This window comes from Coleofasciculus sp. LEGE 07092, assembly GCF_015207375.1.
GTDB lineage: Bacteria > Cyanobacteriota > Cyanobacteriia > Cyanobacteriales > Coleofasciculaceae > LEGE-07092.
Window position 1 is genome coordinate 1 of sequence record NZ_JADEWY010000047.1, and the last position, 43,147, is coordinate 43,147.

The 43,147-nt window shown below is 46.0% G+C and carries 41 protein-coding genes, 1 tRNA gene and 2 pseudogenes; 26 read left to right on the forward strand and 18 right to left on the reverse strand.

Annotation, left to right across the window (positions count from 1 at the left end):
- Positions 1 to 9: 9 nt before the first annotated feature.
- Both IQ257_RS13405 and cax read right to left on the reverse strand, forming a co-directional pair.
- The gene (locus tag IQ257_RS13405; RefSeq protein ID WP_193873687.1) at positions 10 to 183 is read right to left on the reverse strand and encodes a hypothetical protein; all 174 of its coding nucleotides are present in this window, start codon (positions 181 to 183) and stop codon (positions 10 to 12) included.
- A gap of 140 nt (positions 184 to 323) precedes the next feature.
- Positions 324 to 1,430, reverse strand: a complete 1,107-nt coding sequence (gene cax, locus IQ257_RS13410) for a calcium/proton exchanger (RefSeq protein ID WP_193873688.1) — start codon at positions 1,428 to 1,430, stop codon at positions 324 to 326.
- Between cax and IQ257_RS13415 the strand changes: the two genes are divergently transcribed.
- From IQ257_RS13415 to IQ257_RS13430, 4 genes are all read left to right on the forward strand, one after another.
- On the forward strand, positions 1,420 to 1,746 hold the full coding sequence (locus IQ257_RS13415; RefSeq protein ID WP_193873689.1) for a hypothetical protein: 327 nt from the start codon (positions 1,420 to 1,422) through the stop codon (positions 1,744 to 1,746). The two genes, cax and IQ257_RS13415, sit on opposite strands and share 11 nt — an antisense overlap.
- A 124-nt stretch (positions 1,747 to 1,870) precedes the next feature.
- Positions 1,871 to 2,851 (forward strand): LysR family transcriptional regulator, encoded by a 981-nt coding sequence (locus IQ257_RS13420; RefSeq protein WP_193873690.1) that lies wholly within the window; start codon positions 1,871 to 1,873, stop codon positions 2,849 to 2,851.
- Between the two features lie 103 nt (positions 2,852 to 2,954).
- Entirely contained in the window at positions 2,955 to 4,058 is a 1,104-nt protein-coding gene (locus tag IQ257_RS13425) for an anthranilate phosphoribosyltransferase family protein (protein ID WP_193873691.1), read from the forward strand.
- Between the two features lie 142 nt (positions 4,059 to 4,200).
- A complete protein-coding gene (locus tag IQ257_RS13430; RefSeq protein WP_193873692.1) occupies positions 4,201 to 5,019 on the forward strand; it encodes a pentapeptide repeat-containing protein in 819 nt (272 codons plus the stop codon).
- Between the two features lie 59 nt (positions 5,020 to 5,078).
- Here IQ257_RS13430 and IQ257_RS13435 read toward each other — a convergent pair whose 3' ends face one another.
- Entirely contained in the window at positions 5,079 to 5,606 is a 528-nt protein-coding gene (locus tag IQ257_RS13435; protein ID WP_193873693.1) for a hypothetical protein, read from the reverse strand.
- A gap of 73 nt (positions 5,607 to 5,679) precedes the next feature.
- On the opposite strand from IQ257_RS13435, the gene IQ257_RS13440 reads away from it, so the two are divergent.
- Complete coding sequence (locus tag IQ257_RS13440) at positions 5,680 to 6,906, forward strand: MFS transporter (RefSeq protein WP_193873694.1); 1,227 nt, start codon at positions 5,680 to 5,682, stop codon at positions 6,904 to 6,906.
- Positions 6,907 to 6,927: 21 nt separating this feature from the next.
- A pseudogene (locus tag IQ257_RS13445) lies at positions 6,928 to 7,578 on the forward strand (Uma2 family endonuclease); the annotation flags it as partial.
- A gap of 99 nt (positions 7,579 to 7,677) precedes the next feature.
- Here the strand turns inward: IQ257_RS13445 and moeB are convergent.
- Positions 7,678 to 8,850 (reverse strand): molybdopterin-synthase adenylyltransferase MoeB, encoded by a 1,173-nt coding sequence (moeB, locus tag IQ257_RS13450; protein ID WP_193873696.1) that lies wholly within the window; start codon positions 8,848 to 8,850, stop codon positions 7,678 to 7,680.
- A 135-nt stretch (positions 8,851 to 8,985) separates the two neighbouring features.
- Positions 8,986 to 9,504, reverse strand: a complete 519-nt coding sequence (locus tag IQ257_RS13455) for a M67 family metallopeptidase (RefSeq protein WP_193873697.1) — start codon at positions 9,502 to 9,504, stop codon at positions 8,986 to 8,988.
- A gap of 136 nt (positions 9,505 to 9,640) precedes the next feature.
- Here IQ257_RS13455 and IQ257_RS13460 point away from each other — a divergent pair, with 136 nt between their 5' ends.
- The 5 genes from IQ257_RS13460 to IQ257_RS13480 all read left to right on the forward strand — a co-directional run bounded on the left by IQ257_RS13460 (position 9,641) and on the right by IQ257_RS13480 (position 16,054).
- Positions 9,641 to 10,783, forward strand: coding sequence for a hypothetical protein (locus IQ257_RS13460; RefSeq protein WP_193873698.1), 1,143 nt, complete (start codon positions 9,641 to 9,643; stop codon positions 10,781 to 10,783).
- Positions 10,784 to 10,787: 4 nt separating this feature from the next.
- A complete protein-coding gene (locus IQ257_RS13465) occupies positions 10,788 to 11,231 on the forward strand; it encodes a hypothetical protein (protein WP_193873699.1) in 444 nt (147 codons plus the stop codon).
- Positions 11,232 to 11,356: 125 nt separating this feature from the next.
- Positions 11,357 to 11,953: a Uma2 family endonuclease gene (locus IQ257_RS13470; RefSeq protein WP_193873700.1), complete on the forward strand. Its 597-nt coding sequence runs from the start codon at positions 11,357 to 11,359 to the stop codon at positions 11,951 to 11,953.
- 171 nt (positions 11,954 to 12,124) lie between these two features.
- Positions 12,125 to 14,422 (forward strand): DNA methyltransferase, encoded by a 2,298-nt coding sequence (locus tag IQ257_RS13475; RefSeq protein ID WP_193873701.1) that lies wholly within the window; start codon positions 12,125 to 12,127, stop codon positions 14,420 to 14,422.
- Positions 14,423 to 14,476: 54 nt separating this feature from the next.
- A complete protein-coding gene (locus tag IQ257_RS13480; RefSeq protein ID WP_193873702.1) occupies positions 14,477 to 16,054 on the forward strand; it encodes a hypothetical protein in 1,578 nt (525 codons plus the stop codon).
- Positions 16,055 to 16,089: 35 nt separating this feature from the next.
- On the opposite strand, the gene glmU is transcribed toward IQ257_RS13480, so the two are convergent.
- Positions 16,090 to 17,460 (reverse strand): bifunctional UDP-N-acetylglucosamine diphosphorylase/glucosamine-1-phosphate N-acetyltransferase GlmU, encoded by a 1,371-nt coding sequence (glmU, locus tag IQ257_RS13485; RefSeq protein ID WP_193873703.1) that lies wholly within the window; start codon positions 17,458 to 17,460, stop codon positions 16,090 to 16,092.
- Between the two features lie 236 nt (positions 17,461 to 17,696).
- Here glmU and IQ257_RS13490 point away from each other — a divergent pair, with 236 nt between their 5' ends.
- Complete coding sequence (locus IQ257_RS13490; RefSeq protein ID WP_193873704.1) at positions 17,697 to 18,698, forward strand: ATP-binding protein; 1,002 nt, start codon at positions 17,697 to 17,699, stop codon at positions 18,696 to 18,698.
- A gap of 206 nt (positions 18,699 to 18,904) precedes the next feature.
- The gene (locus tag IQ257_RS13495; protein ID WP_228060686.1) at positions 18,905 to 21,364 is read left to right on the forward strand and encodes a S8 family peptidase; all 2,460 of its coding nucleotides are present in this window, start codon (positions 18,905 to 18,907) and stop codon (positions 21,362 to 21,364) included.
- A gap of 85 nt (positions 21,365 to 21,449) precedes the next feature.
- Here the strand turns inward: IQ257_RS13495 and IQ257_RS13500 are convergent.
- The 4 genes from IQ257_RS13500 to IQ257_RS13515 form a co-directional block, all read right to left on the reverse strand.
- A tRNA-Val gene (locus IQ257_RS13500) sits at positions 21,450 to 21,521 on the reverse strand.
- 56 nt (positions 21,522 to 21,577) lie between these two features.
- Positions 21,578 to 22,309 carry a RadC family protein gene (gene radC / locus IQ257_RS13505; protein WP_193873705.1) on the reverse strand — a complete coding sequence of 244 codons (732 nt, stop codon included), beginning with the start codon at positions 22,307 to 22,309 and terminating at the stop codon, positions 21,578 to 21,580.
- Positions 22,310 to 22,383: 74 nt separating this feature from the next.
- Complete coding sequence (locus IQ257_RS13510; RefSeq protein WP_193873706.1) at positions 22,384 to 23,358, reverse strand: phosphoribulokinase; 975 nt, start codon at positions 23,356 to 23,358, stop codon at positions 22,384 to 22,386.
- A 152-nt stretch (positions 23,359 to 23,510) separates the two neighbouring features.
- Positions 23,511 to 24,872: an RNA-guided endonuclease InsQ/TnpB family protein gene (locus tag IQ257_RS13515; protein ID WP_193873722.1), complete on the reverse strand. Its 1,362-nt coding sequence runs from the start codon at positions 24,870 to 24,872 to the stop codon at positions 23,511 to 23,513.
- A gap of 111 nt (positions 24,873 to 24,983) precedes the next feature.
- Between IQ257_RS13515 and IQ257_RS13520 the strand changes: the two genes are divergently transcribed.
- The 3 genes from IQ257_RS13520 (at position 24,984) to IQ257_RS13530 (ending at position 26,927) form a co-directional block, all read left to right on the forward strand.
- On the forward strand, positions 24,984 to 25,205 hold the full coding sequence (locus tag IQ257_RS13520; RefSeq protein ID WP_193873707.1) for a hypothetical protein: 222 nt from the start codon (positions 24,984 to 24,986) through the stop codon (positions 25,203 to 25,205).
- 41 nt (positions 25,206 to 25,246) lie between these two features.
- A complete protein-coding gene (locus IQ257_RS13525) occupies positions 25,247 to 26,272 on the forward strand; it encodes a metal ABC transporter solute-binding protein, Zn/Mn family (RefSeq protein WP_193873708.1) in 1,026 nt (341 codons plus the stop codon).
- A 172-nt stretch (positions 26,273 to 26,444) separates the two neighbouring features.
- Positions 26,445 to 26,927 (forward strand): hypothetical protein, encoded by a 483-nt coding sequence (locus tag IQ257_RS13530; RefSeq protein WP_193873709.1) that lies wholly within the window; start codon positions 26,445 to 26,447, stop codon positions 26,925 to 26,927.
- A gap of 16 nt (positions 26,928 to 26,943) precedes the next feature.
- Here the strand turns inward: IQ257_RS13530 and IQ257_RS30750 are convergent, their stop codons facing one another.
- Both IQ257_RS30750 and IQ257_RS13535 read right to left on the reverse strand, forming a co-directional pair.
- Positions 26,944 to 27,078: a hypothetical protein gene (locus tag IQ257_RS30750; RefSeq protein ID WP_265584464.1), complete on the reverse strand. Its 135-nt coding sequence runs from the start codon at positions 27,076 to 27,078 to the stop codon at positions 26,944 to 26,946.
- Positions 27,079 to 27,187: 109 nt separating this feature from the next.
- Entirely contained in the window at positions 27,188 to 27,400 is a 213-nt protein-coding gene (locus IQ257_RS13535) for a hypothetical protein (protein ID WP_193873710.1), read from the reverse strand.
- 16 nt (positions 27,401 to 27,416) lie between these two features.
- Between IQ257_RS13535 and IQ257_RS13540 the strand changes: the two genes are divergently transcribed.
- From IQ257_RS13540 to IQ257_RS13555, 4 genes are all read left to right on the forward strand, one after another.
- Positions 27,417 to 27,695: a UPF0175 family protein gene (locus tag IQ257_RS13540; protein WP_193873711.1), complete on the forward strand. Its 279-nt coding sequence runs from the start codon at positions 27,417 to 27,419 to the stop codon at positions 27,693 to 27,695.
- A 103-nt stretch (positions 27,696 to 27,798) separates the two neighbouring features.
- Complete coding sequence (locus IQ257_RS13545; protein WP_193873712.1) at positions 27,799 to 28,017, forward strand: hypothetical protein; 219 nt, start codon at positions 27,799 to 27,801, stop codon at positions 28,015 to 28,017.
- Entirely contained in the window at positions 28,010 to 28,426 is a 417-nt protein-coding gene (locus IQ257_RS13550) for a retroviral-like aspartic protease (protein WP_193873713.1), read from the forward strand. Before IQ257_RS13545 ends, IQ257_RS13550 begins: the two co-directional genes overlap by 8 nt.
- Positions 28,427 to 28,499: 73 nt before the next feature.
- A complete protein-coding gene (locus tag IQ257_RS13555) occupies positions 28,500 to 29,471 on the forward strand; it encodes a DUF6602 domain-containing protein (protein WP_193873714.1) in 972 nt (323 codons plus the stop codon).
- A 137-nt stretch (positions 29,472 to 29,608) separates the two neighbouring features.
- Here IQ257_RS13555 and IQ257_RS13560 read toward each other — a convergent pair whose 3' ends face one another.
- On the reverse strand, positions 29,609 to 29,779 hold the full coding sequence (locus IQ257_RS13560; RefSeq protein ID WP_193873715.1) for a hypothetical protein: 171 nt from the start codon (positions 29,777 to 29,779) through the stop codon (positions 29,609 to 29,611).
- Positions 29,780 to 30,045: 266 nt separating this feature from the next.
- On the opposite strand from IQ257_RS13560, the gene IQ257_RS13565 reads away from it, so the two are divergent.
- The 4 genes and pseudogenes from IQ257_RS13565 to acpP all read left to right on the forward strand — a co-directional run bounded on the left by IQ257_RS13565 (position 30,046) and on the right by acpP (position 31,813).
- Complete coding sequence (locus IQ257_RS13565; protein WP_193873716.1) at positions 30,046 to 30,639, forward strand: hypothetical protein; 594 nt, start codon at positions 30,046 to 30,048, stop codon at positions 30,637 to 30,639.
- Between the two features lie 118 nt (positions 30,640 to 30,757).
- A pseudogene (locus IQ257_RS13570) lies at positions 30,758 to 30,940 on the forward strand (UPF0175 family protein); the annotation flags it as partial.
- 35 nt (positions 30,941 to 30,975) lie between these two features.
- Positions 30,976 to 31,029 carry a hypothetical protein gene (locus tag IQ257_RS31520; RefSeq protein ID WP_228060689.1) on the forward strand — a complete coding sequence of 18 codons (54 nt, stop codon included), beginning with the start codon at positions 30,976 to 30,978 and terminating at the stop codon, positions 31,027 to 31,029.
- Between the two features lie 76 nt (positions 31,030 to 31,105).
- The gene (acpP, locus tag IQ257_RS31525) at positions 31,106 to 31,813 is read left to right on the forward strand and encodes an acyl carrier protein (RefSeq protein ID WP_369076431.1); all 708 of its coding nucleotides are present in this window, start codon (positions 31,106 to 31,108) and stop codon (positions 31,811 to 31,813) included.
- On the opposite strand, the gene IQ257_RS13580 is transcribed toward acpP, so the two are convergent.
- From IQ257_RS13580 to psaA, 3 genes are all read right to left on the reverse strand, one after another.
- The gene (locus tag IQ257_RS13580) at positions 31,788 to 32,192 is read right to left on the reverse strand and encodes a hypothetical protein (protein ID WP_322744318.1); all 405 of its coding nucleotides are present in this window, start codon (positions 32,190 to 32,192) and stop codon (positions 31,788 to 31,790) included. The two genes, acpP and IQ257_RS13580, sit on opposite strands and share 26 nt — an antisense overlap.
- Positions 32,193 to 32,457: 265 nt before the next feature.
- Complete coding sequence (gene psaB, locus IQ257_RS13585; protein ID WP_193873717.1) at positions 32,458 to 34,686, reverse strand: photosystem I core protein PsaB; 2,229 nt, start codon at positions 34,684 to 34,686, stop codon at positions 32,458 to 32,460.
- Positions 34,687 to 34,859: 173 nt separating this feature from the next.
- The gene (gene psaA / locus IQ257_RS13590) at positions 34,860 to 37,115 is read right to left on the reverse strand and encodes a photosystem I core protein PsaA (RefSeq protein ID WP_193873718.1); all 2,256 of its coding nucleotides are present in this window, start codon (positions 37,113 to 37,115) and stop codon (positions 34,860 to 34,862) included.
- A gap of 515 nt (positions 37,116 to 37,630) precedes the next feature.
- Between psaA and IQ257_RS13595 the strand changes: the two genes are divergently transcribed.
- On the forward strand, positions 37,631 to 39,226 hold the full coding sequence (locus IQ257_RS13595) for a hypothetical protein (RefSeq protein WP_193873719.1): 1,596 nt from the start codon (positions 37,631 to 37,633) through the stop codon (positions 39,224 to 39,226).
- A 94-nt stretch (positions 39,227 to 39,320) separates the two neighbouring features.
- Positions 39,321 to 40,844, forward strand: coding sequence for a thioredoxin-like domain-containing protein (locus IQ257_RS13600; RefSeq protein ID WP_193873720.1), 1,524 nt, complete (start codon positions 39,321 to 39,323; stop codon positions 40,842 to 40,844).
- Positions 40,845 to 40,864: 20 nt separating this feature from the next.
- Here IQ257_RS13600 and IQ257_RS13605 read toward each other — a convergent pair whose 3' ends face one another.
- Positions 40,865 to 41,806 carry a circadian clock KaiB family protein gene (locus IQ257_RS13605; protein WP_322744319.1) on the reverse strand — a complete coding sequence of 314 codons (942 nt, stop codon included), beginning with the start codon at positions 41,804 to 41,806 and terminating at the stop codon, positions 40,865 to 40,867.
- Between the two features lie 83 nt (positions 41,807 to 41,889).
- A complete protein-coding gene (locus tag IQ257_RS13610; protein WP_193873721.1) occupies positions 41,890 to 43,101 on the reverse strand; it encodes a type IV pilus twitching motility protein PilT in 1,212 nt (403 codons plus the stop codon).
- Positions 43,102 to 43,147: the final 46 nt, after the last annotated feature.

Below are 43,147 nucleotides of genomic sequence, written 5' to 3' on the forward strand. Positions count from 1 at the left end.
CCCCAGCTTTCAGGTATGCACCTTATAAATGCTCAGTAGGTGGCGGTTGCTCAATAGCTCCTGGAGGGAGATGCCGCTAACGAGTGCTGCTGTCTCTAGGGGCAATCCAAACCAACCACATTCCATGAGTTTCTGAATCTGCGGCTCGGAAATCATATTAGAAGGCGTTGTGTCGGCTTTCATAATGGGTGTTCACCTGCGCTTAATTTCAGTAGGCTTCAAGGCAAATCTGATAGAGGATTTCCAGATTAGCTGCCCTATCACGTGGGGGGATGAGGGGAGGGAGATACCCCTCACCCCGCTCACCTGACGCAAACTTTTTTTCAAGCTGGATGATAGTAGAAAGCCACGCCCAGAATCAGGTAGGTTGCCAATAGGAGAGTACCGTCTAGCCAGTTTGACCGTCCGCCAAAGCTGATGAGATTGGTAATTGCAACAGCGATCGCTAAAGCAATTACTTCAAAGGTATTGAAGTTAAGATCAATAGGCTGACCCATTGCCTGACCCACCAGTACTAAAACTGGAGCAACAAATAGGGCGATGAGCAGGCTATCACCGGTTGCCGTAGCCACGGTTAAATCCATTTGATTTTTCAGGGCAAGCCTCACGACTGTCACTAATCCTGCTACATCACTAATTAATGGCAGCACAATTACCCCTGTAAACAGGGGAGTCAGTCCAAACCGCTCGATTTGGGAAGAGATTACACCGACAAACAAATCGGATTCAAAAGCAACGGCAAGGGTGGAAACCAACAGAACTGCAATCCACACCCCCAGTTTTGACCAATTCCGCTTCTGGGACGCCTCCGACTCAGAGAAAGCAGCAATCCCATCCATTTCTTCATCCGCTAATCCCACATCGTAGAGGTAGCTGTGGGTTTTGAGGGAAAACAGGAGCGTTAATCCATAGACGGCAATCAGTATCACCGAAACGATGAGTGAGAGATTGCGAATAGCGCTGGCATCAACGATATTAGAAGTGTCAATCACCATCGTCGGTAAGGCAATTGCGATCGCTGCCAGGGTCATGGATGAGCCATTCACTTTTACTAAAATAGGCTTAAACTCTTGCTCTTTGTAGCGTAGTCCTCCAGTAAGCATCGCCAAACCTAATAGCAGGAGTAGGGCACTGAGAATACTGCCTGTAATACTCGCTTCGACAATATCCACCAGTCCTTGACGCAGTGCCATGAGCGCAATAATGAGTGCAGTTGCATTGCCAAAAAGAGCGTTGACTAATCCTCCCAACGACGGACCTGTAACCACCGCCACCTTCTCCGTCGCCTTCGCAAGCCAAATCGATAGGGGAATAATGGCGAGTATGGAGGTCACAAAAACAGCGTCTTCGCCCCAATGCAACACATCAGCCGCGACTGAAATGGGGACGAAGATTAAAAGAACTCCTTGAATCAGGTTTTTGATTGCCATAGCCTTGTGCAACAATAAAGGCTTACCTAGCCCAGATATTGGGTTGGCAAACTATCAATTATGCAGTTTGACAGCATTTATAAACAATTGCACCAGTGGGCGTGATGTTCAGCGAGTGCGCAACATTTATTCAGCAGTTAACCGCGATGGTAAAGCTTTAGCTACTGGGAGTAGTGGTGCGATCGCATTTATAGCAACTGCCAAGACGGTTAGGACATATATGAATTTAGTAGAGACGTTCCGGCGGAACGTCTCTACCAGAGTTTGTCCTAAGATATGTGTCCACTGCCATATCACGAGTGGAAGACAATGGTGAGTTCATCCTTGCAGTAGCAATTACCCCCTAAAAAATATTAGCTGTATCGAACTCTACCAAACTTAATTAACAAATCCTTTATCGTCATAAGACTATTCCGAATTGTAATCAGCTTTTATAAATCATGCGGATTGAGCAGTTGCAGGCTTTTTTAGCAGTTGCCGAAACGGGTAGCTTTGGACAAGCTGCCCGAAAATGCGGGGTGACGCAATCGACCATCAGTAGACAAATTCAGTCGTTAGAGGCTGACTTAAGGGTGCCACTCTTCCATCGCACTGCTCAAGCCAAATTAACTCTCGGCGGAGAACACCTTTTGCCGCGCGTCCGCAAAATCTGTCAGGAGTGGTGCAATGCCACCCAGGAACTCTCAGATCTAGTAGCAGGCAAGCAACCCGAACTCTGTGTTGCCGCTATTCACTCCGTCTGCGCTCACCATTTACCCCCCCTTTTGCAGAAATTTTGTCGCCACTACCCAGAGGTACAGTTGCGGGTGACAGCACTAGGAAGCGATCGCGCCCTGAAAGTCCTCAAAGATGGCTTAGTCGATATCGCCATTGTCATGAACAATCGCTTCTTAACCGCTAGCCCAGAAATGGTGGTCGATGTTCTCTACAATGAGCGCATTGAAGTGTTAATGGCAGCCGATCATCCCCTAACTCGGTATCAACAAGTGCCTTGGTCTGAACTGGTTAAATACCCACAGGTCGTGTTTAAAGATGGCTATGGTATGCAACGCTTGGTACACGAATGGTTCTCTCGCCTAGGGGAAAACCTCCAAACCGTGATGGAGTTGAATACCCTAGAAGCCTTTCGCGGCGTTGTGCGCCAAGGAGAACTCATTGCCCTCTTGCCCCAATCAGCTTTAATCGAAGCCCAAAGCGACCCCACCCTAGCCGTGCGAGCGATCGACAACCTGCCGATATCACCTGCATCCAACGGCTACACCGTTAGTAATAAACCGGATACAAGCCTGACTCGTCAAGTTGTTCTAGTTACCACTCAAGATCGCCTGCAAATCCCTCCGATTCAACACTTTTGTCAATTGGTGCGACAGCTACAGCAACCAACTGTTATAGTACCGCATTTAGCCCTGAGTCATAACTAAGGGATTCCCCAGTTAAAACGGGCAACAAACCCATCCCGAAGAATTTTAACAACAATAGACTGCTTGCAACCGTTCAAACCCTACCTCGAAATCCAAAACTGCTATGAGTGATGCCTTCAGGGAATTGTTAAAGAAAGTGGGTAGTGGCACCCACACCAGCAAAGATTTAAGTCGCCAAGAAGCGGCAGAGGCGACTCGCATGATGCTGCGGCAAGAAGCAACACCGGCGCAAATCGGGGCATTTATGATCGCTCACCGGATTAAACGCCCTACTAGTGAAGAATTGGCAGGGATGTTGGATGCTTACGAGCAACTAGGCTCCAAGTTGTCTCCTGGGAAAATGGGGAATGGGCAAGAGGTTTCGGCGGAGTCCTCTTTTCCACCTGTAACGGTATTGGGGACACCCTATGACGGGCGATCGCGAACTGCACCGGTAACACCGATAACTGCAATCATCTTAGCTGCGGCTGGGGTGAGTGTGGTGATGCACGGGGGCGACTGTATGCCAACAAAGTATGGAATCCCCGCAATCGAAATTTGGCAGGGATTGGGTGTTAACTTTAGGAAACTATCCCTGGAACAGGTACAGCAGTTACTCCAGAAAACGGGTTTGGGATTCATATACCTACCCCAGCACTTTCCCCAAGCCCAAAGCTTGGTTCCCTACCGCGACCAAATTGGCAAACGCCCACCCATAGCCACTGTAGAACTCATTTGGTCTCCTTACAGGGGAGATGCTCATATTGTGGCTGGCTACGTTCATCCCCCCACTGAAACCTTGTTTCGAGAGACATTGGGTATGCGGGGAAGCACTTATTTTACCTTGGTGAAAGGGTTAGAGGGCAGTTGTGATTTGCCCCGCGATCGCACAGCTATTATTGCAATCGGTAAACCTGATAGCAGCGAAGGTTTTGAACGTCTGCTCTTGCATCCCCGCGACTACGGTTTTGCCGGGAAGGAAGTACCCCTTGAGTCCGCCCCTCAGCTTTTGACACAGATACAGGAGGTTTTGGACGGCGAATCTTCAGAATTACTGCAAACGGCTATCTGGAACGGTGGGTTTTATCTGTGGCGCTGCGGTGCTTGCCCCGATATACCTACGGGTTTTGCTAAAGCCCAAAGCCTTTTGACTGATGGTTATGCTGCCCAGAAGCTTCAGGACGTTCGACAAGCGATCGCTTCTCTGGAATTAACTTACCAAACCTAAGACCGAATGCATTGACCTAATATCGTTTCCTAGAAAGTCTTCAGTCAGAGCCTTTCATTTAAGTTAAGTTGCAAGTTATTTCTACCACGTTGCATTAATATATTATGTGAGTAAGCGCGGGGTACATAGTACCTGAAAATTTATGAATGACAAATTAAATTATCGTTTAACCCTCAAAACTATAGGATTTTACTCATTAATTCTTTGGGGAAGTTTTGCATTACCCGCTAAAGCACAGTTGCGGGATAATGTTTTACGGGAATTTCCTCAGCAATGCCAGCGAGCCAAGCAAGCCCCAGGTGCTAATCTGACTGCAACAACTGAATACGATGTACTTCAACAACGAGCCTATGCTCTTCCAATACAAACGCAAGCAAGTTTTACGGGGTGCGATCTGAGGGCTGCCGATCTTAGAGGTGCCAATCTAAGTGGTGTCGATCTCAGTGCAGTTAATCTCAGTCCGATAACCTCAGTCGAGCGGACGGGTTTACTTGAAACCCCCGCAAATCTTACAGGCGCAAATCTCAGCCAATCCAAACTGGACTATGCCAACTTAACCAGCGCAAATTTAACGAATGCCAATCTTCAAGGAGCGCGTTTGTACGATACTAACTTGAGAGATGCTCAATTAGTCGGTGCCAGCTTGAATGGAGCGTTTGCTTCTTACATCATCTTATACGGGGCTAATTTGACTGGCGCTAATTTAAGTTCGGGAAATTTTACCGCTGCAAGGATGGCGGATGCTGATTTGAGCAATACCAATCTTTCTAGAGCGAATCTCACGTTAGCGGACTTGACTAATGCCAAACTTAGTAATGCCAATTTAAGCAAAGCAGATTTCAGGGATGCTAATCTTAGCAAGGCTAATTTGATTGGCGCAAGCGATGCCAATCTCAGCGGTGCCAATTTGTGCGGGGCGACTCTTCCCAATGGCACGATATCTCAACAAGGTTGTCAGTAGAAAAGGGATAATGAGTAATGGGTAATTTCCAGGGCTACCCATTACCAACTCATCGAAAATTAGCGCGGAAAATCCTCCGCATCAATACAGGTTTCTAACGCTCTAGGCGGCGAAAAGTCAATCTCGCGGCTCAAGCCAACAACACACTCGGCAAAACGCAGGGGTAAAAGCGTGCGACGACAGTGATCGAGAACCGAAAGGGAATCAGCATTTTCGATGTTATCATCAATATCTACTACACATTTTGCCAGTTCCTTCGGTCGTCGAACTCGCGTACAAGCCACTAAAGCATCATTAGCCCCAATCGGCGTTAACGTCTTGATTTTGAGGACACACAGTGATAAATCTTTGGGGTAAAGAACTTCTGCACAAGCGGCTGCGGCTAGGTCTCTGGAAACATCAGCCCGCAATAACTCAGCCGCACAGACTTGAAACTCACTGATGGCGGCAGTAGCGGGACGAATGGGAATTGCTAGAGTAAATAAACTAACAGTGGCTAGCTGACTGGCACAGACTCTCCAGAAGGAAGGGACGGTGCGTTTTTGGGGACTGGGACTAGGCATAAGAATTTTATCGGAAAATGTCATAAGCTATGCTACCTGTTTAGAGGCTATTTAAGGATGCCATACTCGTATTAATTTGCACTGAATGCCCAAGCTTATGAATAGCCGTGAAGCCTCACCCAAAGTCCTATGGCTACAAGTCTGGGGACTCGCCGCCGTACAGGGAGCGATCGCGTTAACCTGGGTAATATACAACCTTTACCTGCTCAAACTCCTGACTCAGTTTGGCTTTCCCAAAGGACTGGCAACAGGACTGCTGATTTTAGAAAATATCTTAGCGGCTGTCATGGAACCGTTGATGGGGGGACTTTCTGATCGAGTTCAGCGCTGGGTTGGCACTCGCTTCCTCTTCATTGCTGTTGGCATTGTTTTATCATCTGCTTTCTTTATCAGCATTCCTGCCGTTGTGGTTTTTGGCAGTCCGGTTACTGCAATTCGCTGGGTACTGCCCGGAGTGATGGTAGCATGGGCGTTGGCAATGACTGTGTTTCGGAGTCCGGCTTTATCCTTGCTGGGGCGGTATGCCTTTGCGACAAATCTCCCTCAAGCGGCTAGCATACTCACTCTAGTCGGAGGAGTCGCGGGGGCTATGGCACCCTTAGCGGGTCAGTTTATTCTAAGTTTAGGATCAGTTTTTACGTTTACGGTTGGATCATTTACGCTGCTTGGTGCGGCGGCGGCTTTGAGATTCGTCAATCCTAACCGCAGCATACAGCAACCCAAACCGGATGCGCCTGCAAGTATCACACCCACCAATAGCTGGCGACAGATTTCTATCCCGCACTTGGGATTGGTGTTTGGTGCTGGGGTAGGAGTAGCGCTAGGATTTCGCTTGATGATGCAAACCTTTCCTAGAATTCTAAATACTCAAGTTCCAGATGCCAACAAGAGCTTAATTTTGGGTGGAATTTTTATCGCGGTGGCACTCACCGCTATCCCGGCTGGAACCCTTGCGACTCGCTTGGGGAATCGTCAAGCGATGGTTTTTGGGTTGTTGGCAATGGCGGGATTGACTGGAGTCATGGTGTTGACTCAAAATGGGGTATTTGCTGGTGTAATAGCGATCGCATTCGGTGCAACCTTTAGCTTGGTTTCCAACGGCACTATTCCCTTTGCCCTATCGATGGTGCCGCCGGATAAGGCAGGTTTAGGAACAGGTATTTATTTTAGTGGTGGTGCTGTTGCCAATAGTGTGTTTGCCGGTATCTTTAGTCAGCCTGATAGTGTATCACCCATTATTAGTGCGTTAATTGGAGCTGCTGCCTTTTTAGCCGCAGGTTTTTTTGTAGCAATGAGCGGTAAGCTCACACATTCATATTGTTAACATAAAGCCAGATATCATCGGTACAAGCGACCGGATTGGTTTGGTGTGGTAGGCATCCCTCGATTTTATGATGAAGTCGATATGCGACTGAGTTATGTAATTTGGCAGGAAGGTGTGATTCCATTTGTGGTGGTTGAACTGCTTTCTCCAGGTACAGAAAAGGAAGATTTAGGGCAATTTGACTCAGAAAAACTGCCACCTGAATCTCAGGAAGTTGCAGAGAATGGGCAAATAATTCAGACTCAGACTGAGGAAAAGGAGAAACCACCCCGAAAATGGCAGGTTTACGAGCAAATTTTACACATTCCTTACTATGTCGTTTTTAGCCGTTATACCAATCAGCTAAGAGTATTTAAGATGGCAGGAGGGCATTACCAAGAACTGGAGTTAAACCAGTCACGAGTATGGATGCCAGAGTTAGAGTTAGGCTTGGGATTGTGGCAAGGAGAGTTTCAAGGAATTGAGCGCTTGTGGTTGCGTTGGCACGATACTGAAGGTAACTGGATTCCTACTGAGGCGGAACAGGAACGAACTGAAAAAGCACAGGCTTTACAGCAAGCTGAACAGGAGAAACAACGAGCTGAACAAGCAGAATCTAGGTTAGAGTCTTTAATTCAGCGACTTCGGGAATCGGGGATTGACCCTAATACGTTGCTAGATGACCAAAGCTGATCCAATACATTTTATCGAAAGGGTAATTCATGAATCACCCCTTCGATAAGATCACTGCAACTGAGAACCGCTATAGACGAACAAAACCACCCGACAAGCTTAATACTCAGGCACTGAAGAATCAATTTCTCGACTCCAAGCAGTAATTCCACCTTTAACGTTAATCCCCTCAATTCCGGCTTCTTTCAGGATGCCCAACGCTTTAGCTGAACGACCACCCATCTTACAATGGGCAATCAATCGATGACCGTTCAATAGTTCCTTAACTTTTTCCACACCGGCACCGTTTTCAATATCTGGTAATGGTATCAGCACGGCACCAGGAATCTTGGCAATTTCGTACTCATTAGGATTGCGGACATCAAGGAGGAGAAAATCTTTCGCACCACTATCGAGAAGTTGCTTGAGTTCCTGAACAGTCATTTCTTGGATAGCCATCAGCCGTTGTGCCTCCTGCTCTTTTGCCTGAGTAATACCGCAGAATTGCTCGTAGTCTACTAACTTTTCAATAACAGGTCGCACGGGGTTCGGTCGCAACTTTAGCTCACGGAAACTCATTTCCAAAGCGTTGTAGAGCAATAACCGTCCGTTGAGGGTTGTGCCTTTACCCAGGATAATTTTAACGGTTTCTGTTGCTTGGATAACTCCGATAATTCCGGGTAGAATACCCAAGACGCCGCCTTCGGCACAGGAGGGAACCATTCCCGGAGGTGGGGGTTCGGGGAACAAGTCGCGATAGTTAGGTCCGCCTTCGTAGTTAAATACGGTTGCTTGTCCTTCAAACCGGAAGATAGAACCGTAGACGTTGGGCTTACCTAGCAACACGCAAGCGTCATTGACCAAGTAACGGGTCGGGAAGTTATCGGTGCCATCGACAACGATATCGTAGGGCTTCATGATATCGAGAGCGTTCTCAGAAGTCAGGCGGGTTTCGTAGAGGTCTACCTGACAGTTGGGATTAATTTCCAGAATCCGAGTTTTGGCAGAGTGAATCTTCGGTTTGCCAACCCAAGACGTGCCGTGAATCACTTGACGTTGCAAGTTGGAACTATCGACAATATCAAAATCAACAATGCCGATGCGTCCGATACCAGCAGCAGCCAGGTAAAGCAATAGGGGCGAACCGAGTCCACCTGTACCGATACAGAGGACGCTGGCGGCTTTGAGTCGTTTTTGCCCCTCCAGTCCAACTTCTGGCAAAATTAGGTGTCGGGAATAGCGTTCGTACTCTTCTCGTGTAAGCTGGATTTCATCCAGATTGGGATTTAACATGGTGATTTGGTAAGGAGCTCAAGATTTAATAGCTTATCCAAAAATTGGTCGTCAGTGAGGGAAACGGTTATCGGATCTTGATAGTTCGTCCGATATCGTGCGACCCAAGGTATTTTTGAGCGAAAGGTTAGGGTGTTACTCCCCAAAATCTGCCGCTTCGACCGTGAGAATTTCCTCAGGCTGAAACTGCCCCTCATCATCGAGGCTCCAGCTTCTGAGGTCACGAGTTATACCTTGCTGAACGGAAATTATAATATACGAGTATTGCTGCCAAGCGATCGCCTGATCGAATGGAGACGGCACGGCTGGGTGATCAGGGTGAGAGTGGAAAATTCCAATAATATTTAGATTGCGATCGCGTGCTTCTTTTTGCACCTTCAGCATGACTTCTGGGGCAATGGTAAAGTGGTTGCGTTTAGTGGCTGAGGGTTGAACGGAACCCTCTACAGCTTGGAATGCTGCAATTGTCTCATCGTCCCAAGCGTTTTCGGTGGGTAAGACTTCGATTAAGGTTTTAACCGTTCCCTGAAGTTGACCCAAGAGTAAACCGCAGCACTCTTCTGGGTAGGTTCCTTCGGCGTGGGTTTGCATCGCCTGGAGATGATGGGAGTGGAGTTTGAGGATACTGGGGGGGAAGTCTCCTTCTGTTGTCATGGGGATACACCTAAGTTTTAAGCCTGAAATCTTTCTGCCTTACTCCCCAACAAGGTAGGCAATTGGACTGCAACTAGCATAATTGAATAATCAGGGAATCGAAGGAGCTGAAACGCTTACATTAATTTTAACTATAATGGCTCAAAATCTTGATCGCTCTAAAACTTACGAATCTTTCCTGACTTATTTTGCCCAATACGCTCAGGACTTTCTGAGGACGCAAAACCAGGAAATCAAGGAATCTTTAATGCGTCGGCAAATTCCACTTAGCAAAATTCCCCCTCTAGAACAAGCCTGTAAAATCTCACTAAAACTGGGCGAAAAGCTAGCCTTGAATCCTATTAAAAAAAAGCTCATCAACCAAATTGAAGCGGCTGCCTATTTTCTTCGAGATTTTCAAATTGGCATTTTAGGTCAACGCACCAGTGTATTTCATCTTTATGAAATCGAAATTCAAGTCGATAACAACCTTCACTATGCGTTAACGTTTGAATCCGGGAAGCTTTTCATCCAAATTCCCTATTGGCAAATGCTCTTTCTGGATCGCTATATCCCCTATCAAAAGCTAAAAGCCCTATGGAATCGAGGCGCACATCTTCCCAAGCTGTCCCCTGCGCGTCGGGTTTGGTGGTTGTTGAACCCCATTGGCGAATTGCGATCGAATCTGAGATCGATGCTGTTGCTTGCCGTTCAAAAGCAACTTTTAGGACTTGATAAGTTATTGGTTAAATTTGGACTGGTTGATGGCGAAGAGCGTGAAAATCTGCCCGATGGAGACGGACATCCTGAAGGTCACAGGTTCAAGGATAGCGCGATCGCTTTCCTGAAAGCTACCGTCAACGAGGAAAAACTGGGCGTGAATCTGGAGCTGGTTCTAAAGGAGCGGGATGAGGCAACCCTGGCACAGCTCTTGGGTGTCTTTAAGAAAAATTTATCCGATCCCGGTCAAATGGAAGAACTCATTGATACTGGAGCCTTAACCTTACAGGAGACAATCGAGCAAGAACAATCCCAAGTCGATATCAAAATGTTTGGCTTTGTGAATGTCGGCAACTACCACCGGATTGATGTCGATCTGAATATAAGCGCAGGCTACATGAAAAAATACGTTGAGGTGATACCCAGAAACGCGGATATCAAAGCCGTTCAATTTGGGTTCGTGAATGTCTATACCATTGACGATATCACCGTGAACCCAAACTTTCACGGGGCGATGAAGCTCAATTTTGAAACGGCGGCTCTAGAACAAGCGTTGAAGGAATTAGAACTGGTAGGATAAATCTATGGAACGTGGTTTGCTCTGGTTACCCTTGCTGGCAGTCTTTTTTTGGCTGGCTTGGTCGGGTTGGAACGAATACCAAAAAGTTGAAGCCTATGGCAATTGGGCAAAGCAATTCGATCGAGCGAAGTACGATATTTATGCAGTACTGGGTCAAAAAAACGATGAGTTAACCTGGGGAAAACCCACCCGTTCCGAACCCGTAGATTTAAAAACCTTCTCGCTCAAAGACGTACAATCTATCCGCTTGCTTGTGAATAACCAGGTAGCTGATTTAGAGACGCCTCCTAGTAAAGGTCGAGCGATCGCGTTGGAATTTATCTTAGGAGAACCCACCCCTTCTCTTCAAGTTCCTTTTACAGAAATTCGCCTCGCTGTAAAGTGGGGGAAGTTTCTTCAGGAAGAATTGCAGAAGAATAGGGAGTGGGGAGTAGGGAGTGGGGAATAGGGGTATCCATTTTCGCCAACTTGTAGGATAGGCGTCTCGCCTGTCTTGGGACTTTGGGTGTGATGCATCCATAGGAAATTGCGATCGCTAAGATAGTTTCAACAGATGAGTTGGGTATCCAAGCTATGCAGACAACAGAAAAATCGTCCACTCTTCGTCCTTGGACTTTCGAGGAATACCACCGCATGGCAGAAGCGGGGATTTTTCACCCAGAGGAACGAGTTGAATTAATCAATGGACAGATTATTAGAATGAGTGCCAAGGGAACTGCTCATACTGCTGCTGTGAGACGCACGGCTAGACTTTTGCGTAACCTTTTAGCCAATCAAGCCGAGGTTTATACTCAAGACCCTATTCAGTTAGATGATTTTTCGGAACCCGAACCGGATATTGCTGTTGTTAGACTTGATCCGTTGGATTACGCTGACCATCATCCTACTCCTTCAGAAGTCTATCTCATTATCGAGGTTGCTGATAGTACTTTTAAATATGATCGTGAAACGAAAGCCAAAGCTTATGCTCGGTCAGGAATTGCAGATTATTGGTTGTTAGATGTTAATGAGCGCAAACTCCACGTCTTTCGAGAACCCACTCAGGAGGGATATCAAAGTGAGGTGATTTTTGCAGAGGATGTGAGTGTTTCACCGTTACAGTTTTCGGAATTGGCGATCTCGCTTCGGGATATGTTACCGCCAGTGGTTTTTGGAGTAAGTGATCGCTAATTTTAATTTAAGCTAATAATTCATAATTATTCTCTAAATAGTATTTACAGAATAACCTGTCGCTCTTATTTTATAGATAATTTGCTAGGGGGATTGCCATGGAGGATGTAGTTGCAGCTAATCGGCTCCAAGCTATAGTTAAGGTATATGACCTATGTTCAATAGAATGGTATGACAAGTGAACCCCAGATATTGGCTAATTTAAAAGCACTACAGAGTTTAAGTCTTGGTTCTACTGAGCAGGATGTTAGAGAAGACTTTATCAAACCTCTGCTAGAGAGTTTGGGGTATCGTTCAGGAATAGAAAATGCTATTGAACGCAACGTGTCCCTTAAAGTCTCTTATGTGAAGATAGGAACAAAGAAAATTAATATTTCCACATATCCAGATTATGTCCTTTCAGTCGCTCAGACTAGGAAGTGGGTATTAGATGCTAAGAACCCTGATGAGTCGGTTTTAGACGTTGAACATATTTTTCAGGTTCACAGCTATGCTATGCACAAAGAAATCAATGTACGGCTTTATGCCTTATGCAATGGCAATGAGTTAGCTCTTTACCGCACTATCGATAATACAAATGAACCTGTATTTTACATCCGTCGAGAGGAATTAGTAGAACGCTGGGACGAACTATACCAGCTTCTTTCGGTAGAGGCATTTCAAAATCGCCTCCACTATCATGTTACTCCTAAAATACCGCCACTAAAAGAAAAGTCCTCTAATTTGAGCGAATCTCATCCAAAGAATATCATTGACCAAGAACCGCTAAGAAAAATTATTATTCCCCGGAAGCAAGCTTCTCAAGTTCACGCAAGAACGCATCCTTATTTTACTCGTAGACCTTGGAATGTTATTCAAGAATATATCAGATATTACTCGAATCGAGGTGATGTCATCCTTGACCCTTATGGGGGTTCAGGTGTAACAGTCATTGAGGCATTGGTATTAGGTCGTAAAGGTATTTACTTTGACATTAACCCTATTGCTACATTTATGACGCGAGTTCTGGCACTTGCACCTGTCGATTTAGCTGCATTAAATCAAGCATTCAATTCCATTGCCCAAAAATGCCAGACTAAAATCAATGAAGCCTATAGCCAGGATGATTTTAATCATACGATTGACTATTGGTATCCGACTAATGTATCCATGCCACCGGATGCAGATGTCGATTTTTTAGATGAATTATTTAGTCAGCGCCAGCTATTTTGCCTGTCTTTATTGCTTCATGAAATTGAGAAAATTAAAAATCCTGATATCCGGGATATTCTGAAGCTGGTATTCTCGGCAACCTTAGTTAAATGTAATATTAGTTATCACAATACAGGCAGGGATGAAAGGGAGGGGGGAGGTGATAGTGGTTTTACCAAGTACTATCGTTACTTCGTTCCCAAACAGCGTTATCCCGAAGTCAATGTTTGGGCTGTATTTGAGAAAAAATATGGGTCGATCTATAAAGCCAAGAGTGAAATAAATACTACCATTGGTAATCGCTATCAGGATTTACAAATTTTTCAAGCCTCTGCTACAGAGATGCTCAATTATATTGAGCCTAACTCAGTAGACTATATTTATACCGATCCACCCTACGGTGCAAAAATTAGCTATTTGGATTTATCCACCATTTGGAATGCTTGGCTGAAATTACCTCTTCCTTCTCAAACCTTTGAACAAGAAGCGATTGAAGGAGGTTCCCGGAAAAAAACCTTAAAAGATTATGACAAGCTGCTAGCCGAGTCATTACAAAAAATGGCTCAAGTTCTGAAGCCAGATCGATGGATAAGTATTGTATTTGTTAGTGAAAAACCAGCTCACTGGCATACAATTTATGATACTTGTACTCAGTTAGGGTTAGAGTACGTTAACACAGTACGACAGCCTTCTGATCGCAAAACCCCTCGCAAAATAAAAAACCCCCTTCGCCATTTTTGTGGTGAAATGGTGATTAACTTTCGGAAACGCAGTCATCCTGTTATACAAGTCAAATCCAAATTAGACCGGGATATCATTGACATTATAAAACAAACAGCAGAATTAACCATCATCAATAATAACGGTGCTGCGACAACGGAAGAAATTAATGATGCAATGATTACCGAGTTGCTCAGTAACGGATATTTACAAGAAGTAACAGAGAAAGTTTCCGACTTTGGCGAACTTCTGAGAGAGTATTTTGACTACGACACAGACGCCAATGTATGGAAAATTAAGGCAAAGACTAAATTAGGTTCTCACATCCCTTTAGATAAAAGGATTCAGTTTTATCTTCAATCTACCTTTAACAAAGCCAAACGGTTAAACCAACGATTGACCATTGATGATATCGTTCCTGAAGTGATGCCTTATCTGAGAAATGGTAAAACGCCAGATAGCCAGGACATTTTAAGTGAGTTGGAGAAAATGGCGTATCCAGATGGCGAATACTGGGAAGTCAACACCGGAACTCAGCTTACGCTCAAGCTTGATTAGAAACTACAGTTTACCCCTAATCCCCAGCTTGTACCTTCAGATTTAACCTGTATTATGAAACATTTCATCCCCATTCTCGCAGTTTTTGGGCTACTTAACGCCTGTAGTAGTCCCCTCTATCAGTCATCCCAAACTATCGGCAGTTCAGCGAACTGTCCCGAACAGGCTGAACCCATGCCGATTGCTATGGAAGGGGATGAGGCGTTTTATGACCATTTTGACTATCACACCCGCAACATTGTGGCAGATACAGATACGGTAAAATTTAAAACTCTTCAGCACGATTTCGTTTACTGTCGGGGCGACCGCAATTGGACAGTACAGCCGGGAACGTTACCAGAGGAGTTGCAACCGCCCCAACCCGAACAATTCCAACAAGAACTGAATAGTCCATCCTATCAAACCGTTGAATTAAACGGACAGACTTATCAATATCGGGTAATTCTGGAACCCAATCCTTTTACAAGCGACGAACAACGACAAGAACCGGAAGAAGTTGTATTTGAGCTAATTGCCCCCGATAGCGAACAACCCCAACGTCAAACCCTGTATACCCTAGAACAAGTCAAGCAGGCTGAAATAGGAAGTGGGTTAGGCGTACCTCGCGTTACGGCTGCTGTTGATTACGAAAATCGCTTGTTTTGGTCGGTGGCGTCGGAACAAGGCGAAGGCTTTAGCGGCATAGCGACAGTTGTGGGTTACAATCCTGTAGCCGATGAATTTGTCATGATTCAACCGCCGGAACTTCAGGGACAGCAAATTACAGATTTAGTGATTGCTGGAGACTCCACCAATCCTGTTTTTTGGATGGGAACTCAAATGAGTGGGGAAGGCAGTCCCTACCTACCGGGAATGGGATTAGTCGCTTATCGTCCCACCCCACCCCGTGTGACATCGGGTTCAATTACTGCTTACCACGTTCGCAACAGTCCGATTGTCGGGGCAATTGTCGATCAAGTGTTATTGGAAAGCGAGCGCTTGTGGGTCAGCACAGGTAACGGTATTTGTCAAGTCAAGTGGCAAGGGGCTGATAATCCTCAAAACTGGTCGTGCTGGCGATTTGCTGCTATGGCAAAACTGCCGAGTGAGGGACTACCACTCTACAGTAGCCTGCAAGACCAAACAGTTGATGCCACACTCCCTCCGGATGAGGAAACTGTAGAGGTACTGTGGTGGATGCCTATCGACTACGAGACTCGTAACGGTCGCTATGAAGTCAGGTATGATGAAGGCTTTAACGCGGCATTGGAGGGACAAGGGGCAGTTCCTTGGTCTGAGTTGTATCAATCATCAAGGCAACCCAATAGCTGGCAACCCTCCGTCTACTGGTTAGGTCGAGAGTGGCATTGGAATGGAGATCGCTTTGTGCGAGGCTTTGATGAAGTGGCACTCAGTTTGTTTGGGGGAGGACCCCATGGCATTGAACCGGATACCGCAGAGGTTGGAAGCCGTCCTGATGTGAATGCTATACGGGGTGATTTAGAATTGCTGGAACTAACGGAAAATTCTACTAGCGTCAAACATTATTCGGGTTGGGTGGAAGAAAACGCGCTCGAACCTTACCTAACTGTTGTACCGCAACAGCCAATTCTTAATCCTCGACCCAATCCTCTCATGGATTTTAGGGAGTAGGGAGTAGGGATTAGAACGCAACTTGATATTAATGATCAACTTGACGATTTTTCTGCCTGAGACTTCAACCGCCAACCGGGTTTCACGACTTGACGCGCACGGGCAATCACCAGGCAATCATCCGGCACATCTTCTGTCACTACCGAACCCGCCGCTACATTTACATCTTCTCCGAGAGTGACGGGTGCGACCAAAACGCTATTTGAGCCAGTTTTAGAGCGATCGCCGATTTCTGTCCGGTGCTTCTTGATTCCATCGTAGTTGGCAGTAATAGTTCCTGCACCGACATTTACTCGATTTCCCAGCGTCGCATCTCCTAAATAAGAGAGATGGGCAACATTTGTGCGATCGCCAATTTGAGCATTTTTCAGTTCTACAAAATTCCCGACACGACAGGATTCTCCCACGTTTACATGACCCCGTAGGTGCGAGTAGGGACCAATCCGAGTGCCATTTTTAACAACAGAATCACTTACCACAGAATACAATACCGTGACATTCTCACCCAACTGACTATTTTCAATCAGACTTCCCGGACCAATACGACTACCGGAACCAATAACCGTTTTACCTCGCAGATGGGTTTGGGGTTCGACAATCACATCTGGCTGCAACTCCACCCCATCATCAATCGTGATGCTGCCAGGGTCAATCAACGTTACCCCCGCCTTCATCCAGGCATCTTTTACCCGCGTTTGCAGAATCTGGTAAGCATTGGCAAGTTGTTTGCGATCGTTGATGCCGAGGATTTCCTGGTAATCTTCAACATCTACCGCCATTACAGGGTCTAAATAGTTAACAACATCCGTTAGGTAATACTCCTTCTGGTCGTTATTCGCTTGGAGTTCCGGTAGAATTTTAGCCAATTGCGACCAATTGAAACAGTAGACCCCAGCGTTAATCCGGCAGTTTTGCTTTTGAGCTGGCGTGCAGTCCCGGTCTTCTACAATCTGCGTGACCCGATTTTGCCCGTCACAAAAAACCCGTCCGTACCCTTGAGGATTTGGCAGTTGGGCAGTCAGCAGAGTAGCCGCATTTTGATTAACTTGATGGGTTTCCAGTAGCTGCTTGAGTGTGCTGGGTCGCAATAGGGGAACATCCCCATTTAAAATCAGTAGGTCGCCAGTAAATCCTTCTAGGTGGGGCAGCAGTTGTTGAACGGCATGACCGGTTCCCAATTGCTCGGTCTGTTCGACAAATTCCAGCCCCGCAAACGCTTCTAGAGATTGTTTAACTTGTTCAGACTGATAGCCGACAATCACGAGACACTGCAAGGGATCAACGGCAAGACTAGTGTTAACCACTCGTTCAACTAGTGAAAATGAGCCTAACTTGTGGCAGACCTTGGGAAGGTCTGATTTCATTCGCGTCCCGCGACCTGCTGCTAAAATCGCTACTGCTACCATGACTGAGCTATCAACTACCTGCTACCAGCGTTCAAAATTTTCGCTAAACGATGATAGCACTTGTGGGAGCAAGGGCGACCAGTAATACAGATATCGCACTCTTCTGGAGAAGTGAGCGCTTCTACATTGATGACAACATAATTTTTATTACATAATAATACATATGTACTAAAATAAGAAAGAAAGGTAGTAGTTGGCTAAAATAGCCTTGCACTACCCCTTATACTGAGGGGCGTATGAAAGCAGAACTTCTCAAGAGATTGTTTAAGGCGATCGCTACTTCCGACACAGAGGCGATTGACAAGCTCACCTACCTAGTAATTGAAGAAGAGCGCAGCAAAGGACATACGCTGCTAGCTGACCAATTAGAGAACATACAGAAAAAGAGCCAGAAGGAAAAGCCTGCTTCAAACAGTAAACCAGCCTATCTGGTATCGGAAAACCTACAAGCTCTGAGTGAACTGCCAACCAGTAAGCGGTTCAATCTTCCCTTAGTCACCCTCTTACCGAGGGAGAAACTGCGACATCACATGGTGCTGCCTGATGCCGTTGAGAAACGTTTCCAGCGAATTGAGCGCGAGTATGCAGCAAGAGATAGACTAGCTCATCACGGACTGCGCTACAGGCAAAAAATTCTCTTGTATGGTTCTCCTGGTTGTGGAAAGACTCTGGGAGCTGAGCGTTTAGCTTGGAATACGGGTTTACCTCTGCTCAAAGTCCGCTTTGACGCAATGGTATCGTCTTTTTTAGGCGAAACTGCTAGTAACTTGAGACTAGTCTTTGATAAAGCTTCAGAAGAGCCATGTTTGTTGTTTCTTGATGAATGTGACTCGATTGCTAAGTCACGGGAGGATACTCAGGAAGTAGGAGAAATCAAGCGAGTTGTGAACACATTTCTGCAAATTCTCGATGAGTATGAGTCTTCCTCTGGTCTTTTAGTAGCAGCGACGAACCTGAATAAGTCTCTGGATACTGCTCTATGGAGACGATTTGATGACTTGATTGAAGTACCACTACCAGGAGAACAGGAGCTAGAATTTATACTAAAGCAAACCTTATCTGCCATTGAAGTTGGCTCGATCAACTGGTCACGGATTATTAAGCAGATGAGTGGTTTTTCTGCTGCTCAAGCAGTGAGAGTAGCACAAGATGCCGCTAAACGAGCGATTCTTGAGCGAGAGGAATTAGTGATTCAGGAACACTTAGAAGAAGCTATTGAAGAGATTAAGATTTATTAAGACAAATCATTGGCTTGTTTGGAGAACTAAATGGTTGAACCTTCTAAGCAATTCCCCCATATCCAGCTTAGGCTGGCAAGGGAGGGAACTGCTGCGCCTCCTCCATCAGGAGGGAGAAAACAGAATCCTCGCACAACTGCAAATGCAGGTGATAGGGGGGGACATGGCAGTAGACTTAAGAGTTCGACATTATCCATAGTCTCCGATTGGAAAGATACTCAAGCAAAACGGGAGGAGGAGAAAAACCCCCACTTCCGGATGAAGCTCAGCGCATTATCTTACAGATTGACCCTGTTTCTTTTGATCCAGATGGTCTTAAAGCATATGGCATTGAGGTAATTGCTGAGCTAGAAGATGGATATATTATTGGTGCATCAGCGGATTTAGAACTTAGCGATTTGCAAAAAAAGATAGAGAATTTCATCAATCAGGAGCGAGGTGGAGGCAAAATTGCCGAAATCTGGGATATTATTGATGGGAGAAAACGACCGGAGTATATCCTTTCTCCTGACTTATTAGCTCATTGGGATAAAGTTAAAGATGAAGAGATATACACTGTTGACATAGGAATTGCCTGTGTGGGTACTAAGGTTAAGCTATCAGATTATCCCAAGCGGAAACCTAACGAAAGTAATGAACGATTTACTAAGCGAGTTAATAATTGGATTGATAAACGTGATTCAACATATGAAGAATGGGATGATTTAAAATCTGATAGAGAAGAAGAATTAAGCAACTTTTTAACCGCCAAGTTTGGTAAAAACAATTACGGTGAAATTTTATCGATAAAAGACGGACATATTCCTAACGCAGCTCAATTACCAGATAGTTTCTCTTGCCGAATCCAAATCTCAGGTAAAGGTTTAAAAGATTTAGTTCTCAGTTTTCCATATATTTTTGATGTTAGTGAGCCAGATCAGTTTGCCGAAATTCTCCAGCGTCAAGGTTTATCTGATGGTGAAGAGCCTCCTTTTAGCTTAGAACCACCTGAACCAAACGCTCCAAAGATATGTGTAATAGATAGTGGTATTCAAGAGAGACATTCGCTTCTCAGGGCAGCCATTGATTCACAAAATTCAACTTCTTGGGTTCCTGGAGAGAATAATAAAACGGCTGACTACGTTAGCAATGGTGGACATGGAACTAGAGTCGCTGGTGCAGTCCTTTATCCCAATACTGTACCCCGGAGTGGAAAGCAATCAGCAGTTGGCTGGATTCAAAATGCTAGAATTCTTGATGATAACTGCAAATTACCTAAACAGTTATTTCCTCCTAATGTTTTAGGGGATATTGTAGAATTTTACCATGGTCAAACAGGAACAAGAATTTTTAATCATTCAATTACCGGATCTGTTCCTTGCAGAATCCGATATATGAGTGCATGGGCAGCCGCTATTGATCAACTTACATACCAAAACGATATCCTCTTCATAGTGGCTGCTGGAAACTTACCTTTAAGCAGCAGGATAGGCTATACAAGATTATCGGTCAGAGACCATCTTTTAGCCAATCGACCATACCCAGATTATCTTTTAGAGGGTTCTTGTAGAGTTGCGAACCCTGCACAAAGCTTTCAGGCTTTGACTGTTGGCTCAATTTCTCTAGGTTCTTGTAATATACCGCCTTGGTTTTCAATCTCGCAGAAGGACAAACCTTCAGCATTTTCTTGCTCTGGCTTAGGCATCTGGGACACGATTAAACCGGAAGTAGTTGAGTATGGTGGCGATGTTGCCACAGATGGAGGCGTTCCACCCAATATTAGTGCTCCCAAAGATTTATGTCCTGAACTGGTACGCTCAACCTTGAATGGTGGCCCTGCGATCGCCTGTGACCAAATTGGAACATCATTTGCAGCACCAAAAGTCAGCCATATTGCAGCTCTTCTTGCTGCTGAGTTACCTGACGAAAGTTGTCTTTTATACCGAGCATTAATAGTTCAATCGGCAAGATGGCCTGATTGGGCAATAGCAGACAACGTAGATAACCTACAGGTTATACGTCAAATTGGTTATGGCATTCCAAAACTTGACCGAGCTTTAAACAATTTCCCGAGTCGTATCACTCTAATTACGAGAGGAGAAAAGCGTATTAAAGCCCGACAAGCTCATGTTTATCAAGTAAAAATGCCAGAAGAACTTCGCTCTCAGGGAGAAGAGTTAGAGATTTGGGTCGAAGTTACCCTGTCCTACAAGGCTCAACCACGTCGAACTCGACGTAATCGCAGAAAATACCTTTCAACTTGGCTTGACTGGGATTGTAGCAAGAGAGGGGAAGATCCAGATCGTTTTCTGGCAAGAGTTTTGAAAGAATATGATGCTCCAGATGATGCTGAAAAGGGAGACAAACTTTTTAATTGGACTCTTGGTAAAAGGCAGAAAAATCATGGAAAAACTCAGGGCGCGTCTCGAAGTGCAGGAACTCTTCAGAAGGATTGGGCTATTGTTAAATCCTATAATCTCAGAGATGCTTTCTGCATTGCCGTAGTCGGGCATGAGGGTTGGAACAACGATCCAGATGCTACAGCCCCCTACTCTCTGGTTGTCAGCTTTGAAGCTGTAGAAGCTAATATTCCGATTTATACGGCACTTGTTGAAGCTCAAGTCGAAGTAGAAGTAGAGGTTGAGCAGCAGGTAGAAATTTTAAAAATACCCAAATTACTGGGCTAACTGCCTTTAGAGAAGCGATTATCGAGGGCATAGCTCTGCTACCCTCTAATCCTCATTATTTCATCACTAACGCGAAACCTTATAATGGGCGATACTGGACTCGAACCAGTGACCCCTTCCGTGTGAAGGAAGTGCGCTACCACTGTGCTAATCGCCCACGAACCTCAAATGTAGCACAAGGCAACGCTAACCTACAACAAGTAACCAGAAGGATTAATCTACCTGCGGATAGTCAGTCCATAGCGTAGTTGTGATACGCAAACTCTGATGATTGCCGTTTCCTAAAATCAAATGATCCAATATGGGAATGCAGAGTAACTGCCCCGCCTGTAAAAGCTGTGTGGTTAAACTAATATCTTCTGTACTGGGTTCTACGCTCCCGGTGGGATGATTGTGAGCAATGATTACCCGCGTTGCTCCTTGACGCAGCACTTCTCGGAAAATATCACGAGGATTTGCTAATGTCTCAGTTGCCGTGCCAATCGTAATCACTTTGATACCCAGTAACTGATTTTTGGCGTCTAACAGTACTATTGCAAATCGCTCTTGGCTTTGCCACATTAACTCATGACTCAGAGCTGCTGCTGCTGCTGCGGGACTATCAATCACCGTCCGATCCGTAGGTCGAGCCAGAAACGCTCGTTTTCCTAATTCAACCGCTGCTAGAATTGTGGTTGCCTTCGCTTGCTTCACACCAGGAATATTCATCAATTCCTGCGGAGTGATATCTCGCAACACTGCCATCGGGTCGCGCCGATCTTGGCTCAATTCCTGCAAAATATACTGCCCCAGTCCCATTGCCGAAAGTTTTCCTTTGCCTTGACCCGTACCCAACAAAATCGCGATAAGTTCTGCTGTGGCGAGATTTTTGGCTCCTAATGCCAATAATCGTTCGCGAGGACGTTCGCTTTCTGGAATATCGGCAATTCGGAGGCTATAGGTCATAAATACACCGCATCACAAATAAAAAGAGATTATCTTTAGTAATCCCTTTTTAAATTCCGAAAGCGACATTCAGGTTACAAACTTAGCGTATTAATAATGGGTTCGTCTGACTGATAGGTGTTGGCAGCTTTGAGCATGTGGTAGGTAATGAGAAGCTGCGTCAAGGCTAGGGGATAACTCTGAAGGATTTCCCCCGTTGTCCCCGTTACCTTACCAATGTCAGGATTACCTTCTAGAGTGCAGAACTGTCCCAAGTAAGGAATTTCGCTGCACATGATCCGTTCCAATTCTCTCACTTGCTCGTCAGTGGCATGACCGTCAACTTCCAGAACGTCAACAGGTTTACCCATATCCCGGTCGAGTTCTAAGCGGATTGCTGAACTGAGATGGGATTGGCTGGGACTGAGAATTCTGGTAAAATCAGGATGTGGAATAGTTGGTCTGAGTACCAAATCCACATTTAACATCAAATCACTTTGTTCGCAGTTCTCATCCGATGGACAGAAACTGACGACAATATCTGACCACTGGCGCTGGGGACGGATGAATGCCGCAGAATCAGATTCACGCCTTTTGAGTTGTTCGAGGACTTGTTCCTCCGTATACCCTCGCTTGCGAGTATCTCGCTTGATTTTCCACTGCGATCGCAAGGATTCCGGTGGTGCCAAAAAGACTTTCACATCAAAGCAATCACGAGATTCACGAGTGGCATACCCCAACAATCCCTCAACTATCACAAACTTTTTCGGCTGAATGTACTCCGGTGCATCGAGTGTACCGGTACTGTGATTGTAAATCGGCTTTAGAATCGGTTGTCCGTCACGCAGCAGACTTAGGTGCTGCTGTATGATATCGAGGTAGTTGCAATCGGGATGCAGCGCCGAAATTACTCGTTCTGATCGCTGTTTGCGATCGTAGCGATGGTAATCGTCGGTGCAGATAACAGTAACTTCCCCTTCACCCAAAATTTGAGCAATTCCCCGCGTCAGCGTTGTTTTGCCAGCAGCACTATCACCGACGATGCCAAGGATAATGGGGCGATTAGTCATAGTTGTCTTACAGCTAAAGTGAGTTGGTGTAGAGGAAGACTGATTGGTTTAATTCTAGGAGGGAAGAGGCAGTGAAGCAAGAAATTATGCTACGGCTAACCTAAAGCCGGATACCTGACTTGAGATGTTAATCCTTTTTCAACTACCCCAACTTACTCCGCTTCGCCATAAGGCTCCACTTCGTTGAAGTTGGGGATTGTATCTTGGCTCCACCTCAGTCCTGAATACCTCAAGCGGTAGTCAGTTTTGGTTTCGTCACCAGACACATCGGCACTTCGGCTTCGCTCAGTGCTAGGGACGGCTGAAAAACGCCCCGTACTCTCCCAGTCTTGCCGAGAGAGCAACACTCTAAGTGCAACATTCCTAGCTCCTACCAAATCAGCATGGAGAGTATAACCACACTGCTGACACACAAAGGTTAGACCCTTATTGGGTCTATTTTCAATAGAAGTGTGACCACAACAAGGACAAGCCTGAGAAGTGTAATGAGCATCTACTTTTACAGCCAAGCTTCCAGACAGCACAGCCTTGTAGTCAATGAAACTATGTAGTTCAGCAAATGACCACCGCGCTTTATTTCTGTTAGCTCTACGCTGTGTTGAAGATGCTTTCTTACCTTTCTTCTTAGGCTTTGTCCGCTCTCGAATATGGGTTAAATTCTCTAGCCCAATTAGCGTACTAGGCGTTACAACTTGTTTGGCAATACAGTGATTCGTCTCAGCGATAAACCGTCTCTCCCGTCCAGACAATGCAACTAATCTTTTGGTTGCACTACGGGTGCCTTTACGCTGCAAAGACTTTCTCACTCTAACGTAACGAGAAGCCTTATGTCTCACCTCTTTGCCGCTGAAAAACTGAGTCTTATTTCGGGTGTCTGCGGCAACAGCAATGTATCGCTGTCCAACGTCCACGCCCATGACTCGGTTGATATCGGTCGGCGTTAGTTCTGGTACTTCGACTTCTAGGCTTACCAGTAGGTAGTAAGTCTTGGTCGATTTCGAGTACCAGAGTTTTGCTGCTCCGATTTTGGCTACCCCAGACCGAATCATTTCTAGGTGCTTGGAGTAGCCTTGGTAATTCACCTTGATTCGACCATCTAGAGTGATGACACTCACTTTCTGGTCTTTAATAAATGAGTAGTCTCGTTGGTAATTTAACGTGCAGGTACGAAAAACGTATTTAGGCGGTTTATCTAGCCCCTTATATCGTTTCTTAGTATGACCTGCTTTGATTGCCTCCTCATTCTGTTTCAGTATGGAGCGCAGTGACTTGTATGTTGCCCCTACTTGTCGAGGAACGTTACAAGCCATTTGTGAGGGAAGTTTAAACTGCTCTCGCAATGTGTAATAGACTTCCTTCTGGATCTTGGTGCCGTTGTAGATTTTACCCATCTCAAAGGCGACACCAGACGTGTAATTTAGCGCGTCCCTATATGCCAAAGAAATCACCCGGAGCTGTTCTTTTTGCTCCTGAGTGACTTCTAGTTTTAATTTGGCGGTTAGGGTTTGCTGCATGATAACTTCACGAATTGATTGCATATTAACACTGTCGTGAAATGAGGGCAAGTGGTCGCTGAGGCTTCTCGAAGCGTAGTTTGAGCAACTCCGTACCGTTCGGACTTCGGCGTGAGCGCTCAGTCGAACGCTGAACGTCTCCGCCCTGAGCACTTCGACAAGCTCAGTGTTCCACCTGCCGAAGGGTCACATCGAAGCCTGCGTTGCTCTCGCTATGCCGTTCGGCTGACGCTCACGGCGAAGCCTCCCCAACCTACGCTTACTCTCTTTGAGGATGGGGAATCCCGCGAACTTGTTGAAAACTATCAGGATAGGCAGTCCTTCATCAAGTAGAATGATTCTCATTATAAAAATGTGAATCAAGGAGCTTCCTGATGCTGAAGCGTTTACCATTAAAAACCCGCAACCTTTGGAGCCTCGCTGTTTTAGTGCTTGTCGCCGGACTCGCAAGCTGCACTCAAGAGACAACACCTTCTCAAACTGCAACGGATAGTGCAGTCTCATCAGAGGAGAAGCTAACGGTGGTGGCATCCAATCGTGTTCTGTGTGATTTGACTGAAAAAATTGCCCGCGACACTGTGCAATTGAACTGTTTGCTCGATCCCAATCAAGACCCCCATACCTACCGGATAACTCCATCGGATCGAAAGGCTGTTGAAACGGCACAACTGGTACTCTACGGTGGCTATAACCTAGAACCCGGTGTTGAGGGATTGGTTAAAGCGACAAATGCACCATCTCCTAAAGTGGCTGTGTTCGAGGAAGCCGTTCCCAATCCGCTTAGGGGAGAAGCGCATACCCCTGATCATGAAGAAGAAGAGCATACTGAAGGCAAAGGTGACATGGCACCCGACCCCCATGTTTGGTTGGATGTTCAAAATGGTATTGCAATTGTAGAGGTCATTAGCAACCAACTTGCAGAGGTTAACGCCGATAACGCCGATTTTTATGCCCGCAATACTGAACAGCTCAAAACTGAGCTTGAACAGTTAGATACTTGGGTTAAAGAGCAAGTTGCCACGATCCCAAAAGCACAGCGCAAGCTCATCACAACTCACGATGCGCTGGGGTACTACGTTCAAGCCTATGGTTTTGAATCAGCAGAGTCGTTACAGGGTTTAAGTACTGAAGAATCACCATCAGCAGCACGGGTGAAAGAATTGGTGGAAATCATCGAACAAGCGAAAGTGCCAACCATTTTCGCAGAAACGACAACTAATGAAAGGGCAATTGACACCGTTGCCAGAGAAGCTAATGTTAAAGTCTCAGACCAAAAACTAATTGTTGGGGGGCTGGGAGAGGAAAATAGCGAGGCTGGAGCCTACATCAGCACGATCGCCAGCAACACTTGTGCGATCGTCAATGGCTTGGGAGGTCAATGTACTCCTTTTACAGAATAATCCATGATGAATGGCACTGACTTAAGGGTTTATAGTCAGGGATGCGATCGCTTTTAGCACACTCAGTACCAACTGAGTTATTTCAGTACCATTTTACCTAAAATGTAAATGGGCAGATGCCCACACTACACAACCTATTTCAGCAGAATGATTTTGGTGCGCACGGCAAAAAATGAGTAAACCTTTAGAAGAAAACCTTTCCAAAGACATTGCTCAACAAATCAAGAGTAAGTCAAAAAAAACATTTGACAATACTTACAAAGCCGCTTTATCACTAAAAAGCGCTCTGTATGTGCAAGGCTTTCTAGTCTGGGCGGGACATCCTTACAAACCCATCGAACATAGCTGGTTAGAGTTGGAAGAGTATTTGGTTGATCCAACCCTGCCCCATCTCAACAAAAATCCAGATGAACTCCACTACTTTCCTGCCCAACGCCTGAGTGTGAAGCAAGTCAAAGCTGCTGTAGAAGAAGCGTTGGAAGATTATCCAGAAGACCCACCACTGCCGGTTTACGGTGAGACTCCTTACGAATATTACGGTGATGTGATGTTAGGAGGTCGTGACTATCAATTGGCTTACGAACAGGCACTTGCCAAAAGTAAAGAATTAAACCAACACCCCATCAAAAATAACGGCTCTAGTTCTCTTGAATAGCGAATTGATGGTAAGCTTATCCAATTCCTAACCACCAAAGCAATACTTGAGCGATGAGAATTTTGGCAATCATGGCTGTTGGCATAATTGAAACGTAAGCCGTATTAGGTGCTTCTGACTTTGCCAAACTGCCGATGGTGGTACTGAGCAACACTGAAGCGCCAAACGGGTTCGGTTGGTACAGTTGGAGTTTGTCTAAAGTTTGGTGCGTTGGATGGAGTGGAGACAGACATGAAGTTACTGCCTGCTACTTTTGCTCTTTATCGTAGCACTGAGGACTGATTACCTTTAGTGGAATTGAGCGATCGCTCTCCTACATCCACGCGGCGACTGCCCTTGGTGCTACGCTTCGCGTAATCGAACAGAAGGGAATCAACAGGCAATGATTGAGGAGAGAGCGATCGCACTTTGGTCGGTTCGAGTTGGGCGATCGCTCGATCAAATCTATGATCGAAATAGAAAGCTTTCTCCACACCACAGGAACAATCTATGACAACTCGGCAGATTGTGATTAACGTGCCAGAATCAGTGTTGCAGGCTGAAAATATTGATGTAGATACCTTTGCTCGTGAATTGTGTGTCTTAGCTGCGGTTAAATTATATAAGCTGGGTCGCCTCTCGTCAGGTCGAGCCGCTGAACTGGCTGAAATGTCGCGGGTTGAGTTCCTGATGAATCTGGGACGCTATAAGGTTTTTCCGTTGGAAGCGGAACTACAGGACGTGGATATCAGAGGAGATTCGCAATCGAATTCTGAATCTGGCAGGTGAGTGAAGCGATGGCGTTTTGGGCTGTTGGAGGTGGGGGTATTAGCGAGAAGGTATAGCCTTGGGCTATCTCTATAATTAGAGTTAGCTCTACAATGTCTGTGCTATGTCTGTGACAGAATTACTGCCAACTCTGCAAAAGCTGTCTCGTGCTGAGAAGTTACGAGTCATGCAGTTTTTAATTTCAGAACTTGCTAAAGAAGAGAATGAAGCAGCACTAGAAGACGGGGCAATTTATCGGATTGAGTCTCCTTTAAATTCTCATGAAGCCGCTCATAAGTTAGCTCAACTTCTAGAAGAGGATAAGAAGGAAATTAATGATTGATGCCCAAAGATTTTCTTTTATCGAAAGGCTTGATGAGTTTGGTACTCCTGATGCTGTTCCCTCTCTGCCTTTAATTCTGACTTACCGAAACAATTCGATAGAAGTATCGGGATTGTTGGATACTGGGGCAAGTGTAAATGTTTTACCCTATGATGTTGGTGTGCACCTGGGAGCAGTATGGGAGGAACAAAGTACATCTGTTCTTTTAGCTGGCAATCTAGCTCCAGTTGAGGCACGAGGATTGGTTGTATCTACTGAAATTCGTCCCTTTGCGCCATGTCGTCTAGTTTTTGCATGGAGTCAAACGGATGATGTTCCTCTATTGTTGGGACGCATGAATTTCTTTTTGGAATTTGATGTTTGCTTTTATCGATCACAACTGGCTTTTGAGGTTCGCCCTAGAGTATAGCGATCGCTTCTTGGTCTGTTCAAGTGGGGAAGCGATTTACATCATTATTTATATGTAATTCTGAAAAACAGCGATGTCTAAACATTATTCTGAGCAAGAAAGAAATAATTTACGAGACGAGTATAATAAATCACGAGAGAGAGATTTAGCTGATTACTTTGCAATGATTGGACAGGGGTTTGATTCTAGCATAAATCTACTTTCTAAATTAATAGGTACTGCCCACGAGCTAAGTATAGGACGATACAAAGAAAGGTTGCTATTAAAATTAATATCAGATTTTCTTCCTAAAAGATATAGCGTTGGATCTGGATTCGTTATGTTTCCAGATACTGAGATCAACTCTTCTGGTAACAGTCACAATGTATCTAGAGAATTAGATATTATTATCTATGATTGCCTGAATTATTCAACACTGTTTATAGACCAAGATTTTGTAATTGTAAAACCTGAATCCGTTAGAGCAATTATTGAGGTAAAAGGTCGGCTCGATTCCCAGGCAATAGACGATTGCATGAGTAAATTTATTGATTTTCATAAAAAATGGGCTAAAGCTACTATGCTTTACAATTGCTTGCGTCTACCGACTTTAAAATGTCCAGGTTTATTTATGATGAACTGGGATATTGGTATTAATTCAAAGGGATACCCAAAATGTGATGGAAAAAGATTATTAGAAAGAATAGTAGAAAAGTATAAAGAAAAATTAAAAGGATCTAAAAATACCGAAACCTTACCTTTGTTAACGGCAGCTTTTATACACAATAACTGTATTGTTAACTTTCTGAAAAACTGTCCTGTAGAAGGTGACAGAATAGAATTTGGCTATTCTCTTAGTCCGGGTAAGTTTGCTAAATCCGAGAAGGACAGAACCATAGCCTATTTATTGTATTGGCTTGACTGGTATTTGGATGTACCATCTAACACATTAATTACACGCCCAGATTGTACTGAAAAAATGGTTTCTAATGAAATCTTGATGTTTGAAAAATGGTATGAGATTGATTTTTCATTATATGCCGATCAACCTCACTTCAGTAAGTAGGGTGCGTTGTTAACGCACCCTGTTTTATCTGATGTGGCTGAAAAGATGGTAACTTTAGAAGCTAATTACATTAAGAGTTTCAGCCACTCGACATCAAATCAAGATGACACTTTCCTGAACTTTACACAGGTTGGTAATTATAGAACCAACAGCAATATCGGTGCAGCGCCAGCAATAATGCCAAACAAAAAACCACCAACAAGAACAAACAAAATACCGCCTAACATTGCACTACCATAGCCTGCTAGTAAACTAGCAAGTGGAGCGCCTAACGCAGCCAGCAGTGAAGCCATAACAGCAGCACTCATATTTTTCTCTCCTAGAATAAGTGTTGTAAGGCTTATCACCTTGAAAACATTCTAACGATTTTAGCGATCTAAGGCAATTTTTTTGCTGCCATAATCAATGAAATTTGTGTAAACCTATTTTTTATTAAAAAAAAGAAAAAATTGCTGTGTTAATTTTGACATAGCTTGGAGAATTTTTCTGTGCTTGCTCAACTATTAGCTGAGGGTATTGTGGGAGCAGTGTTTGACAGCAAATTTGTTAATTGTGGTGGCCCTGATTCTAGTATATGCAAATTGTAAAATTCTGGTTATTCCCTGTTACAAGGAAAAAAATGAAAAAAGCTTTAATACTCCTCGTGTTTGGCGTAATCAACACTCTTGTGTTTAGTGAACCCGCCAGAGCTGAAGTAGCATGTGGTGATTCGTACTTGCCAAACGACAAACCTTGGTATCCGGTTTATACTAGAACATTATCTCTTAATGAAGCACGTCAACTGTGTGGAGATGCATTTACAACTTCTAACGGAATACAAATGGCATCTTTTAGCAGCTTAGAAAGAGCTATGAATTTTGCTCGTCAAGTCTCTGGTTATGTCGGAGAACCTACAACAAAAACTCAAATAGCGGACAGTGAACACTCATTGAATAGAGCAGCTATCGCTTACAATATTAGTCGTGAAGAGTTAGATGAAACCCTGAGAAGGTTGTATGAGCAAGTTAGATGGAAAATACCTACAGTTTCTTTTGAAGAATATAAAGAAAAAGCTGGTCTTCAATACACTCTTTTAGTTGACGTATGGGAGGATACAGTTAGTTATCCAGAAAATGATTTTAGGGATTTAGATGTTTGCTTCACCGATCCTATTCAATGTACTCCTTAATCACTTTCAACTCAGTTTAAGCCGCATCTTCTCAGTTCTACAACTGCCTTAGTGTATCTCCGCTCCCACTCCAAGGTAGTGTGACCGCCTATTTGATAGGGTGCATCTTGTGATTAACGTGCCAGAATCAGTGTTGCAGGCTGAAAATACTGATGCAGATACTTTTGCTCGTGAATTGTGCATCTTAGCGGCGGTTAAGCTATACGAATTGAATCGCCTCTCGTCGGGTCGAGCGGCGGAACTGGCTGGAATGTCGCGGATTGAGTTCTTGATGAATCTGGGACGCTATAAAATTTTTCCCTTGCACCACTGGTTGATCGGCTACGAGATTCAGGGATGTGGATATCAGAGGATATTCGGAATCGAATTCTGAATCTGGCAGGTGAGTGAAGTGATCGCATTTTGGTTGGTTTGAGTTAGGCTATTGCTTTCATAAGTGTTGCAGAGATTTGCAGGAGATCAAACAGTGAGTGAAGTAGATAAAGGTTATGAGTTAAAAGTGCTGAAGATGGTAGCCAATAAATACCTAGACGAAACCCTATCAGCTACAGAGGAAAGTCTTAAAGCACTTGAGGCTAATCGTGACCAAGTTGTGTGGGAGTTAGCCACAAGAATTTATAGCCAGAGTGGACATAAAGTTGAATTATCCACACTACGAGATGTAGTAAACTCTCGAATTGGAGTTGTGAAATATCAGCTAGCTGCTGAAAAGGAGCGTATGGCTGAGCAAGCTCAGCGCATTGCTGAAGAAAAAGCTGCTGAAGAAGAGCACCTGGCTGAACAAGCTCGGCGTGTTGCTGAAGAAAAAGCTGCTGAAGAAGCCTCTTTGCGTGACAAAATAAGTAGCATAATCGGGGAACTTGGAGTAGAGGAGAGCCAAGCTAAAATCTTTGTTAAAGTTCGGAAAATAGTTAGTGAGCAATTAGAGGTGGATGAGAGTGAAGTGACTTTGGATAGCCACATCTCAAATGATTTGAATGCCGATGGGCTTGATACTGTTGAGCTGGCGATGGCGCTAGAAGAGGAATTCGACATTGAAATACCAGATGACTTGTTGGGGGCGGTTAATAAAAAGCCACTATCATATTTCAGTAGTTCCTTTGATGATCCAGTTGCAGTAGCTTGCACCGTCAGAGAACTCTTGCTCTTTATTCACAAGAACGTTTCATCTTAAACGGCATTGTTAAAATCCCCAAAATCTGACTCACTTCATTAATAAAATAATCTCGCTTATCAATCCAGACAGTTTTATCAATCAACTTAAGAAACTTCCAATCCGTTCCCGTCGTTACCGCTCCATAGATACTTGCGATCGCCTCTCCATTTCGTTGATTAAATAATTGGGCTGCAACCATCTCAGCAATACACTGCCCTAAGCCAGATTTAATACTTTCATTCTTAGCCTCTACCAAAGTTACAACCGGAGTCCGAATTTCATAGGATTCTTTTGATGCCGTCAGAATATAATCGCAATATCCGCTCAAACCTGCTTGCACATCAACATTGAACTCTGAGCCTGAGAAGAAGAGCAGTGGAGGAGGCGACTTCTTCACTGACTTTAATCATAAACATAAAAAATAGAGCGGTAGGGCAGTCCGTTCTTAAAGCCAAGAGCCTCCTAAGCAATAGCCGGATTGTCTTGGAAGCCTACAGTGACTATTCGAGTACAGTTTCGGAGCTGTCACGATTGAGCAATCATATTCAGACGACGAGGGACAAACACACCGCTTGAGAGCCGAATGTGGGTTACAAAGGATAAAAAAATCCCCCACCCGAAGGCAAGGGATTTTTTTTAATTACCTACAAGCTTTCAGTCCGTCAACCGAACTTACCAGCAGTCGAGGCAATCACAAACGCCGCATAGGTAAGGACGTAGCCAACCGTGAAGTGAGCTAGACCAATCAAACGACCTTGAACGATAGACATAGCCACCGGCTTGTCCTTCCAACGAACCAGGTTCGCCAGAGGAGTGCGCTCGTGTGCCCAGACCAACGTTTCGATCAGCTCTTGCCAATAACCGCGCCAGCTAATCAGGAACATGAAACCAGTTGCCCAAACCAGGTGTCCGAAGAGGAACATCCAAGCCCAGACAGCCAAGTTACTCGTACCGTAGGGATTGTACCCGTTGATTAACTGAGACGAGTACAGCCAGAGGTAATCACGCAGCCAGCCCATCAGATAAGTCGAAGACTCATTGAACTGAGCTACGTTACCTTGCCAAATACCCAGATGCTTCCAGTGCCAGTAGAAGGTGACCCAACCAATGGTGTTGAGCATCCAGAACATAGCGAGGTAGAAAGCGTCCCAAGCAGAGATATCGCAGGTGCCGCCACGACCAGGACCGTCGCAGGGGAAGCTGTAGCCGAAGTCTTTCTTATCCGGCATCAGCTTGGAACCACGGGCATCCAACGCACCCTTGACGAGAATCAGGGTGGTGGTGTGCAGACCTAGAGCGATCGCGTGGTGTACCAAGAAATCCCCAGGTCCAATGGTCAAGAACAGAGAGTTGGTACTGTTGTTAATCGCATCCAGCCAGCCTGGTAACCAGACGTTACCGTAATTGGGCCAAGCGGTGGTAGCGATGCTATCAGGATTCGACAACAAGGCGTCAAAGCCATAAAGCAGTTTACCGTGGGCAGCTTGAATCCACTGAGCAAAGACAGGTTCAATCAGAATCTGCTTCTCAGGGGTGCCGAATGCCACCACGACATCATTGTGAACATACAGACCCAAGGTGTGGAAGCCCAAGAACAGGGATACCCAGCTCAAGTGTGAGATGATCGCTTCCTTGTGATCCAGTACCCGTGCCAATACATTGTTCTTATTCGCTTCGGGGTCGTAGTCCCGCACCATGAAAATAGCTCCATGGGCGAAAGCACCAACCATTAAGAAGCCTGCAATGTATTGGTGGTGGGTGTAAAGGGCTGCCTGGGTTGTGAACGCCTTAGCCATAAAAGCGTAAGGAGGCAGCGAGTACATGTGCTGAGCGACCAGAGAGGTGATCACACCCAAGCAAGCGAGGTGCCAACCCAACTGGAAGTGCAGCGAGTTGTTATAGGTGTCGTAAATCCCTTTGTGACCTTCTCCCAACATTCCACCAAAGGGCGTGCCTTTAGGCGGATTGTGGGCTGCCATAATATCTTTCATGCTGTGACCAATACCGAAGTTAGTCCGGTACATATGACCAGCAATGATGAAGATTACGGCAATTGCCAGGTGGTGGTGGGCAATATCAGTCAGCCACAGGGACTCAGTTTGGGGATGGAAACCGCCCAAGAAGGTCAGAATTGCTGAACCCGCTCCTTCAGATGTGCCAAAGACGTGCTGGGCAGTATCTGGATTTTGGGCGTAGACACCCCAGTTCCCCGTAAAGAAGGGACCTAACCCCGCTGGGTGTGGCTTCACTGACAAGAAGTTGTCCCAGCCAACGTGCTGTCCACGAGATTCGGGAATAGCAACGTGAACCAAGTGACCCGTCCAAGCCAAAGAGCTGACACCGAACAAACCAGCCAAGTGGTGGTTCAGGCGAGACTCGGCGTTCTTAAACCAAGCCAAGCTGGGGCGGAACTTGGGCTGTAGGTGCAGCCAACCAGCGAATAGAAACACCGCTGCCAGTAGGAGCAGGAATATGGAGCCTTGATAGAGGTCCCCATTGCTTCGCATCCCCTGGGTATACCACCAGTGGTAAACGCCAGAGTAAGCGATGTTAACTGGGTTAGAGGCACCAGCTTGGGTAAAGGCATCTACGGCTGGTGCGCCGAATTGAGGGTCCCAAATCGCGTGGGCGATGGGACGGACGTTTATCGGATCTTTGACCCACTGTTCAAAGTTACCTTGCCAGGCTACATGGAACAGACTGCCAGACGTCCACAAGAAAATGATTGCAAGATGACCGAAGTGAGAGGCAAAAATCTTTTGATAAAGATTTTCCTCCGTCATGCCATCATGGCTTTCAAAGTCGTGAGCCGTGGCAATTCCGTACCAGATCCGACGAGTTGTCGGGTCTTGAGCGAGATCCTGGCTAAATTTTGGAAATTTAGTTGCCATCTGTCTTAGGAAATCCTAATCGCTGACTTTCTGAGACTTATGCTTTAATTTGCCGCTCGTTTCCTGTCTTTTGTGACCCCCTGGAACCGGAGTTCCAGGTTGATGTTGGGTCTAGACAGGCAAGACACATTTGCTGTGTCCCACTTTATAGTTGGTATCCATTCAAACAGCCGTTATCCAACTGATAGGATTCGTGCCAGGAAGAATGACCAGGTCGTGACGATTCCTCCTAGAAGGTAGTGAGCTACCCCCACAGCCCGACCCTGAATAATGCTCAGAGCACGAGGCTGAATGGCTGGAGCCACTTTCAACTTATTATGCGCCCAAACAATTGATTCAATCAATTCCTGCCAGTAGCCGCGACCGCTGAACAAGAACATCAGGCTGAACGCCCAAATAAAGTGAGCGCCTAGGAACAGGATGCCATAGGCTGATAGGGCAGAGCCGTAAGAGGTAATGACCTGAGAGGCTTGCGCCCATAGGAAATCACGTAACCAGCCGTTAATCGTGATCGCGCTGGTAGCAAAGTTGCCACCCGTGATGTGAGATACGGTGCCATCGGCAGATACCGTTCCCCAGACATCCGACTGCATCTTCCAGCTAAAGTGGAAAATCACAATCGAAATGCAGTTGTACATCCAGAACAGACCCAGGAAGACGTGATCCCAAGCAGACACCTGGCAGGTGCCGCCCCGACCTGGACCGTCACAGGGAAAGCGGAAGCCCAGGGCAGATTTGTCGGACACTAGGCGCGAGTTCCGGGCAAACAGCACACCTTTGAGCAGAATGAGTGCCGTAACGTGAATTTGGAAGGCGTGAATGTGGTGGATCATAAAGTCCGCCGTTCCTAAGGCAATAGGCATCATTGCCACTTTGCCACCCACAGCAACAATCCCGCCACCAAAGGCATAGCTAACGGGTTCGAGCGCATTAGGTGCAGTTCCACCAGGCGCAAGGGCATGGATATTTTGTACCCACTGGGCAAATATCGGTTGTAACTGGATTCCAGTATCCGAGAACATATCCTGAGGACGACCAAATGCCCGCATCGTGTCGTTATGAACGTACAGACCGAAGCTATGGAAGCCGAGGAAAATGCACACCCAGTTGAGGTGAGAGATGATTGCATCCCGGTGACGGAGTACCCGATCCAGAAGGTTGTTCACATGAACGGCTGGATCATAGTCCCGCACCATGAAGATCCCAGCATGGGCTGCACCACCGACAATACAGAATGCCCCAATCCACATATGGTGAGTGAAGATGGACAACTGTGTGCCGTAATCTGTGGCTAGGTACGGATACGGAGGCATCGCGTACATATGATGAGCCACGATGATGGTGAGGGAACCGAGCAGAGCCAGGTTCCACGATAGCTGAGCGTGCCAGGATGTGGTAAAAATCTCATACATCCCCTTGTGGCCTTCGCCAGTGAAGGGACCTTTATGAGCTTCCAGTACTTCCTTGAAGCTGTGACCGATTCCCCAGTTCGTCCGGTAGAAGTGACCGGCGATGATGAACAGCACAGCGATCGCTAAGTGATGGTGTGCTGTGTCAGACAACCACAAACCGCCAGTAGTGGGATTCAAACCACCTTTAAAGGTCAGGAAGTCTGCATAAGCGCCCCAGTTCAAGGTAAAGAACGGTTTCAACCCTTGCTCAAAACTGGGATACAGTTCTGCCATCAAGCCCTTGTTCAAAATGAACTCGTGGGGCAGAGGGATGTCCTTCGGAGCAACCCCAGCATCTAACAGCTTGTTGATCGGCAGAGAAACGTGAATCTGGTGACCAGCCCAACCCAGAGAACCGCAACCTAGCAATCCAGCCAGGTGGTGGTTCATCATCGACTCCACATTCTGGAACCATTCCAGTTTAGGAGCCCGCTTGTGGTAGTGGAACCAACCAGCAAACAACATCAACGCTGCCATCACCAAACCGCCAATCGCGGTGCAGTAGAGTTGGAACTCATTGGTGATCCCAGAGGCACGCCAGATCTGGAAGAAGCCGGACGTAATTTGAATGCCGTGGAAGCCGCCACCGACATCCGCATTCAAAATATCTTGACCGACAATGGGCCAAACAACTTGAGCACTTGGCTTGATGTGGATCGGATCGCTCAACCAAGCCTCGTAGTTAGAAAACCGAGCGCCATGGAAATACATGCCGCTCAACCAGACAAAAATAACCGCTAAGTGACCGAAGTGAGCGCTAAAGATTTTCCGAGAAACATCTTCTAGGTCACTAGTATGACTATCGAAATCGTGAGCGTTAGCGTGGAGGTTCCAAATCCAGGTTGTGGTTTTTGGTCCTCTAGCAAGGGTACGGTCAAAGTGTCCGGGTTGGGACCACTTCTCAAATGAAGTGGGAACCGGGTCTTTATCAACTGTTACCTTTGCTTTCGCTTGCCGCTCTGGAGGGCTGATTGCCATCAGGAATCTCCTCTGTAGACAAGGAACGAGAAATATCCTAAGGGAAGTTTTATGGTTTGACCCCTATAGATTCACAGGAAAGCACTGACCAAAGTCTAGCTTTCCCTTGTAAAACACGATACCCCGTTTGACTTAAATCAAAAATCAAATGGGATATCATCTGTTGTTGATGATAGGTCTTGGCTCAGGAAGTCTTTGGTTACATTTAACAAAAATTCAAACTTGAGCAAATCAACGTCTACTTTGGCTTCTAGTGCGAAGTAACTCAGCCAAAAGTCAAGGGGATTTACCTTAAAATTTACAAAACTCAATAGAAGAGAGAAATCAGTCTCAGAATCGCAGAGGCAAGGTTTAAGGACGCGGAGACGCGGGAAGTGGGGGGTCAAAGCCTCGGATGTTCTCCGTCCGGACGCGATGAAAGGGAAACACTACTAGCAGAGGTAGAACGATATTTCGCTATTCTATGGACAGCTTCACTTAAGATGGAAAATCGGCGGTAATAAGGAGATGGCGTGTTGACTAAAAATCCCCAACAGACAACGGTGAGAGTAATTCTCTCCTTCCTGATGGCAGTCATTGTAATCTGGGGTCTGGTCGGTTGTAGCGAACCCATCAAGACCGTGCAGACTTATGAAGGTGAGAGTAAAACTGAACCCCAACCCGTAGGGCGACTCTCAGAAGTTGCACCGCCTCCAGTCATTCAACAGTTAAGCCAAAGCTTGGAAGCTTACCAGCCTCAAGTTGAGATTCTTAGTCTCAAGCCCGACCAAGTTCTCCAAAACACCACAGTATCCGTGCAATTACAGGTTCGGGACTTGCCAATCTTCAAAAACCCAGACTTGGAAATGGGTCCGCACCTGCACGTTATTTTGGATAACCAGCCATACATCGCTGTCTATAACACAGATAAGCCCCTCGTCTTTGAAGATTTATCTCCTGGAACCCACACCCTGCGAGTTTTTGCCTCCCGTCCCTGGCATGAAAGCTTCAAAAATGAAGGAGCCTACGCTCAAACAACCTTTCACATCTTTACCAAAACAGACGACAACAACCCCAATCCAGTTCTGCCACTGTTAACCTACAGCCGTCCCAAAGGCAGTTACGGAGCCGAGCCAATCATGCTCGACTTTTACCTAACCAACGCCCCCCTGCATCTCATCGCTCAAGAAAACCCCGAAGACGATATTCCCGACTGGCGAATTCGTATCAGTGTAAACGGTGAAAACTTTTTACTTGATCGCTGGCAACCGATTTATCTTAAAGGCTTCAAACCTGGGAAAAACTGGGTGCAGTTAGAGTTCCTCAACGAACAGGGCAACCCCCTGAAAAACGTTTACAACAACACGGCACGATTGATTAGCTACGAACCCAACGGTCAAGATACCCTTTCCCAGCTTGTGCGGGGTGAACTTTCTGCCGAAACCGCTCGTGGTATCGTCAACCCCAACTACCAATCCGAAGCAATACCTGCGCCATCTCCGACGCCAGAACCAACCCCGATACCCTCTCCAATTCCTCCAGTTGAAGAAACACCAGAGGCTGAACTGGAAGTACCCGCAGAAGTACCGAATTTATCCGCTGAACCAGTCACACCAGCCACTCAACTGGAAGCCCCCGAAGAAGAACCCATTCTACCCACCGAAACTAAAAAGCCGGAGCAATCAGCAGCTAAAGACATCTTCAATCGCCTCAAAAATCGCCTCCGCCGTTCTAAAGCACAGCCAAGTCCATCAACGGAACTGCCAGAGGAACTAGAAGCACCCTCTCCTGAACCCGTGGTTGTAACGGAGCAGCCTGACGTTGAACCGGAAACCGTTGTAGAGGAACCAATCCCCACTGATGAATCAGCAGCCACGGAATCCTCAGAACTGGAAAAAGCAGAATCCGATAAAGTTTTAAAGGATTCCCCAATTCCTACGAATGACCCAGTAGTTCCTTCTGAGTCTGGCTTGCCACCCACTCTGCCGGAAATTATAGAAACACCATTCCCAGAACCCTTAGAGCCAGAAGGGGCAATCTCTGAACCCAAGTCGGAGCCATCGCTTACTCAATCATCACAAACAGCACCAACACCGGAATCGCTGACTGCCATGCCGGAGAGTGATTCCTGAATATCCTTGATTTACTATCTTGCTGGGTGAATCGGAGATTGTGTCGAGTTATAAAGGGAAGTAATGCTGGTATCGACTTTAAGGGAGGTGATTTATGCAATCTCGCGTGCGAGCGCCAGAGCTGCCCCAAGATGGAATCTGGCTTAATACGAATCACCCTCTATCTCTGAATGAGTTAAGAGGGCGAGTCGTGATTTTAGACTTTTGGACTTACTGCTGCATTAACTGCCTGCACGTTTTGCCAGACTTACACTATTTAGAACATAAATACAAAAATAACCTCACGGTTATTGGCATTCACTCCGCTAAGTTTGACAATGAGAAAGAAGTAAAGAACATTCGTCAAGCCATTCTCCGCTATGATGTCGAGCATCCAGTATTGGTTGACAGTGGCTTTCAAGTTTGGCAGCAGTATGCCGTTCGCGCTTGGCCCACGTTAATGGTAATTGATCCCCAAGGATATGTAATTGGCTCCTTATCAGGTGAGGGTCATCGGGATGTTCTAGATCGGCTGATTGATGAGATGCTCGCCGAACATCAAGAGAAAGGGACTATTAACGTGAAAAAACTCAGTTTTACTCTAGAAAAGCAGCAGCAGCCCCTAGCAACCCCTCTCACTTTTCCTGGTAAGGTACTAGCTGATGAATTCAGCGGTTGCCTTTTTATTGCCGATTCTGGTCATCATCGGATTGTGATTACTACCTTAACTGGTGAGGTGCTACATATTATTGGTATGGGTAAGCCAGGATTGAAGGATGGATCTTTCTGTGAAGCTCAATTTTTTGCCCCTCAAGGTATGATTCTTGATGCTAACAATCAACTACTCTACGTTGCCGATACCGAAAACCATTGCCTACGATGTATTGATCTTGAGCGTCAGCAAGTAAAAACCATTGCTGGGACAGGGGAACAAAGTCACCAAATCCAACCCCATAGCGGACTCGGTTTAGAAACAGCACTGAATTCTCCTTGGGATTTGGAAAAAGTAGGCGATCGCCTTTTTATCGTGATGGCAGGCTCTCACCAAATTTGGGAAATGCAGCTAGAAACGGGGATTGTGAGTACCTACGCTGGCACAGGTGCAGAAGCCTGCCTAGACGGTTCCCTTGAGGAGGCGGCTTTTGCTCAACCCAGTGGCATTACGACGGATGGTCGAGAATTGTATGTTGCTGACAGCGAAATTAGCTCAATTCGAGGCGTGGGTTTAGTGAATAACCTACCCGTGCGAACCATCTGCGGTAGTGGTGAACTCTTTGGGTTTGGTGATGCTGACGGTGACGGTTCCGAGGTACGATTCCAGCACTGCCTGGGTGTTGAGTACACCCAAAATTATCTCTGGGTAGCCGATACCTACAACCACAAAATCAAGCGAGTTGACCCTAGTACCGGTAGCTGTCAAACTATGCTGGGAGAAGGTACATCCGGTCATCAAGACGGGCAGGGACGAGAGGCTCAGTTTTCGGAACCTTCAGGTGTAAGTGCGATCGCGGCTCATCTCTATATTGCCGACACGAACAACCACGCGATCCGTCAGGTTAACCTCGCGACTTTTGAGGTGACAACCTTAGAGTTTCCCGGATTATGCGCTCCTGATAGTTGTCTTCCGACTGAACCCTAATTTTGCGGGGTTTACCCCCTCTAACACTCTGGAGCGGCTATAATCCGCAATAAATTCTCAACATTATTCAAGTCACCGACTATGCGGCGGACAGGTTGGGGCCATACTCGTATTAAGGTTGGCGTTGCTGAAATCTGATTTGCCTCAGCCTGATCTGGATGCTTAAAAACATCAATAATGGTTAGGGTATAAGGACAGCGAAGCGAATGCTCTAACAACTCGTGCAGTTTCTGAAGAGTGCGTTCTGTTGCTCTACGATGTCCTGAAATAAACAAGCGTAAGACATAGCTATGAGTAACTACGGGTTGAGAGCGAATGTTAGGTTCCTCAGAATTGCCATCCAACTCCCCTGGTGTTCTGGTGCTATCAGAGCTTACCGAATCTTTCATTAAAGGGGATTGGGAAAACGAAGCTTGCCACACCTCCCGATTGACATCTTCTGCATGGGTGTATTCCAATGGATAATCGGTATCTTGGAATGGTTGGGTCTCTGGAGAATAGAATTCTCTGTCTGTGTAAGTAGAAGAAGGCTGTTGAGTGCGATCAAAGCGTACAATCAGGTCATGGTCTTCCCAAAGTTGGGGAAAACGTTCACGATACGTCTCTAGTACCATCGGATCGCAGGATTCTTCTTTCCACGAAGCTACTTGCCAGACTAGATTGCTTGTGCCAAACACGGCATTTAGCAATGCCTGATGGTGGTGTACAGGTCGGTAAATTTCTGCTGATGTTCGCAGTTGTTGGGTTTGAGAGTCGAGCCACCGATCAATTGTACCCGTATACCCTGGTACTAAGAAATGAGGAGGTTCTGGCAACCCTAAGAGTTCTTGCAAACCAACACACAAATGAATGTGCCAATGCTCCTGTTTGCTGGGGTCGATTCCATAGATTAAATCGCCTCCTGGCGTAAACAGGGCAATACCTTTAAATAGCTCAGGAAAGTGCGGTCGATCAAATTCCACAGGGACTTTACCTTCTTATTCGCCACCTCAATCAGAGGGAGGCTTTAGCCTCCCCTCTCTGGAAAACTAGTGCAAGATAGGAGTTAAATGCGACCCCGCAGCATCATCGCCATCTCATTCTGAGTGGGTGACATTTCCAGAGCCGTTTCTTCAGTAATCCGTCCTTCCTGATAAAGGTTAAACAAGGACTTATTCATGGTAACCATGCCTTCAAATTCATTATTAGCCATGAGTTCGTTGACTTCTTCATACTTACCTTTCTGGATATAGTCCTTAATCGCTTCGGTATTAATCAGGATGTCGTGAAAAGCAGCACGCTTACCATCGGTGGTACGACACAACCCTTGAGCAATCACTGCAACCAAGGCTTCAGCAAATGCTATCCGTACTGCGTGTTGTTCTTCAGGATTGTAGAGATTGAGAATCCGCTCAATGGTTTTTACAGCACTGTTGGTGTGCAGGGTTCCCATAACCAAGTGACCCGTCTGAGCGGCTTTGAGAGCGGTATTGACGGTATCCCTATCCCGCATTTCTCCTACCAGAATCACGTCAGGATCTTCCCGCAATGATGCTTTCAGGGCATTGTCGAATTTTAAAGTATGAGCTCCCACTTCCCGCTGTCGAATCAAGCACTTGCGGCTCTGGTGAACGAATTCAATCGGGTCTTCAATGGTGATGAGATGCTTAGTCATCTCCTTGTTGATGTAGTCAATCATCGCCGCCAGCGTCGTTGACTTACCCGAACCCGTTGGACCTGTCACCAAAATCAGACCTTTGTGATAGTGACAAACATCCCTGAGTACAGGAGGTAGCCGCAACTGGTCTATTGTCAGAATTGTCAGAGGAATCAAGCGCAGAACCAGAGCAGGACCCTTGAGGGTGTCAAAGACATTAATCCGCACCCGTGCAAACTCATATTGAGCTGCGCCGTCAAATTCCAGGTGTTCTTGAAAGCGGCGGATTTCTTCATCCCTGAGTACTTCCCGTAACCAGCTCATAAAAGTGGCTTCATCTGTCACGGGATAATCAGTTAGCTCAATTTCACCTCGGTTGCGCATCCGGGGTGTTTCTCCCACACCCACATGAACGTCGGAGAATCCCTTGTCATAAGCCTCACGGATGAGGTGAGCCAAGGTTGGATGTCCGGGAGAAGGGCTTTTACTCGATGCTGGGGTTCGAGATTTAACGGCTGATGCTGCATTGGCAGTGGTACTAGCAGCCGCCTTCCCAGCCGGGGCTGCTGCCGGAGCTGGTTGAACGCCTTTTGGCGGCATGGGCAGCGTTTGCGAGGGCATTGCTTGAGTCGCTCCAGCAGCAGCTTGCCGAGAAGCAGTATTCCGA

Coding starts and splice junctions, on each gene's coding strand:
- IQ257_RS13550 (WP_193873713.1), top strand. CDS start 28,010: ATGATTGATGCCCAAAGATTTTCTTTTATCGAAAGGCTTGATGAGTTT.
- IQ257_RS13490 (WP_193873704.1), top strand. CDS start 17,697: ATGAAAGCAGAACTTCTCAAGAGATTGTTTAAGGCGATCGCTACTTCC.
- glmU (WP_193873703.1), bottom strand. CDS start 17,460: ATGGTAGCAGTAGCGATTTTAGCAGCAGGTCGCGGGACGCGAATGAAA.
- IQ257_RS13460 (WP_193873698.1), top strand. CDS start 9,641: ATGGCTCAAAATCTTGATCGCTCTAAAACTTACGAATCTTTCCTGACT.
- IQ257_RS13455 (WP_193873697.1), bottom strand. CDS start 9,504: ATGACAACAGAAGGAGACTTCCCCCCCAGTATCCTCAAACTCCACTCC.
- cax (WP_193873688.1), bottom strand. CDS start 1,430: ATGGCAATCAAAAACCTGATTCAAGGAGTTCTTTTAATCTTCGTCCCC.
- IQ257_RS13555 (WP_193873714.1), top strand. CDS start 28,500: ATGTCTAAACATTATTCTGAGCAAGAAAGAAATAATTTACGAGACGAG.
- IQ257_RS13465 (WP_193873699.1), top strand. CDS start 10,788: ATGGAACGTGGTTTGCTCTGGTTACCCTTGCTGGCAGTCTTTTTTTGG.
- IQ257_RS13560 (WP_193873715.1), bottom strand. CDS start 29,779: ATGAGTGCTGCTGTTATGGCTTCACTGCTGGCTGCGTTAGGCGCTCCA.
- IQ257_RS13600 (WP_193873720.1), top strand. CDS start 39,321: ATGCAATCTCGCGTGCGAGCGCCAGAGCTGCCCCAAGATGGAATCTGG.
- IQ257_RS13540 (WP_193873711.1), top strand. CDS start 27,417: ATGACAACTCGGCAGATTGTGATTAACGTGCCAGAATCAGTGTTGCAG.
- IQ257_RS13425 (WP_193873691.1), top strand. CDS start 2,955: ATGAGTGATGCCTTCAGGGAATTGTTAAAGAAAGTGGGTAGTGGCACC.
- IQ257_RS13430 (WP_193873692.1), top strand. CDS start 4,201: ATGAATGACAAATTAAATTATCGTTTAACCCTCAAAACTATAGGATTT.
- IQ257_RS13440 (WP_193873694.1), top strand. CDS start 5,680: ATGAATAGCCGTGAAGCCTCACCCAAAGTCCTATGGCTACAAGTCTGG.
- radC (WP_193873705.1), bottom strand. CDS start 22,309: ATGACCTATAGCCTCCGAATTGCCGATATTCCAGAAAGCGAACGTCCT.
- psaA (WP_193873718.1), bottom strand. CDS start 37,115: ATGGCAATCAGCCCTCCAGAGCGGCAAGCGAAAGCAAAGGTAACAGTT.
- IQ257_RS13545 (WP_193873712.1), top strand. CDS start 27,799: ATGTCTGTGACAGAATTACTGCCAACTCTGCAAAAGCTGTCTCGTGCT.
- IQ257_RS13405 (WP_193873687.1), bottom strand. CDS start 183: ATGAAAGCCGACACAACGCCTTCTAATATGATTTCCGAGCCGCAGATT.
- IQ257_RS13420 (WP_193873690.1), top strand. CDS start 1,871: ATGCGGATTGAGCAGTTGCAGGCTTTTTTAGCAGTTGCCGAAACGGGT.
- psaB (WP_193873717.1), bottom strand. CDS start 34,686: ATGGCAACTAAATTTCCAAAATTTAGCCAGGATCTCGCTCAAGACCCG.
- moeB (WP_193873696.1), bottom strand. CDS start 8,850: ATGTTAAATCCCAATCTGGATGAAATCCAGCTTACACGAGAAGAGTAC.
- IQ257_RS13470 (WP_193873700.1), top strand. CDS start 11,357: ATGCAGACAACAGAAAAATCGTCCACTCTTCGTCCTTGGACTTTCGAG.
- IQ257_RS13510 (WP_193873706.1), bottom strand. CDS start 23,358: ATGACTAATCGCCCCATTATCCTTGGCATCGTCGGTGATAGTGCTGCT.
- IQ257_RS13530 (WP_193873709.1), top strand. CDS start 26,445: ATGAGTAAACCTTTAGAAGAAAACCTTTCCAAAGACATTGCTCAACAA.
- IQ257_RS13480 (WP_193873702.1), top strand. CDS start 14,477: ATGAAACATTTCATCCCCATTCTCGCAGTTTTTGGGCTACTTAACGCC.
- IQ257_RS13435 (WP_193873693.1), bottom strand. CDS start 5,606: ATGACATTTTCCGATAAAATTCTTATGCCTAGTCCCAGTCCCCAAAAA.
- IQ257_RS13475 (WP_193873701.1), top strand. CDS start 12,125: ATGACAAGTGAACCCCAGATATTGGCTAATTTAAAAGCACTACAGAGT.
- IQ257_RS13565 (WP_193873716.1), top strand. CDS start 30,046: ATGCAAATTGTAAAATTCTGGTTATTCCCTGTTACAAGGAAAAAAATG.
- IQ257_RS13515 (WP_193873722.1), bottom strand. CDS start 24,872: ATGCAGCAAACCCTAACCGCCAAATTAAAACTAGAAGTCACTCAGGAG.
- IQ257_RS13525 (WP_193873708.1), top strand. CDS start 25,247: ATGCTGAAGCGTTTACCATTAAAAACCCGCAACCTTTGGAGCCTCGCT.
- IQ257_RS13610 (WP_193873721.1), bottom strand. CDS start 43,101: ATGCCCTCGCAAACGCTGCCCATGCCGCCAAAAGGCGTTCAACCAGCT.